At 65.9% G+C, this 43,925-nt stretch carries 34 protein-coding genes; 24 read left to right on the forward strand and 10 right to left on the reverse strand.

Annotation, left to right across the window (positions count from 1 at the left end):
* Positions 1-136: 136 nt before the first annotated feature.
* The 5 genes from C8J45_RS17850 to C8J45_RS17870 all read right to left on the reverse strand — a co-directional run bounded on the left by C8J45_RS17850 (position 137) and on the right by C8J45_RS17870 (position 7,813).
* A complete protein-coding gene (locus C8J45_RS17850) occupies positions 137-1,108 on the reverse strand; it encodes an alpha/beta hydrolase fold domain-containing protein (protein ID WP_107964495.1) in 972 nt (323 codons plus the stop codon).
* A gap of 10 nt (positions 1,109-1,118) precedes the next feature.
* Positions 1,119-3,200, reverse strand: coding sequence for a S9 family peptidase (locus C8J45_RS17855; protein ID WP_107964496.1), 2,082 nt, complete (start codon positions 3,198-3,200; stop codon positions 1,119-1,121).
* Between the two features lie 2 nt (positions 3,201-3,202).
* On the reverse strand, positions 3,203-5,485 hold the full coding sequence (locus C8J45_RS17860) for a TonB-dependent receptor (RefSeq protein ID WP_107964497.1): 2,283 nt from the start codon (positions 5,483-5,485) through the stop codon (positions 3,203-3,205).
* A 157-nt stretch (positions 5,486-5,642) separates the two neighbouring features.
* The gene (locus C8J45_RS17865) at positions 5,643-7,160 is read right to left on the reverse strand and encodes a PLP-dependent aminotransferase family protein (protein ID WP_107964498.1); all 1,518 of its coding nucleotides are present in this window, start codon (positions 7,158-7,160) and stop codon (positions 5,643-5,645) included.
* A gap of 65 nt (positions 7,161-7,225) precedes the next feature.
* The gene (locus tag C8J45_RS17870) at positions 7,226-7,813 is read right to left on the reverse strand and encodes an FMN-binding negative transcriptional regulator (RefSeq protein ID WP_107964499.1); all 588 of its coding nucleotides are present in this window, start codon (positions 7,811-7,813) and stop codon (positions 7,226-7,228) included.
* 200 nt (positions 7,814-8,013) lie between these two features.
* Here C8J45_RS17870 and C8J45_RS17875 point away from each other — a divergent pair, with 200 nt between their 5' ends.
* From C8J45_RS17875 to C8J45_RS17885, 3 genes are all read left to right on the forward strand, one after another.
* Positions 8,014-9,672 carry an amidohydrolase gene (locus C8J45_RS17875; RefSeq protein ID WP_107964524.1) on the forward strand — a complete coding sequence of 553 codons (1,659 nt, stop codon included), beginning with the start codon at positions 8,014-8,016 and terminating at the stop codon, positions 9,670-9,672.
* Positions 9,673-10,021: 349 nt separating this feature from the next.
* The gene (locus C8J45_RS19350) at positions 10,022-10,351 is read left to right on the forward strand and encodes an EAL domain-containing protein (RefSeq protein WP_181321280.1); all 330 of its coding nucleotides are present in this window, start codon (positions 10,022-10,024) and stop codon (positions 10,349-10,351) included.
* A gap of 133 nt (positions 10,352-10,484) precedes the next feature.
* Positions 10,485-12,578, forward strand: coding sequence for a TonB-dependent siderophore receptor (locus C8J45_RS17885; protein ID WP_107964501.1), 2,094 nt, complete (start codon positions 10,485-10,487; stop codon positions 12,576-12,578).
* A gap of 331 nt (positions 12,579-12,909) precedes the next feature.
* Here the strand turns inward: C8J45_RS17885 and C8J45_RS18995 are convergent, their stop codons facing one another.
* Complete coding sequence (locus C8J45_RS18995; protein WP_181321281.1) at positions 12,910-13,638, reverse strand: Crp/Fnr family transcriptional regulator; 729 nt, start codon at positions 13,636-13,638, stop codon at positions 12,910-12,912.
* 158 nt (positions 13,639-13,796) lie between these two features.
* On the opposite strand from C8J45_RS18995, the gene C8J45_RS17895 reads away from it, so the two are divergent.
* The 6 genes from C8J45_RS17895 (at position 13,797) to C8J45_RS17920 (ending at position 20,416) form a co-directional block, all read left to right on the forward strand.
* Positions 13,797-14,918, forward strand: coding sequence for an alpha/beta hydrolase (locus tag C8J45_RS17895; RefSeq protein WP_107964502.1), 1,122 nt, complete (start codon positions 13,797-13,799; stop codon positions 14,916-14,918).
* Positions 14,919-15,006: 88 nt separating this feature from the next.
* The gene (locus C8J45_RS17900) at positions 15,007-16,098 is read left to right on the forward strand and encodes a catalase family protein (RefSeq protein ID WP_107964503.1); all 1,092 of its coding nucleotides are present in this window, start codon (positions 15,007-15,009) and stop codon (positions 16,096-16,098) included.
* 460 nt (positions 16,099-16,558) lie between these two features.
* Positions 16,559-17,395 carry a cytochrome ubiquinol oxidase subunit II gene (locus C8J45_RS17905; RefSeq protein WP_181321282.1) on the forward strand — a complete coding sequence of 279 codons (837 nt, stop codon included), beginning with the start codon at positions 16,559-16,561 and terminating at the stop codon, positions 17,393-17,395.
* Positions 17,392-19,491 carry a cbb3-type cytochrome c oxidase subunit I gene (locus C8J45_RS17910; protein WP_107964505.1) on the forward strand — a complete coding sequence of 700 codons (2,100 nt, stop codon included), beginning with the start codon at positions 17,392-17,394 and terminating at the stop codon, positions 19,489-19,491. The genes C8J45_RS17905 and C8J45_RS17910 overlap by 4 nt, the downstream gene beginning before the upstream one ends.
* Positions 19,488-20,114 (forward strand): cytochrome c oxidase subunit 3, encoded by a 627-nt coding sequence (locus tag C8J45_RS17915; protein ID WP_107964506.1) that lies wholly within the window; start codon positions 19,488-19,490, stop codon positions 20,112-20,114. Before C8J45_RS17910 ends, C8J45_RS17915 begins: the two co-directional genes overlap by 4 nt.
* Entirely contained in the window at positions 20,111-20,416 is a 306-nt protein-coding gene (locus C8J45_RS17920) for a cytochrome o ubiquinol/quinol oxidase subunit IV (protein ID WP_107964507.1), read from the forward strand. The genes C8J45_RS17915 and C8J45_RS17920 overlap by 4 nt, the downstream gene beginning before the upstream one ends.
* A 14-nt stretch (positions 20,417-20,430) precedes the next feature.
* Here C8J45_RS17920 and C8J45_RS17925 read toward each other — a convergent pair whose 3' ends face one another.
* Together C8J45_RS17925 and C8J45_RS17930 are read right to left on the reverse strand one after the other, a co-directional pair.
* Positions 20,431-21,420, reverse strand: a complete 990-nt coding sequence (locus C8J45_RS17925; protein ID WP_107964508.1) for a FecR family protein — start codon at positions 21,418-21,420, stop codon at positions 20,431-20,433.
* Entirely contained in the window at positions 21,353-21,937 is a 585-nt protein-coding gene (locus tag C8J45_RS17930; RefSeq protein WP_107964509.1) for an RNA polymerase sigma factor, read from the reverse strand. The genes C8J45_RS17925 and C8J45_RS17930 overlap by 68 nt, the downstream gene beginning before the upstream one ends.
* 204 nt (positions 21,938-22,141) lie before the next feature.
* On the opposite strand from C8J45_RS17930, the gene C8J45_RS17935 reads away from it, so the two are divergent.
* The 6 genes from C8J45_RS17935 (at position 22,142) to C8J45_RS17960 (ending at position 32,443) form a co-directional block, all read left to right on the forward strand.
* Complete coding sequence (locus C8J45_RS17935) at positions 22,142-24,928, forward strand: TonB-dependent receptor (protein ID WP_107964510.1); 2,787 nt, start codon at positions 22,142-22,144, stop codon at positions 24,926-24,928.
* Positions 24,929-24,936: 8 nt separating this feature from the next.
* Positions 24,937-27,027: a penicillin acylase family protein gene (locus tag C8J45_RS17940; RefSeq protein WP_107964526.1), complete on the forward strand. Its 2,091-nt coding sequence runs from the start codon at positions 24,937-24,939 to the stop codon at positions 27,025-27,027.
* A gap of 17 nt (positions 27,028-27,044) precedes the next feature.
* Complete coding sequence (locus tag C8J45_RS17945; RefSeq protein ID WP_107964511.1) at positions 27,045-27,515, forward strand: hypothetical protein; 471 nt, start codon at positions 27,045-27,047, stop codon at positions 27,513-27,515.
* Complete coding sequence (locus tag C8J45_RS17950) at positions 27,515-28,741, forward strand: dipeptidase (RefSeq protein ID WP_258191522.1); 1,227 nt, start codon at positions 27,515-27,517, stop codon at positions 28,739-28,741. Before C8J45_RS17945 ends, C8J45_RS17950 begins: the two co-directional genes overlap by 1 nt.
* Before the next feature lie 196 nt (positions 28,742-28,937).
* A complete protein-coding gene (locus C8J45_RS17955; protein WP_258191523.1) occupies positions 28,938-31,247 on the forward strand; it encodes a TonB-dependent receptor in 2,310 nt (769 codons plus the stop codon).
* 26 nt (positions 31,248-31,273) lie between these two features.
* On the forward strand, positions 31,274-32,443 hold the full coding sequence (locus tag C8J45_RS17960) for a pyridoxal phosphate-dependent aminotransferase (RefSeq protein ID WP_107964512.1): 1,170 nt from the start codon (positions 31,274-31,276) through the stop codon (positions 32,441-32,443).
* A 198-nt stretch (positions 32,444-32,641) separates the two neighbouring features.
* Here C8J45_RS17960 and C8J45_RS17965 read toward each other — a convergent pair whose 3' ends face one another.
* Positions 32,642-33,625 carry a DUF1080 domain-containing protein gene (locus tag C8J45_RS17965; protein ID WP_107964513.1) on the reverse strand — a complete coding sequence of 328 codons (984 nt, stop codon included), beginning with the start codon at positions 33,623-33,625 and terminating at the stop codon, positions 32,642-32,644.
* Positions 33,622-34,674, reverse strand: a complete 1,053-nt coding sequence (locus tag C8J45_RS17970) for a LacI family DNA-binding transcriptional regulator (protein WP_107964514.1) — start codon at positions 34,672-34,674, stop codon at positions 33,622-33,624. Before C8J45_RS17970 ends, C8J45_RS17965 begins: the two co-directional genes overlap by 4 nt.
* Positions 34,675-34,859: 185 nt before the next feature.
* Between C8J45_RS17970 and C8J45_RS17975 the strand changes: the two genes are divergently transcribed.
* From C8J45_RS17975 to C8J45_RS18015, 9 genes are read left to right on the forward strand one after another with little or no spacing between them, the layout of a single operon-like run.
* On the forward strand, positions 34,860-36,068 hold the full coding sequence (locus C8J45_RS17975; RefSeq protein WP_258191524.1) for an MFS transporter: 1,209 nt from the start codon (positions 34,860-34,862) through the stop codon (positions 36,066-36,068).
* Positions 36,065-37,129, forward strand: coding sequence for a sugar phosphate isomerase/epimerase (locus C8J45_RS17980; RefSeq protein WP_107964516.1), 1,065 nt, complete (start codon positions 36,065-36,067; stop codon positions 37,127-37,129). Before C8J45_RS17975 ends, C8J45_RS17980 begins: the two co-directional genes overlap by 4 nt.
* Before the next feature lie 17 nt (positions 37,130-37,146).
* Positions 37,147-38,271 carry a Gfo/Idh/MocA family protein gene (locus tag C8J45_RS17985; RefSeq protein WP_107964517.1) on the forward strand — a complete coding sequence of 375 codons (1,125 nt, stop codon included), beginning with the start codon at positions 37,147-37,149 and terminating at the stop codon, positions 38,269-38,271.
* Positions 38,268-38,654 (forward strand): cytochrome c family protein, encoded by a 387-nt coding sequence (locus tag C8J45_RS17990; protein ID WP_107964518.1) that lies wholly within the window; start codon positions 38,268-38,270, stop codon positions 38,652-38,654. The genes C8J45_RS17985 and C8J45_RS17990 overlap by 4 nt, the downstream gene beginning before the upstream one ends.
* Positions 38,655-38,667: 13 nt before the next feature.
* Positions 38,668-39,591, forward strand: a complete 924-nt coding sequence (locus C8J45_RS17995) for a hydroxypyruvate isomerase family protein (protein WP_107964519.1) — start codon at positions 38,668-38,670, stop codon at positions 39,589-39,591.
* A gap of 11 nt (positions 39,592-39,602) precedes the next feature.
* Complete coding sequence (locus tag C8J45_RS18000) at positions 39,603-40,421, forward strand: DUF1080 domain-containing protein (RefSeq protein WP_258191525.1); 819 nt, start codon at positions 39,603-39,605, stop codon at positions 40,419-40,421.
* A complete protein-coding gene (locus C8J45_RS18005) occupies positions 40,418-40,999 on the forward strand; it encodes a gluconate 2-dehydrogenase subunit 3 family protein (protein WP_107964521.1) in 582 nt (193 codons plus the stop codon). Before C8J45_RS18000 ends, C8J45_RS18005 begins: the two co-directional genes overlap by 4 nt.
* Positions 40,996-41,829 carry a sugar phosphate isomerase/epimerase gene (locus C8J45_RS18010; protein WP_107964522.1) on the forward strand — a complete coding sequence of 278 codons (834 nt, stop codon included), beginning with the start codon at positions 40,996-40,998 and terminating at the stop codon, positions 41,827-41,829. The genes C8J45_RS18005 and C8J45_RS18010 overlap by 4 nt, the downstream gene beginning before the upstream one ends.
* 53 nt (positions 41,830-41,882) lie before the next feature.
* A complete protein-coding gene (locus tag C8J45_RS18015) occupies positions 41,883-43,559 on the forward strand; it encodes a GMC family oxidoreductase (protein WP_107964523.1) in 1,677 nt (558 codons plus the stop codon).
* Positions 43,560-43,925: the final 366 nt, after the last annotated feature.

Below are 43,925 nucleotides of genomic sequence, written 5' to 3' on the forward strand. Positions count from 1 at the left end.
GTCGCCATGGGGAGTTCCTCTCGTTGAAGGAACTCCATCGTCTGCCGCCGCTGCCGCAGGACCAAACCTCAGAGAGGCTGCGCTACCTTACCGCCACCACCAATGCCGCGCAGCGGCTTCGTGCATTGGGCCGTCGTTACTTCATCACAGGCGAAGCCAGTTGGTCGCGGACCCATGACGCGCCGTCGCGGATGGCTTGCTGAGCGAGAGGGGCAATCGACATCGCTTCGAGAAAGCTGTGAGTTGCCCCCCGATAAACGTTGCTTGCCATGGCACAACCGGCGGCCCGTAGCCGCGCTTCAAGCGCGAAGCTTTGTTCGGCGAGGACGTCGAGCTCGGGGACGATGAGCAACACCGACGGTAGACCAGACACGTCGCTTGCCGAAAGCGGGCAGGCATAGGGATCGTCGCGTTGGTCGCCCGATACGAGATACTGGTCGAAAAAATAGCGCATGTCGGCCTGGGTCAGGAGAGCGTCGGGACCGCCATACGCCGCCTCTGCCGCATCGGACACATCGCCCGAAAACGCGCCATAGTTCGAGAGTATGCCACGTATTGCGGAGTTTCTGCCGCCATTTCGGAGTCTCAAGCACGTCGCCAGGGCAAGGTTCGCGCCTGCCGAGTCCCCGCCGATCGCTACGCGCGTCGCGTCGATGCCGAGTTCGGTGCCGTGCTCGCCCAGCCAGTCGACCAGCGCGACGACCTGGTCGAGCGCGACCGGATACTTCGCCTCAGGCGACAACGGATAGTCGATGCCGACCACGACGAAGCGACCGGCATCGGCGTATTCGCGCATCAGCCGGTCGTGCGTATCGAGGCTGAAGAAGACGAAACCGCCGCCGTGGACGTAGAGTAGCGCAGGCGCATCTTCCGCAGCAACGCCGTCGGGACGGTAGATCCGCACGCGAAGTGCGCCCGCGCGGGTGTCGACCGCGACGTTGCGGGTCTCGCTCATGGGCGGTCCGCCAGCCGCCCAGCGTGCGCGCACCAGTTCGGCGATCCGACGTGCCTCTACCGTCAATACCGTGTCGAGCGGTGGATGCCGGCTCCAGTCCTCGCGCAGGATGTCGGTGAAGATGCGGATATCGGGGTCGAGCCGGTCGTCCATGGAGCCTGTCTTACAGATGCGCGTCAAACCACGCCAGCACCCGGCGCTGGATGTCGGCCTGATGCTCGGGTTCGTGGAACCAGTGCGGCTCGCGCGGATAGCGGACCATCTCGGCGGGCTTTCCCAGCAGCTTCAGGCCGCGGTAGAATTCGAGGCCGAGCGTGACGGGTACGCGCGTGTCCTGTTCGCCGTGCAGGACGAGCACGGGCGTATGGACGTGATCGAGCAACCGGACCGACGACACGCGGTCGAGATCGGCGAGATGCGCGGACGGCTCGCCGAAATAGCCGGTGGTGAAGTCGGGCGTGTCGGTGATCCGCGCCATAGCGGTCATGTCGGTGGGACCGGCACCGACGACCGCCGCCTTGAAGCGGTCCCCGTGCGTGACCGCCCAGGCCGACAGGAACCCGCCATAGCTCCAGCCACCAATGCCGAGCCGCGCGGGATCGGTGATCTTCCGTGCGACGAGCATGTCGACGCCGTCGAGCACATCCTGATAATCCATCCCGCCCCAGTCGTTGCCGACCGCGCGCGCGAATGCCGTACCTTGGCCGTCCGAGCCGCGCGGGTTGGGCAGCAGCACCGCATAGCCGTGCGTGGCCAGCATCTGCGCCCATTCGTGCCAACTGCCGAGCCAGCCCGACCACCATGCCCATTCGGGGCCGCCATGCCCCTGGACGACGGTCTTGATCGGCGTGCCGGGGACGTAACCCGGCGGCGTGACGAGGACGCCGTGGATCGCCTGTCCGTCGCGGCTGTTGGTCCAGGATATCTGGCGGACCTGGCCGAGTTTCCAGGTCGCGACCTGCGGGTTGATCGTCGTGATTGGGCGGACGCGCGCGCCGTCGACCGTCCAGACGTCGGCCGGGCGGTCGGGGCTCGACAGCGAGACCGCGAGATGGCGTCCGTCGCGGCTTGCGGTTATGTCCGAGGCTTCGCCGTCCAACTGGGCCAGCGGCGTGACGCGCCCAGTCGCGCGCGCGATTCGGACGAGCTTCGATCGGGTCTGTTCGAACGATAGCGCAACGACCGAGCGGCTGTCCGGTGCCCAGCGGACCTGCGTCAACAAGCCGGGGTGATCGTCCGCGAGCGCCGACAGCGTGTCGGTGGTGAGGTCGTACACGCGCGCGCCGACGCCGATGAAACCCGGCGTGCGGATTTCCGAGCCGAGGATCGCAGTGCCATCGGGCGACCAGAGCGGTCCTTCCGCGGCATGCTCGATGAGGGTCTTGCCGACCGTGCCGCTTGCCGGATCGAACAGCGCGATCCGGGAATGGTAGAAATACTCGTTGATCCCTGTCGTGTCGGTCACGCGCACCGCCATACGCTTGCCGTCCGGCGACCACGCCATGCTGCTGACGCTGACGTTCGCCGGAGAAACACGCCGTGCCGCGTGGGCAGCCAGATCGAGGATCCAGAGCCGCGTCACGTGACGCGGCTTGTCCATCTCGACCCAATCGCGCTTGGCCGCGCGATCGGCCTTCTCGGCAGGAGTATCGGGATCGGCGCTGAGGAAGGCGATCCTGGTCCCGTCGGGCGACCAGGCGAAGTCCGCGATGTCACCGGGCAGCGCGGTGAGCGGAGTTGCCTCGCCGCCATCGCGCGCGATCACCCAGAGCTGGCGGGATGGTTCGCCGGATGCCACCGGTGCGGTCGGCGGGGTCGCGTCGACCGGCGCGCCGGGACCGGCCGAGATATTCAGTTTGAACTCGAACCCGGTGTCCGCGCCACCAGTCAGCGGATTCTTTCGGTTCGAGAGGAACGCGATCGATCGTCCGTCGGGCGACCAGCGCGGCGTATCGTCCGCGCCGGCACTGGTGACGAACCGCCGTGCGGACGCGCCGCCGTCGGTGGGCACCGACCAGATCGTCCGCTGATCGGGGCCGAAGGTCGCCATCTGCGGCTGGACGGTGAACAGGATGGTCCTGCCGTCGGGCGACATCTCGACATCGCGCATGTCGTGTAGGCGCATGATGTCGGCGGGCGCGATCGGTCCGCCCTTGTCCGCAGCAACAGGTGTCTGGGGAAGTGGCGCCGCGCCGGCCAGCGCCAGTGCCAGCGCCGGAAGCGTCCAGGTCTTGCGATACCGCACGCTCAGAACCCGATGTCGACGCGGAGGCCGTAGGTGCGCGGCCGGGTGATCGAGTAGGCCGGCGCGACCTGATCGGTGAACGGCGCATTGAGGACGCCGCGCTTGTCGAGCACGTTGTTGACGAACCCGAGCAGCCGGACGCGCTCCATCACCGTGACGGAGGCGCGCGCATCGAACTGATTGAAATTCCCCCGCGTGTTGGTGTTGCCGAACGCGACGGGCGCGGACGAGATGTAGCGATGCGCGATCTCGAACGTCGGTGCCAGTTTGATGTCGGGCAGGTCGAGCACGAGGTTGTTCGCGACCGCCCATTTCGACGACCCCGGCAACGTCGTGCCCGAGGCATAGCCGCCGCCGACCGCAAAGCTGTCCGGCAACAGGCTGGTGAGTTGCGCATCCTGATAGGTGACGTTCGAGCTGAATGTCAGCGCCTTGGTCAGCTTGACGGTGCCCGAGAACTCGACGCCGCCGATGTTCGCGCTGCCGGCGTTGGTGACGTAGGAATAATAGGCTGGCCCCGGCCCGAACAGCCGAGCCTGGATGTTCTTCCAGTCGATCGTGAACACCGTGGCGTCGAGCAGGATACGGTTGTCGAACAGGCCGAACTTCACGCCGGCTTCGTAATTGTCGACCGTGTCGCTGTCATAGGCGGACGGGATTGCCGCGAGCAGCCCTGCGTTGGGGTTGATCCCACCGACGCGGAAGCCTTTCGAATAGGTCGCGTAGGCGAGGAAGCCGGGGACCGGGCGGAACGAGATCGTCGCCTTTGGCGTGAAGCCGTCCTCCTTGCGGTCGACGCTGCCGCTCGAGCCGACCGGCGTATAGCCGCCGGGATAGCCGCCGAGCGCGCCCGCCTGGTTGGTGACGGTCGCCTTGGCGCGCGTGTCGTAATAGCGGCCGCCGACCGAGATCTCGAACTGCTCGACCGGCCGCCACGACAGCTCGCCGAAGATGCCGAGATCGGTGTTGAGCGTATCGGAGGCATAGCCGTAGAGGCGGTCGTTGGGCGTCAACTGCGTCCCGCTGAAGCCGCCGAACAGCGCCGGGTTGGCATTGATGAAGGCGCCGGCACCCTGCTGGAAGATCTGGTCGTAGCTGAACTTCTTCGCACGCAGATAGCTTGCACCGATCAGCCAGCGGACCGGGCCATTGCCTGCGGATGCGAGGCGGGCCTCGACCTGCTTGATGTTGGCGGTCGCGTCGCCGAGCGAATAGGCTGCCGCGTCGCCCGCCGTGACCCCGGTGACATAGGCATAGGGGTAGGACAGCACGGTCTTGTTCGTCTTCTTGTCGACCGAGCCGAACACGGTGAAGTTCGCGAACCCGAGATCCTGGTCGAGGCGCAGGGAGTTGAGGAAGAAGCTCGTCTTCTGCGGCTCCTCGCGCGCCGATACCCGCGTCAGCGAATCCAGCGAGGTGAGGTAGGTCTGGTCGGACAGCTTGCTCTGCTGATAGGTCGCCAGATACGTGATCTTGGTCCCCTCGGCCGGCGTGAAGACGATCGATCCGCGCGCGCCTCGGGTGCGGAAATCGTTGCTGCCCTGGTTGTTGGTGCCGGTGTTGTCGAGATAGCCCGCATCATAGCGTTGCAGCGCCATCACGCGCACGGCCAGCTTGTCCTTGATGATCGGCAGGTTGAACATGACCTTGCCGGCGTAATTCAGGTCGCCGTTCGCGTTCTTGGTCGAACCGATCAGGCCCTGTGCGGCGGCGTCGATCTTGCCCGGATCGGCGGTCTTGACGACGTAGTTGACGAGGCCGCCGAGCGTCGACGAACCGAACAGCGTCCCCTGCGGCCCGCGCAACACCTCGACGCGGTCGAGATCGAAGGTGTCGACGTCGGGGATGCCGATCGGGAAGCCCGGCTCGACCAGCGGAATCTCGTTGAGATAATAGCCGACCGTGGTCTGACCCTGCTCGTGGTAAGTGGTCGCGGCGATCCCGCGGATCACGACTTCCGAGATGCCCGGCTGGTAGTCGTTGAAGACGACGCCCGGCAGCCGCGCGATGTAGTCGGACAGGCTGTTGGCGTTGGCCTTGGCAAGCTGGTCGCCGGTCACCGCGCTGATCGGCATCGCGACGTTGCGCAGCGATTCGTTGCGCTTGGTCGCGGTCACGACGATGTCGTCTGAGCTGTTCGTGACCGGCTCGGACGCGACCGGGTTGTCCGGCGACGCGTTGCCGGGCGCGGTGACGCTGGCGACCTGTACGGATGCAGGTGTCGCGGTCAGCCCGAGCGCTGCTGCGCTAACCAACGCCGTCGTAGTGAGAAACCGGTATGTCATTAGCTCGCCCCCAATGCTCGGCGACCGGCACCTCTGGTACCGCCCGCATCAAATTGCCCGAACCGTCCTGCGGCCATCTGCGGTCTTTTCGACCGTCGCGGCTCTGATCTTGAGGGCATAGGGTCAGCCCAAACTGGAACCTTACAAACATCCAGTCCTATGATGCCGACGGGACCAAGGTGTCTCCCTTGCCAACGCTGGACCCGGCGACGGGAATGCCGCCTGCCGCCGCCAGCGACGTCAGCGCCCGGACCGCTTCGGCTTCGTTCAGGCTGGCGAAGCCGAGCCGCAGTCCGCGTGGCGCCTCTTCGGTGGTCGCGAACGACGCCGACGTTGCAAGGCTCAGCCCGTACGCAGGCGCTCCAGCCTCGATCCGGTCGAGCAACGCAGGATCGGCGAACCGCAGCCAGAAGGCGAGGCCGCCGTCGGGAACACGGTAGTCGATCGCGCCACCGAACGTCGCCGCGAGCGCCTGGTCGAACGCGGTGCGCCGCTTCGCATAGACCTGCGTCACGCGGCGGGCATGCCGGCGGAGTTCGCCTTCGACGATCAGGTCGGCCGCCGCGTCCTCGGTCAGCGTGTTGCCCATGCCGTCGGTCAGCGACACGCCGTGCGCGACCGCTTCGATGAACGCGCTGGGCGCGGCGATATAGCCGACCCGCAACGCCGGCAGCAGCAGCTTCGACAGCGAACCGACATAGATCACGCGGCCGGGCGCATAGCTCGCCATCGGCAGCAGCGGCTGCGACTCGAAATGGAATTCGTGGTCGTAATCGTCCTCGATCACCGCGAAGCCGAATTGCCGCGCGAGTTCGAGCACGCGCAGCCGGCGTTCGGGGCGCAACGCGACGGTGGTCGGGAACTGGTGATGCGGGGTGAGAAAGATCGCGCGGACGCGGTGCTTGCGGCAGGCGCGCTCGATTGCCTCGACATCCGCGCCGTTCTCATCGAGGCCGACCGAGACGACGTTGGCGCCGAGATCGGTGAAGGCGGCGACCGCTGGTTCGTAGGTCAGCGCCTCGACGAGCACGGTATCGCCCGGTTGTAACAGCGTGCGCGCGGCGAGGTAGATGCCGTTCTGGCTGCCGCGCGTGATGCAGATATCCTCGGCCGTGACCGCCAACCCGCGCTCTCCCCGCAGCATCGTCGCGATCGCCTCACGCAACCGGGGCGAGCCACGCGGGTCGCGATATTGCAGCCGGTTGTCGCGGCTCGCGCGCTGTACCGCGGTCCGATACGCACGCGAGAGGATGTCGGCGGGAAACAGGCGACCGTCCGGTGCGCCCTCGTCGAGCTTGACGCCCTTGCCCGGCGATAGCGCGAGTGGCCGCTCCGGCGGCGCGCGGAAGCGGTATTCGGGCGCCGTGGTGGCACTTGGCATCAAGGGTCGCGGCGGCGGCTTGCGCATTTCGGTCGACAGCGCCGCAACCACGGTGCCGCGCGTGCCTTCCGACAGCAGCCAGCCTTGGGATATGAGGTCCTCATAGGCGAGGACGACGGTCTTACGGTTGACGCCGAGGATCGTCGCGAGTTCGCGGCTGCTCGGCAGGAAGGCGCCGGGGGGCAGGCGGCCGCGTTCGATCTCGTGGATGATCGCGTGGACGATCTGGAGGTAGAGCGGCGTTCGCAACGCCGGATCGATCCGGCCCAGCGTGATCTTCCAGGGTCTCAGCATTGGCCCGCTCTCCCGATCTTGGAGCGGTCAGCATAGGGGGCCAAGCCTCGACGGCAAGCCGCGTTCTATTCCCGCTTCCGTGCGAACCTTTGCATCCAGGACACGAGCGCCGTGTCGGGATGCCGTTCGACGATCGCCGCGAACGTGTCGGGTGCCTCATCCTGGCCGAGCTTGAAGCGACCGGACAGGCTGGTGACCTCGGCGCGAAAGGCGATGATCGCCGCAGCCATGCCGTCGTAGCGCGATCCGAGTTCGCGCGGCGTCCAGCGCTCCCCCTCCATCGCAAACGTCAGCGCGCCCAGCGCGTGATCCGTCTCGTTGGCCAGGAAGACGACCTGCGCTTCGATGACGAGTTGCGCGTAGTTCCAGGTCGGTCCCCAGTCGCGGCGGTCGGCATGGTCGGGCGAGACATAGCCGTGCGGTCCGTTGACGAGGATCGTCGCGGACGGCGCCACAACAAGCTGCGCGTGCAGCGGATTGCGCCGCCCCATGTGGCCGAGGAGGTGCGTGAGCCGTCCCTCCGCATCATATTCGCCGAGCAGCGGGAGAAGGCTGGGCGGGGCGTGTCCCGGTGCCGTCACCCATGCGAGCGGATAGCCCGCTATCAGGTCGCGCACGTCGCTGGTGTCGAACGTCTCGGAAATCCCGGTCATGCGGGCGCCGACGCGGTGGCAGGGCGGTGGTTCGTCATGATCTCCCCTTGTGCCGCCACTGTCGCGCGGCGCATCCTCGCCGCAAGCGCCAACACGTAAAATCCGGGAGGGCCAGTGTTGGCTCCGTCAGGTTCGGAAAATTGGCGGGTTCGGGCTGGGCCGGCATCTGACACGATCACGCGATGGGTGGGAGCACGACGATGATCGACCGGCGGATGGTGTTGGCAGGCGGATTGGCATGGGCGTCCGTGGGGCGGGCGCTCGCGATCGAGCGCGTGCTGGACGTCGCCTATGTCAATGCGAATGCCTGGACCGGCGACCAGCGGCATCCGCATACCGACGCGATCGGCCTCGTCGGCGACCGGATCGTCGCGATCGGGGCGGGGGCGGTAAAGGCGGCGATCGGTCGCAGGACTAGGATCGTCGACCTCGAGGGGGCCTTCGTAACGCCCGGGTTCATCGATAACCACACGCATTTCATGATCGGCTCGGCCGCGTTGATGCAGCCGGATCTGCTGTCCGCCACCACGATCCCCGACTTCGCCGCGCGGCTCGGCGCGGCGGCGAGAGCGCGGCCGGGCAAGTGGATCCTCGGCGGCAGCTGGGACGAGCAACGCTTGGGCGGCCAGTTGCCGACGCGCGCGTGGATCGATGCGGCGACCGGGGACACGCCGGTCGCGATCCCGCGCACCGACCTGCACATGTACCTGCTCAACAGCGCGGCGCTGAAGATCGCGGGGATCACGCGCGATACGCCCGACGTCGCGGGCGGGGTCATCGTCCGCGACGCGAAGGGCGAGCCGACCGGCATCCTCAAGGACAATGCCAAGACGCTCGCCGAGCGGGTGTTCCCGGTGCCGACGCCGACCGAATGGCAGGCGATCATGCGCGGCGGCATCACCCACGCGCTCAGCCGCGGCTTCACCCAGGTCCACACCCCCGAACCGTTCGACTGGACCACGTACGAAACCGCACGCCAGCTTCGCGCCAAGGGCGAGACCGACCTGCGCTTCTACTGCTTCGTGCCGGTCCGCGACTGGGAAAAGATGGCCGCGATCGTCAAGGCCGAGGGGCGCGGCGACGACTGGGTCCGCTGGGGGGCGGTCAAGGCGCTGGCGGATGGCTCGCTCGGCTCGCGCACCGCGGTATTCCGCGATAGCTATACTAATGCGCACGACCAGCACGGCGTCCGCGTCACCAGCCTGGCCGACCTCAAGGCGTATATCGGCGGCGCGGACAAGGCCGGGTTGCACGTGACTACGCACGCGATCGGCGACCTCGCCAACGACGACGTCCTCGACCTGTATGCCGAGATCGTCCGGGAGAACGGCGTGCGCGATCGCCGCTTCCGGATCGAGCACGCGCAGCATCTGTCGCAGGCGGCGATCGCGCGCTTTGCCAGACAACAGGTGATCGCGTCGGTTCAGCCGTTCCATGCGATCGACGACGGACGTTGGGCGGTCGAGCGTATCGGCCAGGCGCGGCTGCGTGGCACCTACGCGTTCCGCTCGCTGATCGACAGCGGGGCGACCGTCACGTTCGGATCGGACTGGCCGGTCGGGCCGCTCGACGCGGTCGAGGGTATCTACGCCGCCGTGACGCGCGAGACGATCGACGGCAAAAACCCGGCAGGCTGGCTTCCCGACCAGAAGACGACGGTCGCCCAGGCGCTGACCGCGTACACCGTCAACAACGCCTATGCAGGGTTCCAAGACGGCAAGTTGGGCCGCATCGCGCCGGGCTATCTGGCCGATCTGACAATGCTCGATACGAACCTTCTGACAACGCCCGCGGAACGAATGCACACGTCGAAGGTCACGCGCACAGTAGTCGGCGGAAAGGAACGCTTTCAGGCATAGTAACGATTACGATCCCTCTTGGTCTAACTCGTGGTTGTTCTGTAACATTCTATAAAAACGATAACTCAGCCGAGACGCTGCAAGGGCCACGTACTTTCTCCGCTGGCTGCTGCATTGGTTCAGGGCGACGTGCCGCCGGTTCCGAGTCCGTGCTTTGCGCCGGTGCGGCTGTTACCAGACCAGCCAAATCCAACTCGGCGGCACGTCGCATCGGATCGGCGCGGGGATCGGCATAGCGCTGCTCCCTGCCGACGCGATCACCCCTGACGATGCACTGCGTAAGGCCGATGGCGCACGGTACCGGGCAAATCGCGAGCGCCGCTCCGCGATGCGGTTCTGCGAGGAGGGTATGGATGCGCAGGTTCGCGAGCGCGCGGCGATGGAAGACGCGTTGCGCAGGGCGGTGGGCTTGGGTGCGATCGAACCGGCGTTCCTGCCGACTGTCCGGCTATCGACGCACGAAGTCGTTGGCTTCGAGATGATCCCGCAATGGATCGCAGACGACGGTGCCAGCATCCCGCTCCAGCGGTTCATACCGATCGCCGAAGGAGTGCCGCACGAGGCCTGCATCGTCGCGCGCACCTGGCCGGCCGGCGTGCGACTGGCCGCCGATATCTATCCGAGTCAGTTGCGCGACGAACTGCTGCTTCGGCACCGGCTACCTTCTTGCCAGCCTTGATATTGCGTTTCGTTCGCGATAGTGGGCGGCCCACGCCGGAGAGGCATCGCTAGACCGCAATGCCCGAACGATCGGGGCCGCGGCGTGGCAACGGTTAGCTATCTTCGGGGATGACGACGTGACAATCAGAGCGATGACGGGTGTCTGCAGTGCAGTCGCCATGCTGGCACCGTGCGCGGTGCACGCGCAACAGCGTCCGGCGGACGACACGACCGGGTCCGAGATCCTAGTGTTCGGCGACCGCGCGGACGGATACGGGGTCGACAGGATCACCACGGCGACGCGCACCGGCACCGCGCTGATCGACATTCCGCAATCGATCCAGGTCGTCACACGCGACGTGATCGACGACCAGCAACTGGTCGATCTCACCAGCTTATTTCGCAACGTCAGCGGCGTGCAGGCCGGGACCAACGCCGGCAATCGCTCCGAAAGCTTCACCATTCGCGGGTTCCGCTCCTCCTATTACGCGATCGACAGCGTCGTGCTGAGTCCTGCGATCGAGACCAACGACAGCTACCGCGACCTTGCCAATGTCGAGCGGATCGAGGTGCTCAAGGGGCCGGCGTCGGTGCTGTACGGGCGCGGCGATCCCGGTGGGCTGATCAACATCGTCACCAAGCAGCCGCGCCTCACCCCTGGGATGCAGGCGAGCATGCAGGTCGGGCTGAACCAGTTCGTCCGCGGCGAGGCGGACATCACCGGGCCGATCGATGCGGCGCATACTCTGGCCTACCGGATCATCGGCGCGGCGCAGACCGGCGACACGTTTCGCGATGTCTTCGTGCCGTATCGCCGCCAGTTCCTGTCGGGTTCGCTGCTGTGGACCCCAGGGTCGCGAACCCGCGCGATCGCCAGCCTGACGTATACGCATCAGGAGAACCAGACCGATCGCGGCATCGTCGCGACGCCGGACGGCAATGGTGGCTATGTCGTCGATCTCGCGCGCGACCGGTATCTCGGTGAGCGGTTCGCGGTCACCGCGTCCAGCCGCTACGAATTCAACTACCGGATCGAACACGACCTGACCGACTGGCTCACGGTCCGACAGATCGGCCATTACGACAACGGCGCGCTGGACCTGCTGGGGATCAATTACGGCACGACCGTCGCGGTCAATGCGCGCACCGGTGCCCGTACGGTGACGCGCGCGGCGGTCGAACAGCACGAGAAGAACCACAACTACGATTTCCAGGCGGACTTGATCGCCAAGTTCGCGACCGGCGGCATCGGCCACACCGTCGTGTTCGGCGGCGAGCGCGTCGATGGCTATCGCTTCCGCACGTTCTTCCGCGGCACGCTGGCGGCGATCAACATCGACACGCCGGTCTACGGTGCGACGCCCGGTGGGTTCGTCAAGGCCGCCGATCGCCAGGTCGACGCGACCTCCTGGTCGTCCTATCTGCAGGACCAGGTCGACCTCGGCGAGCATCTCGATCTGCTGGCCGGCATCCGGTTCGACAAGGCGAAGCAGTCGGATGCCGGCGCCTCGGTGATCCGCACGAACGATACCGCCTGGTCGCCACGCGTCGGGTTGGTGTGGAAGCCGATCGGCGATCTGGCACTGTTCGCCGACTACACGCGGTCTTTCCAGGCGCAGGCGGCACCGACCTTCACCGGGATACCGATCGAGCCCGAGCGCGGCGTGCAATACGAGGCGGGCATCAAGGCGGAATTGTTCGGTGGCAAGCTGGCGACCACTGCGGCGGTGTACCAGCTGACCCGCAGCCATGTCGCGCAGACCGATGCGGTGAATATCGGCTTCAACATCGACGCGGGCGTGCAACGCTCGCGTGGGGTCGAGTTCGATGCGACCGGCGCGATCGTCCCTGGCGTCAAGCTGATCGCAAGCGGTGCGTATATCGATGCGGAAGTGCGCCGATCAACCGATTACGCGACCGGCAACCGCCTGATCAGCGTGCCGACATGGAGCGGTAGCCTCTGGCTGACGATCGAGCCGGAGAGCGGTGCTTTCAAGGGCGTCGGGCTAGGCGGCGGCGTGTTCGCGGCGAGCAATCGCAAGGGCGACCTCGAGAACAGCTTTTCGCTCGGCGGCTACACGCGGGTCGATGCGAGCCTGTGGTACCGGGTCTCGGACAAGCTCCGGCTGACGGTCAGCGGCCGCAACTTGTTCGACACCTATTATGTCGAATCGGCGGTCTCGCGCGCGCAGATTACGCCGGGCGAAGGGCGCGGCCTCCTCGTTGGCATAGGCACGAAATTATGATCGCACGCCTGACCGCGATGCTGACGCTGGCAGTCCTGCTGGCTGCGACGCCGGGCGCACAGGAGATGGGTGTGATCGTCCGAGGACCCGGCCATTGCCTGCGCACATGATTTGTCGAAGATCCGAGCGACGTCGGTCACCGGCCCACGCGCTGCAACGAGACGACCAACTCGTAGCCGCCGCCTCCGCCGCCCGCGCTTGAGCGCCTGTAGCACGCCGGCCGTGGCGAGCCAGCCGACAGCATAATCGTTGACCACGCCGATCGGCGGATGCCCGGGCTTCTCGTCGGTACCTTCGAGAATGCACCGCCTGTCAGGGAATCTGGTTCTACTCAGCGTTTCGGATCTATCCCCAGCAGGCGTGCATATTCTTCCTCCGGCTGGCCATAGGTGTCGCCGGCGAGCGCCATCAGCTTGGTCCGATCATTGACCAGAACCCGCGCACGGATCGCGCGGATCGCTCGATCTTCCTCAAGGCGATGCAGCGCGTCGGTGACGCTGCTGCGGCGGACGCCGAGCATCAGCCGGAACTCCTCGTGCGTCATGCAGATCTCGTCCGCCTGCACACGGTCGTGATACAGCAGGATCCACCGCGCCATCCGACGCTCGATCGAATGCGCCAGCGACGACACGACGGTCCGCCCCATCTGCAGCATGAAGACATGCGCGAACCGCAGCAGCGTCATGCGCAACGTCGGGCTCTGGTCGACCGCAGCCATCAACGCCTTGGCGGGAATGCGCAGCGCTTCGCCACGCTCGGCTCGCATGGTGACGTCGTAGGCGGAGCGATCGTCGCCCATCACCAGCGGCCAGCCGATGAAACCCTCCGCGCCGACCAGCCCGACGGCGTAGCGGCGGTCGTCATCGAGCGCGTCCAGGACGCCGGCGATGCCCTGTTCCAGAAAGCAGACGCTGTCGATCGGATCGCCGGCTCGGGTGATGAAGTCGCCGACCGCGAACGAGACCGGCTCCAGATGAGGCGCCAGCAGGCCGAAATCCTCCGGGGATAGGTTCGCCAGCAGCCGATTGCCGACCCTGCCGTCGAGGGCGCCGGCTACCATGCCGACATCGCGATCGCGCGGGGCGACGGCCGCTCCGCCTGCAAAAGATACGATCGTCGACATCCACGTTTCCCCTCTAACCGCCGGACTTTGCACGGTTCCGTACAGCAACGTTGCCCATCCTGCTTTGTTCATGCTCGGACAAACAGGAGGACTATATGGTTTCCATCTCGAAGCGGCCCGTCGCGCGCAGCCTTTTCGCAGCAGCGCTGCTGACGGCATCGGCAGGCGTACTCGCGCAATCGGCGCGTTCGCCGAACGCACCGCCGCCCGCAGCCCCGCCGGCAAGCGCGACGCAGCCGCCCAAGGCCGCGCCAGACATGCAAAAGGTGCTCGACGCGCTCGCGGGTCTCGGCGGCAAGCCGATCGAGACGCTGACCCCGGCGCAGGCGCGGATGCAGCCTTCGGCGGCCGACGGTGCCAAGGCGGCGATGGCCCAGCAGGGCATGTCGACTGCACCCGACGCTTCGGTCACGACGCAGGACGTGCCGTATGGCGCCGACGCGCAGCAGTTCGCGCGCATCTACAAGCCAGCGGCAGCGCCCGCGAACGGCAAGCCGATGCCGGTCGTCGTCTATTATCACGGTGGCGGCTGGGTGATCGCGGACGTGAACACGTATGATTCGGCGCCGCGTGCGATGGCCAAGGCGCTCAACGCGATCGTCGTGTCGGTCGAGTATCGCCACGCGCCGGAGTTCAAGTTCCCCGCGCAGCATGACGACGCCGCAGCGGCGTATCGCTGGACGTTGCAGAATGCGGCGAGCTGGGGCGGCGATCCTGCGAAGATCGCGGTGGCGGGTGAAAGCGCTGGCGGCAACCTCGCGGTCGCGACGGCGATCTACGCCCGCGACAACCGCCTGACCGTGCCGCGCTACATCGTCTCGGTCTATCCGATCGCCAACAGCAGCATGACGATCCCGTCACACAAGGATTCGGCGAATGCGAAGCCGTTGAATGCGGCGATGCTGAAGTGGTTCGGCTATTACTACCAGACCAGCGCCGCCGATGCGCAGGACCCGCGCTTGAACCTGGTCGCCGCCAATCTGCGCGGCCTGCCGCCAACGACGATCATCAATGCGCAGATCGATCCGCTGCGTTCGGACGGCGAGACGTTGGCCGCTGCGATGCGGACCGCGGGCGTAAAGGTCGAGCAGAAGACGTATCCGGGCGTCACGCACGAGTTCTTCGGCATGGCCAAGGTCGTGCGCGGTGCCAAGGACGCCAACGATCTGGCGGTCGCACGGCTGAAGGCAGCGTTCGCCGGTTCGCCCCGCCGCTGATCGGCCCGACGGGGCGGCCGATCCGCCGCCCCATCGTATATTTGTCACCGGCGTTCTGGTCGCCGGCGCTCCATTGCAAGGACGTCCCATGCTGAAAAACCCGATCCGCTACAGCCCCGACGTCGAGACGATCGGTCCCGACGAGCAGAAAACGATCGACGGTCTGAACGAGACGTTCCGCTACATCGTCGAAAAGACGCATGAGGACCTCGGTCATGCGCAGCGCGGGGTTCATGCCAAGAGCCACGCGTTGCTCGAAGGCGAGATGGTGGTGCACGACGACCTTGCCGACGAGCAGGCGCAAGGCATTTTCGAGCGCGGCCGTCGCTATCCGGTCGTGGTCCGCATGTCGGCGATCCCCGGCGATCCGATCCGTGACAGCGTGTCCCTGCCGCGTGGCTTCTCGATCAAGGTGATCGGCGTCGACGGCGATCGGCTGCCGGGCGCCGAGGATGAAGTGACGCAGGACTTCCTGATGGCCTCCGGGGTTGCCTTCTCGAACCCGACGCCGGTCGGATTCCTGCGCAACACCAAGCTGCTCGCCGCGACGACCAATCGTGCGGAATGGGCCAAGGCGGCGCTGTCGAAGGTGTTGCGCCCGATCGAGCAGGCGTTGGAAGCGGTCGGCGGCGAGAGCGCGCTGCTGAAGGGCTTCGGCGGCTATCCGGACACCAACCCGATCGGCGACCGCTATGGCACGCAGGCGCCGCTCCGCTTCGGCGACTATATCGCCAAGTTCGACATCGTGCCGGAATCGCCCAATTTCCGCGCGCTGACCGACCAGAAGCTCGACGAGAGCAAGAGCCCAGACTCGATCCGCGAAGAGCTCATGGCGATCTTCGCGAACGAGGGCGGTGCCTGGACTCTCCGCGCCCAGCTCTGCCGCGACCTCGAGGAGAACCCGATCGAGGACGCAGCGACGCCGTGGCCCGAGCAGGGCAATCCGTACATTCCGGTCGCGACCATCACGGTGAAGCCGCAGAAGAGCTGGTCGGAAGAGCGCGTCTCCGTGCTCAACGAACAGACGGCGTTCCGCCCCTGGCACGGCGTCGAGGCGCATCGGCCACTCGGCTCGGTCATGCGCGCCCGCCGCGCGGTCTATCCGGTGATCCAGGATCTGCGCAGCGAACTGAACGGCTGCCCGATGCACGAGCCGCGTTCGCTTCCCGCGCTCGACTGATCGGAAAGGCTTAACGCACGACGCAGCAGCGCTATCGCCAATCACCTGAATTCGGCCTTGGCGGCGCTGCGATTGGCAACGAGCGCGAGTTCGCAGCCGACCAACAGGCGGAGGCGACCGCTCGCTGCCGCCTGGTATGCGGGCGAGTGCTGTTTCGATGTGTTCCCCCTGGTAGGGCGTGGGCTTGCCGAGCGACGCTTGGGACGTTGCTCGCGCGCAAACCCGGACGCCGCGCTGCGCGCGTGAAAATAGCGCAGGGGCTACGCAAGGTGCAGCTATCGCGTGATCGTGACAGTTTCTTAACTGGCTGAGCGCCTTGATCGTCAGCTACTGTCGTTCGCAGCGGCTGACGTTCTGCAAGTTAATGACGCCGGTGCAGCGGCTGCTACCGAGAGGGGCGGTTCGGCAGGGGGGCTATGTGATACGATTCACGCGAAGAGTATCGCGATTGGCGCCACTCGTGGCTCCGTTGGCCTGTCTAGGCGGCTGCACGGCGCTGTCGCACGGGTTCCTCAATCCGCAGGGGCCGGTCGCCGGGCACGAGCGTGACCTGTTCTTCACCGTGTCGATCGTGCTGCTGTTCGTCGCCGGACCGGTGCTGCTGCTGACGCCGCTGTTCGCGTGGCATTATCGGCTGTCCAATCGTAGCGATGCGTACCGGCCGAAGTGGAATTTCTCGTGGTGGGTGGAAGGGCTGATCTGGATCCCGCCCGCCGGGATCGTCATTGGGCTCGCCGTGCTGCTGTGGCATTGGACGCAGATCGACGATCCGTATCGGCGGTTGCCGGGCGCGGCGCCGGTCGAGGTGCAGGCGATCGCGCTCGATTGGAAATGGGTGTTCGTCTATACCGACCTGGGCGTCGCGTCGGTCGATCGACTGACCATTCCCGCCGGACGCCCGGTGCATATCAAGCTGACCAGCGGCACGGTGATGCAGTCGATGTTGATCCCGCAACTCGCCGGGCAGATCTATGCGATGGGCGGGATGACAACCGAGTTGAATATCCAGGCGCACCGGCCGGGGCGGTTCCGCGGCGAGAACACGCAGTATAACGGCGCCGGCTTCCAGCAGCAGAAGTTCGATGTCGTTGCGGTGTCGCCGGCGGACTATGATCGCTGGGCGGCGGCTGCACGAAGCGGCAAGCGCACGCTCTATGCACAGACGTGGCGGCGGCTGTCCGCGCGGTCGATCATCACGCACCCCGTCGAGTTCGCGCATATCACGCCGAACCTGTTCGAGCACGTCGTCGCCGCGACCGGCGGCATGACCCATTCTCCCCAGAAGGCCGCTCGATGACCGTTTCCGTTCCCCTCTGGCCGGCGGTGCTCGGCCGGTTCGGTTGGCAGGACCTGCCGTTCGTGCGCGCTTGGGAGAACCCGACGATCAGCGAGATCATCGGCGCGTTCGCGGGTGCGCTGGTGGTGGTCGGCGCGGTCGTCGTTGCGGCGCTGCTGACGCGTTATGGCAAGTGGCGGTATCTGTGGACCGAGTGGCTCACCAGCCTCGACCACAAGAAGATCGGCATCATGTACATCGTCGTCGCGTTCGTGATGCTGTCGCGTGCGCTGGTCGAGGCGGTGCTGATGCGGATGCAGCAGGCGGTGGCGATCGAGAACCCCGGCTTCCTGTCGCCCGATCATTTCGGACAGCTGTTCTCGACGCATGGCTCGATCATGATCTTCTTCATGGCGATGCCGTTCCTGACGGGGATGATCAACTACGTCCTGCCGCTCCAGATCGGCGCGCGCGACATGGCGTTTCCCTGGGCCAATTCGATCGCGTTGTGGCTCACCATCGGCGCCGCGGGCCTGATGATGGCAAGCCTTGTGGTCGGCGAATTCTCGACCGGCGGATGGAGCGGCTACCCGCCCTATACAGAGCGCGCGTTCAGCCCCGGCGTCGGTGTCGACTACTGGATCTGGGCGGTGACGTTGGGGTCGATCGGCTCGACGATGGCGGGGATCAACATCGCCTGCACCGTCTACAAGCTGCGCGCACCGGGCATGCGGTTCATGCGGATGCAGATGTTTTCGTGGACCAGCCTGTGCACGTCGATCCTGATGATCTTCGCAATGCCGCCGCTGACTGTCGCCACGCTGCTGCTCGCGCTCGACCGGTATCTGGGGTTCCACTTCTTCACCAACGACCTCGGCGGCAACATGATGAACTATGCCAACATGTTCTGGCTGTTCGGTCATCCCGAGGTCTACATCCTGATCCTGCCCGCGTTCGGCGTGTACTCTGAGGTCGTGTCGACCTTCTCGACCAAGGACCTGTACGGCTACACCTCGCTGGTGATCGCGACGATGGCGATCGCGGTGCTGAGCTTCACCGTGTGGGTCCATCATTTCTTCACGATGGGGCAGTCGGCCAACGTCAATGCGGCGTTCGGAATCGCGACGATGACGATCGGCGTGCCGACCGGCGTCAAGATCTACGACTGGATCTGGACGATGTTTCGCGGCGAGGTGCGCTTCACCGTGCCGATGCTGTACGCGCTCGCGTTCATGATGACGTTCGTGCTGGGCGGCTTCACCGGCATCATCCTCGCGATGCCGCCGCTCGACTATCTGGTCCACAACACGCTGTTCCTGGTCGCGCATTTCCACAACATGCTGATCCCGGGGCTGCTCTACGGGATGCTCGCGGGCTATCATTACTGGTTTTCCAAGGCGTTCGGGTTCCGCCTCGACGAGCGCTGGGGGCGGATCGCGTTCACGTGCTGGGTGGTCGGCTTCTACCTCGCCTTCTTCCCCTTGTACGTACTCGGCGCGAGCGGGATGGCGCGGCGGACGCAGGCGATCTTCGAACCGTCGTTCCGGCTCTGGCTGTACGTCGCCGGCGTCGGCGCGTTCGTCCTGCTGGCGGCGCTGACGTCGCTCGGCATCCAGTTGTGGGTAAGCATCCGCGACCGTGCCAAGACGCAGGTCGAAGCCGGCGACCCGTGGGACGGCCGTGGGCTCGAATGGTCGGTCAGCGCACCACCGCCCGAATACAATTTTGCGGTGCTGCCGCTAATCGACGGGCGCAACCCATTCTACGATCACAAGCATGATGAGGGCCAGCCCGACCCGTACGCCTCACCACCGGCTTACGAGGACATCGTCGTTCCGAAGGGCAGCGCGACCAGCGTCGTGATCGGGCTTACCGCCGCGGTCGCCGCGTTCGGGCTGATCTGGGAGATCTGGGGACTGACGATCGTCGCGCTGCAGGTGATCGTCGCGGCGGTCGTGATACGCAGCTTCGGCCGCGACCAGCATCGCACGATCCCGGCTACGGAGGTCGCGCGCGCGCATGAGGCTTGGCTCACGCGCGTTCGGGCGACCCCCGCCATCCCACGCCAGTTGGAGACCGCCGCGGTCAATCGCGGCCTTGCGGAGATCGTGGCGTGAGCGAACCCGAACTCGCACACGCCGGCCTCAACCTTGGCGACACCGGCGCCCTGACGCAGGACCAGGCGGAGAACGCGATCTTCGGCTTCTGGATATTCCTGATGAGCGACGCGGTGATCTTCGCGCTGCTGTTCGCGACCTACGGCACGATGATCGGCAGCACCGTCGGCGGCCCGACGCCCGCCTCCGAGTTCAAGCTGCTGCCCGCGTTCGTCGAGACGCTGCTGTTGCTGACGAGCAGCGCGACGTTCGGCCGCGCGACGATCGCGATGAAGTACGACGAACCGCGCGGCGTGCTGTTCGGCTGGCTCGGCGCGACGCTGGGATTGGGGCTCATCTTCCTCGCACTAGAGGCGAACGACTTCGCGACGATGTTCGCGCACGATGCCTATCCGATGCGTAGCGGTTTCCTGTCGTCGTTCTTCGCACTGGTCGGGCTGCACGGGCTCCACGTCGCGGTCGCGTGCTTCTGGCTGGTCGTGATGGTCGGCCAGGTCTGCGCCTATGGCCTCGATGCGCGCGTGAGGATCAACCTGCTGCGGCTGGGGCTGTTCTGGCACCTGCTCGACATCGTCTGGATCGCGATCTTCTCAGTCGTCTATCTGCAAGGGAATATCGGATGAGCGACCGGACCCGCGAACTGCGTACCTATGCGGTCGGCTACGGCCTGTCGCTCGTGCTGACGGTGGCCGCCTTCGCGATGGTCCGTTGGCCATCGTTCGGCGCGCGCGCCATCTTCGGCACCGTGCTGGCGTTGGGGCTCGTCCAGATGGCGGTGCAGTTCCGCTGTTTCCTCCACATCAGTCTCAAGCGTTCGTCACGGCACGACCTGCAACTGATCCTCTTCTCCGCGCTGATCATCGCGCTGATGGTGTCGGGAACGCTGGTGATCCTGTTCAACCTGCGCGGACGGATGACGGGGTAAGGGCCGGTCCGAGCCTACTGCGTCGGCAAAGGCGTCAGCAAGATCGATCCATCGACATTTGCGACCATGCGAACCGGCAGGATCTGCTGAACCGCAGCGATGAACTGCGCAGAGTCGGACGTTCCGAACCGGCCGCCGATCCGGAGCGCGGCGAGGCGGTTGTCGCCCAGCACGATCGGGGCGCGGCGGTAGCGGTTGAATTCGGCGACCGCCTGTTCGAGCGTATCGCCGTCGAGTTCGATCACGCCCTCCTGCCATGCGGTACGCTGCCGGACGACCGCGTCTCCGAGATGGTTCGTCTCCGCGACGCCGCCGCGGATGGCAGCGCCGTAGCCCGCAGCCACCGTGCGCAGCATCTTCGCGCCGTCGCTGACTCCGACGGCACCGCGGGAGACGGTCAGCTCGACCAGTTCGGCGCGGATCCGTACGTTGAACGCGGTGCCCAGCACGCGGAGCAGGCTGCCGCCGACCTGTACGTAGAAGGGGCGTTCCGCGTCATGCGCGACATCGAACATCGCCTCGCCCTGCAACAGGCGGACGACGCGGCGGCTGGTTTCGAACGCGACCGCGATGACCGAGCCGGTGTTCAGGTCGATCCGGCTGCCGTCGGTTAGCGATACCGATCGGCGCGTGCCGATATCGGTGGTGTAGCGTTCGTCGCGCGATCCGAGTGCGAGCGTCGTCGCGATACCGCCCACCGCGCTCGCGGCGAGCAGGCCGGCGAGCAGCGTACGTCGATGCGTCGGCCTGGCGATCCAGTGGCCGGTCGGGTGCGAATTCTCGCGCACGGCGTCGCCTTGTGGGGCGGCCGCGCGCAGCCGACCTGCCGTCTCCCACGCGCTCTCCGCCCGGGCGAGGGCGATCGCGTGGAGAGGGCTCTGGCCGGCCCAGTCCATCGCGATCCGTTCGCGCGCGGGATCCGGGGTCGACGAGAGGCTAGCGACCAGTCGCGCCGCCTCCGCGTCGATCTCGGACCTCTTCGATTGCGCGGTCGTATCGTTCAACGGCAACTTCCTCGCGGTCCCTGATCGCCTGCATAATGCGGGTGATCGCCTTGGTCAGGTGCTTTTCGACTGTAGAAACGGACAGACCCAATTCTTCCGCTATCTCGGTCATCGAACGATCGTGCACGCGCCGCAAAAGGAACACGCGGCGGCATTGCGGGGGCAGCGTGTCGACGATCACCTTCAGCCGGCGGAGTTCGTCGCGCGCATGAAGCCCGGCCTCGACGCTGTTGTCGACATGAAGAAGGTCGAGATCGGCGACGACATCGAACGAGACGATCTTGTCGCGCCGCGCGATGTCGATGATCAGATTGCGTGCGATCTGGAACAGGAAGGCGCGGCCGCGATCGATCCGCGTAAAGTCCGCGCAGGCATAGGCGCGCGCCATCGTCTCGGCAGCAAGATCCTCGACGTCGTCGCGGTTGCGGACGATCCGGCGCAACCGTGCGAGCAGCGCCGGTTCGTGCGGCAGCACGACGGTCTTGAACCAGGTATATCGATCGATATCGGCAGCCACGACGCACTCCCGGGCGTTCGAGTTGCCTCTCCTAAAAGCGTCTTCGATTCGTAACAAACCACGCCGCCGCGATCCTGTCCAGTGCGTGAAGGCGCGTGAAAGGCGGCGAGACAGTCTGAAAATTTCGTGAACGACGGGTGGCGGGTTTTTATCGGCAACTCGTTCGAAGGGGCAGGACGCTACGGATCGGGGGATCTTCGCCACATGCCAGCCTTCTCTATTGTCGCACGCAGCCTGGCCGGGTGTGCCGTCGTCGTCGGCCTGCCGACCGCCGCGATCGCCAAGCCGCAAGAGGTCAGCTTCAGGATTGCCGAGCAGCCGGTGCAGGCCGCGCTCGCGCAATTCTCGCAGCAATCCGGGCTGCGTCTGCTCTACCCCTATGAACAGGTCATCGGACTACGATCGCAGGGCGTCAGCGGCGCGATGTCGCCACGCGATGCGCTGACACGGCTGATCCGCGGCACCTCGCTGAAGATCGTCGTCATCAAGGACGGCTATGTCGCGTTGCGCGCCGACACGGCTGCCCTGCGGCCGGTCGCGCTGGCGGCGGCGATGACGCGGCCAATGGCGGGGCAGGTCGTGCAGCGTCGCGATGCCGCGCCGACGCCGCCCGCGGCCCCGGAGGCCCAGGTGCAGGAGGATGCCGGCAGCGATATCGTCGTCACCGGATCGCGGGGCCAGCCGCGGACGGTCGCGGACAGCCCGACGCCGATCGACGTCATCGGTGGCGCGGATCTGCAACGCACCGGGCGGTCGGGCGTCCTCGCCGCACTCAACACGCTGATCCCGTCGTTCAACCTGCCGTCACGCGCGGGCGGCGGCACGTCCACGGTGATCTCGACCGGCGGCCTGCGCGGGCTGAACCCGGACCAGACGCTGATCCTGGTCAACGGAAAGCGCCGGCACAAGACGTCGCTGATCAACGCGGTGTCGACCTATTACAACGGATCGGTACCGGCGGATCTCGACATGATCCCGACCGCGGCGGTCGATCATATCGAAGTGCTGCGCGACGGTGCGGCGGCGCAATACGGGTCGGATGCGATCGCCGGCGTCATCAACATCATCCTGAAGAAGTCGTCGAGCGGCGGCTTCGCGACCGCCAGCGCAGGCCAGAACATGGATCGCAGCGACGGCGAACTCTATCGCGCCGAGTTCGATATCGGCACGAAGCTGGGCGAGGACGGTTTCCTCAACGTCGCGGTCGGCGCCAAGAAACAGCTCGCCTCCAACCGCGCCGAGCCGATCGCGTCGACGATCCGCCTCTATCCGCTGGTCGCCGGCCAGCTCGATCCGCGCGAGGCGACGATCGATCGTCAGGTCACCTCCAACTACGGCGCGATGCCGCAAGAGAGCATCAACGGCAGCTACAATGCGGGCTACGATCTCGGCGACGTTACGCTCTACAGCTTCGGCACGTACGGCCAGCGCAAGTCGGACCTGAACTACACGTATCGACCGGCGACCAACGCCAACGCGCTGCCGGGCGTTTACCCCAACGGCTTCTATCCCCGCGTCGTGATCGCCGAGGAGGATTACGAGTTCGCGGTCGGCGCGAAGGGCGTCGTCGCCGGCTGGCACTGGGATTTCAGCAGCACGCTTGGCAAGAATCGTTCGCGCCAGAATGCCGACAACACGATCAACGCCTCGCTTGGACCGACCAGCCAGACCGAATTCTACGTCGGTACGCTGGTGTCGAAGGAGGCGGTCAATTCGCTCGACCTGACGCGCGGCTACAAGGTCGGCGGCGGCAACCTCCAGGTTTCGACCGGTATCCAGCACCGGATCGAGAGCTATCAGATCAAGCAGGGCGAACCCGCGAGCTATGCGGCGGGGACGTATACCACCAGCCGCGGCCGACCATCGCCCGGCGCATCGGGTGCGGCCGGGTTCACGCCCGACGATGCCGGCTTCATCAAGCGCAACAACTTCGCAGGCTATCTCGACGTTGCGTACGATCCGACGCGCGACATCACGATCGGCGGCGCGGTGCGCTACGAACATTATGACGACGAAAGCGGCGATACGCTGATCGCCAAGCTCAATGCGCGCTATGCGATCACGCCGTGGGCGGCGTTGCGCGGTGCGGTGAGCACGGGGTTCCGCGCGCCGGCGCTCGCGCAGCAGATCTATGCGTCGACGACGGGGCAGTTCCGCAATCTCGGCAGTCCGCCGGTGCTCAACCTGTTGCAGATCAAGACGCTGCCGGTCGGATCGCCTGCCGCGATCGCGCTGGGGGCCGAGCCGCTGACGCCGGAGAAATCGACCAACTTCAGCGGCGGGATCGTCCTGCAACCGCTCGAGCGGCTGACTGTGACGATCGACGGCTATCAGATCAAGGTGAAGGACCGGATCGCGATCACCAGCACGCTGACCGGCTCGGCGGTGTCGGCGATCCTGATCGCGAACGGCCAGTCGCCCGATATCAGCGCGCAATATTACACCAACGCGATCGACACGCGGACGCGCGGGATCGACGTCGTCGCGACCTATCGCCACCCGCTGTTCGACGTGGCGAACCTGTCGTGGAACCTCGGCTACAACTACAACAAGACGATCATCACCGGGGTGAAGGACAACCCGGCGGCGCTGGCGTCGCTCGGCGCGGATTACGTGCTGTTCGACCGGCTGTCTCGGAGCAACCTGACGGTCAACCTGCCGCGGACCAAGCTGTTCATCGGCAACGTCGCGACCGCGGGCGACTTCTCGCTGAGCACGCGCGTCGTCCGCTACGGCGGGTTCAAGGCGTACGGCAACGCGGTCGTCAGCGATCGGTCGTTCGGCGCGAAGTGGATCACCGATCTCGAATTCGCGTGGCAGGCGACCAAGCAGCTGAACCTCGCGGTCGGCGCGAACAACCTGTTCAACACCTATCCCGACCGCAACGACACCGCGACCAACGTCAACACCGGTGCGGGCTTCTATTCCACCGGCGGCGCCTACGGGTTCACCGGCGGCTTCTATTACGGCCGCGTGTCGGTCGAGTTCTGAGGATGAGCATGCGCAACCTTGTGATCGTGAGTGCCGTGATCGCGGCTGGCCTGGCGGCACCCGCCGCAACCTCGAAGACGCCTGTCGCGAAAGGCGGCGAGATCCTGTGGGACAGCTTCGGCGTGCCGCACGTCTATGCGAAGACCGAGGCGGGGATCTTTCACGGCTTCGGCTATGCGCAGGCGCAGAGCCACGGCAATCTGCTGCTGCATCTGTACGGAGAGGCGCGCGCGCGGGCGGCGGAATATTGGGGCGACAAATACGCGGCGTCGGACAAATGGCTGATCGCCAACGACGTGCCCGAGCGATCGGCGCGCTGGTATGCGCAGCAGACGCCGCAGTTCCGCGCCGACCTCGATGCGTTCGCGGCCGGCATCAACGCCTATGCCGAGGCGCACCGCGAGACGCTCGATCCGACCGTGCTGCAGGTGCTGCCGATCCGCGGCGTCGACGTGATGGCGCACGCGCATCGCCTGATGAACTACGTCTATATCGCGTCCGAACAGAAGGTGCTGGCGAACCCGGAGGCGAACGAGGCGGGCGGGTCGAACGCCTGGGCGGTCGCGCCGTCGCGCTCGGCGAGCGGCAAGACCCTGTTGCTCGCCAACCCGCATCTGCCGTGGTCGCCGAGCCTGCTGACCTATTACGAGGCGCATCTGAACGGGCCGGGATTGTCGTTGTACGGCGCGACGCAGGTCGGGCTGCCGATCCTGCGGTTCGGGTTCAACGACCAGTTGGGGTTCACCAACACGGTCAACACGATCCTCGGCTTTACCGCGTACAATCTGAAGCTGGCGGACGGCGGGTATAGTTTCGATGGCAAGACGCTGCCGTTCAAGACGGTGGGCAAGAGCTTCAAGGTGCGCCAGCCCGACGGTACGCTGAAGACGGTCGCGTTCGAGCAGCGATCGAGCGTGCAGGGTCCGGTGTTCGCGACCCCAGACGGGCGCACGATCGCGCTGAAGGTGGCGGGGCTCGATCGGCCGGGCGTGCTCTCGCAATATTACGAGATGGGCCGCGCGCGCGACTGGGCGCAGTTTCAGACGGCGGTGCGGCGCGTGCAGGTGCCGATGTTCAACATCGTCTACGGCGACCGTGCGGGGCACATCCTGTACCTCGACAATGGTATCCTGCCGAAGCATCCGGACGGCGATTTCAGGACATGGTCGCGGCCGGTGGCGGGCGATACGTCGAAGACCCTGTGGACCGAAGTGCACGGTTATGACGACCTGCCCAAGGTGCTCGATCCGGCGTCCGGCTTCGTCCAGAATGCGAACGATCCGCCCTGGGTGTCGACATGGCCGCAGGTGCTCGATCCTGCCAAGTTCCCGGCGTATGTCGCGGTGCGCGGGCCGATGAGCCAGCGCGCGCAGATGTCGGTCAAATTGCTCGCCGAGGGGCCGAAGATCAGCTTCGACGATTTCGTCGCGAAGAAGGTCACGACGCGGTCGCTGATGGCGGACCGGTTGCTGCCCGAACTGGTGCCGCTGGCGGAAGCGAGCGACGACCCCGAACTCAAAAGCGCGGCGGCTTTGCTGAAAGGGTGGGATCACCGGTTCGAGCCGGACGCGCGCGGTGCGCTGCTGTTCGAGACCTGGGCGCTGCTGTTCTCGCCGACCAACTTCACGACGCTCAAGAACTACCGCGAGACTTGGTCGGCGGAGCGCCCGCTCGAGACGCCGACGGGCCTGAAGGATCCGGCGGCGGTGCTGGCGATGCTGAAGGCGGCGGTGGCGAAGACGCGGACGCTGTACGGCGCGGTCGATCGGCCGTTCGGCGAGGTGTCGCGCTTCCATCTGGGGGCAGTCGACCTGCCGGGGAATGGCGGGTTCGGGAATACCGGCGTGTTCCGGACGATGACGTGGGGGCCGATGAAGAACGGCCAGCGCACGCCGGTCCACGGTGAGACCTGGGTGTCGATGGTCGAGTTCGGGACGCCGATGAAGGCGGTCGGGCTGATGAGCTACGGCAATTCGAGCCAGCCCGGATCGAAGCACGAATCCGACCAGCTCTCGTACCTCGCGAACAAGACGTTCCGGACGCTTTGGACGATGCGCGGCGAAGTCGAGAAGCATGTCGAAGAGACGACCAAATTCTAAATTCGGGGAGACGACGGATGACGAAATTCTGGATGGTGGCAGTGTTGGCTGCGATGACGGCGAGCCCGGCGATGGCGAAGGACGCGCATAGCGGCACCTGGGTCTCGAACGAGGCGAAGAGCTACTGGAGCGACGGCAAGTTTCCCAAGGGGTTCAAGCTGACGATCGAGATGAAGTTCGAACCGAACAAGCTGATCTATCACGCGGTCAACACGACGCGTCCCGGGGTGCCGCCGTACATCAACGATTTCGTCGCGACGCTCGACGACGGCATCAGCCCGATGGACAATCCGCGCTTCAACGAGATCCGTATCAAGCCACTCGATGCGGACACGTTGCAGGTGCTCGAGCAGAAGGACGGCGACGTCATCGTCGGGCAGTATTGGCGGTTTGCCAAGGACGGCAAGTCGTTGGTACGCTGGGGCATCGGCAAGGCGCCGGACGGCAAGTCGAAGGCGTTCCTCGAATGGTTCGATCGGGTGAAATGATGCGCAAGATCGTCGCCGTTCTCCTTGCCGCGCCGCTGATCGTCGGCGCGGCGCCTGATGCGAAGACGGCTCGAGGGGTGCATGAGCGCGCGATCGTGCTCGATACGCATTTCGATACGCCCGCCAATCTCGGGCGTGCCGGCTGGAGCATCATGGACCGCCACAATGTCGCGGTGACGGGCGACCAGGTCGACTATCCGCGGATGGTGGAGGGCGGCGTCGATGGCGGGTTCTTCGCGATCTATATCGGGCAGGGGCCGCGCACGCCCGCGGGTGACCGCGCCGCGCGTGATGCAGGCCTCGTTCGCGCGGTGCAGATCCGCGAGATGGTCGCCGCGCATCCCACCGTGTTCCGGCTGGTGACGACCTCGGCGGAGGCGCGTGCGGCGGTCGCGGGCGGCAAGCGGTTCGTGTTCATGAGCATGGAGAACGGCTATCCGTTCGAGGCGGACCTGAGCCTCATGCGGACGTTCCAGCGGCTCGGCGTGACGATGATGAGCCCGGCGCATTTCAAGAATAACGACCTTGCCGACAGCGCGACCGACACGCCCGAATGGAACGGCCTGAGCGAGAAGGGGCGCGCGTTCGTCGCGGAGGCGAACCGGCTGGGGATCGTGATCGACGCATCGCACAGCTCGGACCTGTCGCTGCGCCAGATGATCGCGCTGTCGAAGGCGCCGATCATCCTGTCGCATTCGGGCGTGCGCGCGATCTTCGATCATCCGCGCAACGTGACCGACGCCGACCTCCGGCTGCTCGCGGCGAAGGGGGGCGTGGTGCAGGTCAATGCATTCAACGGCTACATGGTGCCGCAGCCCAAGATCGCCGAGCGCGATGCGGCGATGAAGACGCTGATGACCGGCATCGATTTCGAGAAGATGACCGACGCGGATCGCCGGAAACTGGTCGCCGGGCGCAAGGCGATCGACGCGAAATGGCCGGTGCCGAAGGCGCATTTCGACGACGTGATGAAGCACCTGCTCCACGCGATCGAGGTGGCCGGGATCGACCATGTCGGGATGAGCGGCGACTTCGACGGCGGCGGCGGGGTCGAGGGGTTCGACGACGTCACCGACTATCCGAAGATCACCGCGGCGTTGCTCGCGCGCGGGTTCAGCGCGGCGGACGTGGCGAAAGTGTGGGGCGGCAACGCGCTGCGCGTGCTTGACGCGGCGCAGCGGCTGGCCGAACCGGGCGTGAAGCCGGCGATACCCGTGACGTCGTGATCGCAAGCCCGGCGAGCCGCAGAAAGGCCGCCGCGGATTGAATTAGGGGGAGGGGACCGGGACGCCGCATACGGCAACCGGTCGGTCTGAAGGCACTCAACGGTCGGTTCGCCGACCCAGAAGGGAGCCTTTCGCATTGACCAAAGCCCGTTATTCCGTCGGTACCGCCCTCGTTCTGCTGATGGCAGCCGCCCCCATGACCGCGTACGCCCAGGTGACCGCAGAGCCGCAGGTGACGGAAGAAACGACCGGTGAGATCGTCGTCAGCGGGCGTCGCATCTCGCAGGCGGACGAGGCGGTCGGGCAGGACCGGATCACCAGCACGGTCGCGGTCACGCGGGAGGCGCTGCTGTCCGCGCCATCGGGCATCTCGGGCCTCAAGATGCTGGAGTCGCTGCCCGGTTTCAACGTCCAGACCGACGGCGCGCTCGGCCTCTACGAGTTCGGCAACAGCGTACAGGTGCGCGCGTTCAACCTCGACCAGATCGGCTTCATCGTCGACGGCATCCCGACCGGGCGCAGCGACGCGTTCGGCGGCAGCCCGATCTTCCGCTACGTCGACAACGAGAATCTCGGCGTGGTCGAGGCCTCGCCGGGCGCCGGCGGGGTGACGATGCCGAGCTATTCCTCGCTCGGCCCGATCGTGTCGTATCGCTCGATCGAACCGCAAGAAGACCTCGGCGTGTTCGCGTCGCAGAGCTTTGGCGATTTCGACATGAAGCGGACGTTCGTGCGCGTCAGCACCGGGCGGGTCGGGCCGCTGAAAGCCTATGTCAGCCGGACCAAGCTCGATACCGATCTCTGGCGCGGCGCAGGATCGGTCGACCGCGAGCATTGGGAGGCGATGGCGCACGTCGACCTCGGCGGTACGAGCTGGGCGCGGTTCAAGTTCGTCGCCAACGACTTCTTCGATTACGATTCCCCGTCGCTGACCCGCGCGGAATACAATTCCACGACGCCCGATCTCGGCGGCAATGTCGGGCGGTACCGCGGCTATCTGGGGACGGTGCCGGTCTACGCGCCCGTCGCCGGCGGCCGGCAATACTCGAACGCCAACTACACCTATGTCTCGAACCTCGCGATCAACGTGCGGAAGGACAAGCTGTACGGCGCGACCTTCCACGCCGGGATCGCGGACAATGTCTATGCCGAGACGACGCTCTACTGGGAGGACAAGACCGGCTACGGCGTGTCGCCCGACAGCTACGCCAACTCGCTCACCCGGTATCGCCAGCAATCGGCGGTCGGCCTTGCGCTCACCGCACCCCGCGGCACGCAGTTCGGCGTGTCGGGAGTCGGCGGAGACCGGATCGGCATCGTCCAGTCGCTCCACGCCGATGTCGGCCGCCACGCGCTCGACGCCGGGATCTGGGCGGAACAGGACAAATATCACCGCACGCAGCTGCGCTACAACACGGTCGGCGGGTCGCCCGCCGCCGATCCGATCTACAGCGAGTCGGTGTATCTGCGCCGCGACTACCGCACCGAGCGGCAGACGACGCAGCTCTATGTCCGCGACCGGATCGCGCTGACCGACAGCTTCAGCCTCGATCTAGGCAACAAGATGCTCGATCTCGATTACCAGCATCGCGGCTACCGCGACTTCAACGATTACGCGCGGGTCGTGAACGGCGTTGCGGTCGCCGGCTGGGGGCCGCAGTACAACCGTGCGCACTATTCGGATTATTTCCTGCCGACCGCGGGCATCCTGTTCAAGCTTCCCGACGGTCGCTCGCAGCTGTTCGCGTCCTATGCGGAGAACATGGCGCTGCCCAAGGGGATGGATGACGTCTTCTCGGTGTCGTACGCGAGTTCGGCGGCGCTGGTCGCGGCACCGGCACCAGAGCGCTCGAAGAATGTCGAACTGGGTGTCCGCACCACGCAGTCGCAGTTCTTCGCGTCGCTGACCGGATATTACACCAAGTTCGACAATCGCATCCAGTCGATTACCTCGATTCTGCCGGGCACGAGCAACGTTACCGAGACCTTCTACCAGAATGTCGGTGGCGTGGAGGCGTATGGCGCCGAGCTGCTCGCGAACTTCAAGCCGACCGCACTGCGCGGGTTCGCCTATTTCAACGCGAACGTGACGTACAACCATGCGCAGTTCCAGGATGATATCGTCGCCAACCCGATGCTGACCTATCGGACCGCAGGCAAGTTCCTGCCCGACAGCGCGAAGTGGATCGTGTCGGGTGGCGTCACCGTCGAGCCGTCGCCGTGGCTGGTCGCCAATCTCACCGCGAAATACACGAGCAAGCGCTTCTCGACGTTCGACAACAGCGCAGGATCGTCGGTGCCCGGGTTCACCGTGTTCTCCGCCTATGCCGATATCGGCGACGGGTTTTCGCTCGGCCCGATCAAGAACGCGAAGATCCGCGTCAACGTCGACAATCTGTTCGACAAGGACGTACTCTCGTTCATCTCGCCCGCGATTACCGGCGACGGTCTGTTCCGCCCCCTTAGCCCGCGCACCGTACAGCTCAGCCTGTCGGTCGACCTTTGATCTCTGTCTCCAGCGAGGATTTTGCCATGACCGAACAGACTTCCCTTCCCGAAGATGCCCGCGACGACCTGCTCGACCGGGGCTATTCGCGGCGGCAACTCGCGCGGGTCGCGGGGATCTTCGGCGCAGGGGCGGTGGCGGCGTCGCTCGGTCGCCCGGCCTGGGCGTCGGGCGGCGTGCCCGATCCGGCACCCACCGCGAAGGTGCGGATCGGCGCGAACGAATGCTGGACCGGGCCGCTGCTGCCGGGCCAGCGCGCCGCGCAGAAGATCATCGCCAACAGCAATCGGTACGCACCGCAGGACGAGCGCAACGATTTCCTCAAGGCGGTGATGGCGGTGGAAGGCGTGCCGTACGATCACATCGCGCCGTGGCCGGGCTCGAGCGATCCGCTGTCGCGCGCGATCGTCAGCTTCTGTTCGCCGCAGCGGGGTCTGGTGACCGCCGACCCCACGTTCGAGCTTGCCGGGCGAACCGCGGACTGGCTCGGTGCGCCGGTCAAGCGCGTGCCGCTGACCGCCGAGTATGCGCATGACGTCCGTGCAATGCTCGCGGCGGATCCGAACGCTGGGCTGTATTACATCTGCACGCCCAACAACCCGACGGGGACGATCACCCCGATCCCCGACATCGAATGGCTGATCGCGAACAAACCCGCCGGCTCGATCGTGCTGGTGGACGAGGCTTATACGCACTTCGCAGGCGTGCCGGTGGCGTCGCCGCTGGTGACGGCAGGGCGCGACGTGATCGTGCTGCGGACCTTCTCGAAGATCTTCGGGATGGCCGGCATGCGGATGGGCTTCACGATGGCGCGGCCGGATATCCTGGCGAAGATGATCCGCTACGACGGCGGGATGCAGTCGGGTGCGTTGCCGCTGCCGTCGCTGGCGTGCGCCACGGCGAGCCTGACCGCGGCACCGCTCATCGCCGCGCGCCGCGCCGAGATGGTCCAGGCGCGGGGGATAGCGCTCGATCACCTCCGCGCACGCAACATCGTCGTCAAACCGACCAGTGCGAACATGATCATGATCGACTGGAAGACGCGCCCGGCAAAGGACGTGCAGGCGGCGTTTCGTGCGCAGAGCGTGGAGATCGGGCGGTCGTGGCCGATCTGGCCGACGGTGTCGCGCGTGACGGTCGGCTCGGCGACGGAGATGAAGGCGTTCTGCGTCGCGCTGGACAAGGTGATGGCCTGAACCAGACTGGGAGCGGGCGAAGTTCGATGGCGTATCCGGGATCGTGCTGGCGGCACGGCCCGGCTACGTCCCATCGTCAGGTTCGAGACGGTCGGGTCGTGCCCCGTCCTGCTCTGGTGCGGGATACTGTGCTGCCTGTTCTCATGTGCGGCACGATCGGGGCGGACGCCGTGCCGCACAGGCTCGCCCCGCTCTCGGCTAGGATTTCGGCGATCCGGACAGGTCTTTTGCCCCTGCGGCACCTTTCACGACGACGATCTTCGGTAGCCTGCGGATCGGCTCGACGGTGATGTTGCGAAACCAGGTCTCGGCGCCTTCCGATTGCAGCTGGATCCGTCCGTGCGTCAGCGGCTGGCGGGTTCCGTCCGGCGCGATCGTCGCGATATCCGTGACCTCCGCCACCGGTACGCCGTTCACGACATGCACGGCGCGGTTACCCAGCACATAGAGATCGAGCGTGTTCCATTGCCCGATCGGCCGTTCGGCATCGATCGCGGCCTCCACGTTCCAGGTCGGCGTTCCGTTGACCATGTCGATCGGCCGGCCGCCGACGCGGAACCGTAGCTGGGGTGCGATCAGCGAGGGATCGTCGACCACGGTCGTCCGCGCGCGAACCTTGCTGCCGACGACTACCGCCATTCCGGTCGAGCCCTTCATGATCTCGAATTCCATCGACGGCTGCCACGTCCCGAAGACCTCCCCCGGCAGGCCGTGCGTATGGTAGAGCAGGCCGTTGTTCGGCGGCTGCCGATCTCGCGGCGCCCATGTCTTCGCACCCCATTTATACTGGAGGCGAAGATGATAGTCGGCGAGGTCCGCGCGGTGGACCAGGCTGCCCCAGGTTCGACCCTTGATCCAGATCGCCGGACCGCCGTCGACCTGACGGACGGCGAAGTCTTCACCACCGCCGTCGCGAGCAGTGCCGATCGGCTTATTTTTGGGATCGCCGCGATAGGTCACTGCAGGGTCGACGTAACCAAGCCAGGGGCGCCAGTCCTTCAGGCTTCGGCCATCGAACAGAATGACCGGTTTGCCCGTCGCTGGCGGCAGGTCGGTCAAGGCAAGCCGCTGGCGGGCGACGACCGGTGCGCCGGCCGTGACTGGCGGCTGTTCCTCGAGGCTCTGCGCCGCGGCGATCGCGGGCAGCACGAAGACGATCGGTAACGCGAAGGTCTTGATCATGGAAATCCTCTCGCCGGGGTCGGCTCGGGTTGTCGCGGGGGCGCGCCGTGCGTGGCGCCGGGGATCGCGGTACTGTGTCGTACCACGAGTTCGTGGCGCAGCGTGACCTGTCGAACGGGGCTGCCGCCGCGCAGGATGCCGACCAGCAGCTCGACGGCGCGGCGGCCGATCATCCCCTTGGGCTGGGCGATCGTCGTCAGCGGTGGCTGGAAATAGCGCGCGAGCGGCAGGTCGTCGAAGCCGACCACGGAGACGTCCTCCGGGCACGACAGTCCGGCTTCGCGGATCGCGCTGAGCGCACCCATCGCCATCTCGTCGCTAAAGCAGAATATCGCGGTGACGCCTTCCGCCAGCAGGCTGCGGGCATGCACGAACGCCGATCCTGCGGCATAATCGCCTACCCGAATGTGCAGGCTTTCGCGGAGACCCGCGCGGTCCGCCGCGTCGATCGCACCGGCGAGGCGATCGCGGCTGATCGGGCTGGCTTGCGGGCCGGTGACGATGCCGATCTCGTGGTGGCCTAGGCCGACGAGGTGCTCGACCGCCTCGGCACTCGCGGCGGCGTTATCGATGTGCACGCTGGGGACGCCCAGATCGGCGCTGTATTCGCAGCCGTTGACGATCGGCGCGGCGGCACCTTTGCGCGACAGCAGCGGCTGGAGGCTGGCGGGCAGGCGATGGCCGAGGAAGATCAGCCCGTCGACCTCGCGGCGCGAGAGCATTTCCGCATATTGATCCTCGACCTCGGGATCGTGGCGGGTGTCGCCGACGACGACCGAATACTCTGCGTCCCGCGCGGCTTCTTCCGCGCCGCGGATGACGCTGGCGAAGAACGCGTTCGAGATGTCGGGGACGGTCAGCAGGATCTTGGCGGCGCGCAGCGTGCGCAGGCTCCGTGCGGCGACGTTGGGTGCGTACCCCGACGTGCGGACGACCTCGAGCACACGCCGCCGCGTGTCTTCGGACACCTGCTCGGGGCGGCTCAACACGCGCGAAACGGTGGCGGTGGAGACGCCCGCGAGTGCGGCCACTTCGATGATCGTCGGCATGACCTCGTCATGGATCGGCTCGGCGGCAGTGTCGATAGCGATCCAATGTAATCCTTTACATTCGTTTCGCAGCTCCGTAGCTTTGTGATCGACAAGCAGGAAAACTGCGATCGGAGAGGTGGCGAATGGCGCTTGCAGATACTGGATCCCCAGCCACGACCGGCGATCTCTCGACGGATCCTGCGTTGACCGGCCCCCTGCTGACCGGCCGCCTCAGCGCCATGATGTTCATGCAATTCTTCGTATGGGGCGCCTGGACAGTAACCCTCGGCCTCGTCATGCAGACCGTCGGCATCGGCAACCTCATCGGCAACGCCTTTTCGGTCGGCCCGATCGCGTCGATCGTCGGCTCGTTCCTGCTCGGCATGGCGGCGGCGCGCTACGTCGCCCCGCGGATGCTGATGGTGATCCTGCACCTGGTCGGCGGCGTGCTGTTGTTTGTTCTGCCGTCGCTGGTGACGCCGGAGAATGGCGGCACCTTCGTGTGGCTGCTGCTCTGCTACATGATCCTCTACATGCCGACGGTCGGCCTCGCCAACACGATCGCGCTGAAGAGCTTTGGCGAACGAACCGACAAGTTTCCGTTCGTCCGCGCATTCGGCACGCTCGGCTGGATCACGGCGGGGCTGATCATCGGCTGGGCAGGGTTGTCGGCAAGCCCGGAGATCTTCCGCGTCGCGGCGGTCGTATCGATCGCGCTGGGGCTCTACAGCTTCACGCTGCCGAACGTGACGGCAGACGCGCCGCGCGACGAGAGCGTGCTTCGCCAAGTGTTCTGCGTCGAGGCGTTCGGGTTGCTCAAGCAGCGCTCGTTCCTGATCTTCATGACCTGCGCGACGCTGATCTCGATCCCGCTGGCGATGTATTACGCCTATGCCTCGCCCTATGTCGGCGCGACCGGCATCAGCAACGTCGGCGGCACGCTCGCGATCGGGCAGATGTCCGAGCTCGTCTTCATGTTCTCGATGCCGTGGTTGTACCGCCGGTTCGGGGTGAAGCCGCTGCTGCTGGTCGGCATGGCCGCATGGGCGTTGCGCTACGCCTTGTTCGCGATCGGCGATGGCGGATCGTCGATCTGGGCGGTGTATCTCGGCGTCGCGCTGCACGGCGTGTGCTATGATTTCTTCTTCGTCGCCGGCGCGATTTACACCGGTACGATCGCCACGCCGAAGGGTGTGAACGCGCAGGCGCAGGGTATGCTGACGCTGTTCACCTACGGCGTCGGCATGCTGCTCGGCTCGCAGATCGGCGCGCTGCTGTACGCGCAGCTGCCGGCCTCGCCGACCATCGCCGACTGGCAGCATATGTGGTGGTATCCCGCCATCGCCGCCGCGGTGATCGCGCTGCTGTTCCAGTTCACGTTCCGCGACGACACCAGAAAGATCGCAGCATGACCGGCATGAAGGGTCCGGGGATATTCCTCGCCCAGTTCCTTGGCGACGAAGCGCCGTTCGACACGCTCGACGGTCTGGCGGAATGGGCAGCAGGGCTCGGCTATGTCGGCGTCCAGATCCCCTGCAACGCGCAACTGATCGACCTGAAGCTCGCCGCCGAGAGCAAGACGTACTGCGACGATCTTCGCGGGACGCTCGCGAGGTACGGCATCGAAGTCACCGAATTGTCTACCCATCTGCAAGGCCAGCTCGTCGCGGTCCATCCGGCGTACGACACGCTGTTCGACGGCTTCGCGCCGCCCGAGGTCCACGGCAAGCCCGCCGAGCGCCAGCTCTGGGCGGTCGAGCAGGTGAAACTGGCGGCGAAGGCGAGCGCCAATCTTGGGCTGACCGCGCACGCCACCTTCTCCGGCGCGCTGGCTTGGCCGTACGTCTATCCATGGCCGCAACGTCCTGCCGGGCTGATCGAGGAAGCGTTCGCCGAACTCGCGCGACGCTGGACCCCGATCCTCGACGTGTTCGAAGAGGTCGGCGTCGATTGCGCGTTCGAGGTCCATCCAGGCGAGGACGTCCATGACGGCGCGACCTGGGAGCGGTTCCTGGCGGCCGTCGACAACCACCCGCGCGCGCGCCTCCTGTTCGATCCGTCGCACTTCGTGTTGCAGCAGCTCGATTATCTCGACTTCATCGACCGCTATCACGACCGGATTTCGTGCTTCCACGTCAAGGATGCCGAGTTCAACCCGAACGGGCGTACCGGCGTCTATGGCGGCTACGAGAACTGGGTCGACCGCGCCGGCCGTTTCCGCTCCCTCGGCGACGGGCAGGTCGATTTCTCGTCCATCTTCAGCAAGATGGCACAATATGGCTATGACGGCTGGGCAGTGCTCGAATGGGAGTGCGCGCTGAAACGGTCCGATGACGGCGCGCGCGAAGGCGCGCCGTTCATTCGCGACCACATCATCCGCCTGACCGAGCGCCCGTTCGACGACTTCGCCGCCAGCGGCATCGATCGCGCCGCGATCCGCAAGCTGCTCGGACTGTCCGAGGGGCAGGCGTGAGCCGGCTTCGTCTCGGCATGGCCGGCGGCGGGGAAGGGGCCTTTATCGGCGCCGTCCACCGGATGGCGGCGGCGCTCGACGGCGACTGGGACCTGGTGGCGGGTGCGTTCAGCACCGATGGTGGGCGCAACACGCGCACCGGCGCGCTGCTCGGTCTCGATCCGCAGCGGATCTACCCGACGTTCGATGCACTGATCGCGCACGAAAGTACGCTGCCCGCGGACCAGCGCATCGAAGCGCTCGCGATCGTCACGCCGAACCACCTTCACGCGCCAATGGCGATCGCGGCACTGGACGCAGGCTTCCACGTGTTCTGCGAAAAGCCGATGGCGATGAGCGTCGTCGAGGCCGAGGCGATCGCCGCCGCCGCCAAGGCCAGCGGCCGCCACTTCGCGCTGGCGTTCACCTATAGCGGCTACCCCATGATCGAAGAGGCGCGCGCGCGGGTCGAACGCGGCGATTTCGGCGTGATCCGTCTGGTCCAGGTCGAATATATGCAAGGCTGGCTCAGCCAGTCGATCGACACCGACGGCAACAAGCAGGCCGAATGGCGGACCGATCCCGCGCGCGCCGGTCTCGGCGGCTGTCTCGGCGACATCGGCACGCATGCGTTCCAGCTTGCCGAGCATGTCTCCGGCCTGTCGGTGGAGTCGGTCTCGGCGGACCTCACCACGCATGTCGAAGGCCGGCGGCTCGACGACGACGTCAGCGCACTGCTCCGCTTTGAGGGCGGCGCACGCGGCGTGCTCAAGGCGAGCCAGGTCGCGGCAGGCGAGGAGAACGGACTTCGGCTGCGCATCCACGGCGAACGCGGCGGGCTCGACTGGTCACAGATGGAGCCCAACACGCTGACGCTCCGCTGGCTCGATCGTGCGACCGAGGTCGTGCGGACCGGCGGCCCAGGCATGCTCGACGCGACCGCCACGCTGGTGCGGACTCCGGCTGGGCATCCCGAGGGGTATGTCGAGGCGTTCGCCAACCTCTACCGCGCATTCGCCTCAGCGATCCGCGGTAATGGCGACGACCGTTGGTTTCCAGGCGTGACCGATGGCCTGCGCACGATGCGCTTTATCGAGGCGGTCATCGCTAACGCCGGGTCGGACCGGAAATGGACATCAATGGATTCGGGAGACTCTGAATGAAGTTGCTCATGGCCTTGGTCGCGGGAAGCATCGCGGCGGTTGCGGCGGCCACGATATCCGTGCCGACCACTGCACAATCGACCGCAGTCTCGCCCCCGGCATTCGCCGCCTGCCGTGCTTGTCACACTGTCGTGAACGGCGGCCGCAACGGCATCGGGCCAAACCTGTACGGCGTTGTTGGTCGTGCCGCCGCAGCGACGCCAGGCTTCAATTATTCCGCTGCGATGAAGGCGTCGAAACTGCGCTGGGACGAGCAGACGCTCAACGAATATCTCGCGGCCCCTCAGAAGAAGGTGCCAGGCACGCGGATGCCGATTGCGACGCCCGATGCCGCCAAGCGCGCGGCGATCATCGCGTACCTCAAGGCGGAGGGCGCGAAATGATGGTGATAGTCGCATGACGCTCTCCCGCAGAAATCTGCTCGGGGCTGGGCTCGCGGCAGGCGCCGCCGCATCGCTTGTCCCCGGCATGGCCGCCGGGCAACGCCGCAGCTCGAACGCCGCGCGCTTTTCGCTCGGCTACGCCCCCCACGAGGGCAGCTTCGCCAGCCGCGGCGGACGGATCGAGCAGATCGCCTACGCCGCCGATCAGGGCTTCACCGCTTGGGAGGACAACGAGGCGGCGACGCGGTCGGTGGCCGAGCAGGAGCAGATGGCCAAGGCGCTGGCGCAGCGCGGCATGACGATGGGCGTGTTCGTCGCCAGCATGCCCAAATGGTCCCAGTCGCGGCCGTTGCTCGGCGCCAATGACGGCGCCGAGCGCGAGGCGTTTCTCACCGACATCCGCGCGTCGCTCGACGTCGCCAAGCGGCTGAATGCGACGCGGATGACCGTCGTCACCGGGTTCATGGACCCGAAGGTTCCGGTGGATATCCAGACCGCCCGCGTCATCGACGTGATGCGCCGCGCGGGCGATATCGTCGCGCCATCGGGCGTGGCGATGGTGATGGAACCGCTCAACACGCGGACCAACCATCCGGGCGTCTATATGCAGACGATCGCGCAGGGCTATGCGGTCGCGCGCGGTGCCAACAGCCCGGCGGTAAAGATCCTCGCCGATCTGTATCACGAGCAGATTCAGTCGGGGAATCTGATCCCGACGCTGGCCACCTGCTGGAGCGAGATCGGCTATATCCAGTTCGGCGACAATCCGGGCCGCAACGAGCCGTCGACCGGCGAGATCAACTTCGCCTCGATCGTGAAGTGGCTGAAGGCGCAACGTTACACCGGCGTGATCGGCATGGAGCACGGAAATTCGATCGCCGGCCGCGCAGGCGAGGATCGCCTGATCGCCGCCTATCGCGAGATCGACACAGCATGAGGGGGATGGGGATGAAGACGGTGGTGATGGCGAGCGTCATCGTAGCGCTGGCGGGACCAGTTGCGGCGCAGGACAAGCCCGGCTTCAAGGACACGCCGATGTTGCCCGGCGGCCAGTGGCACGTCCATGATGCCGACCGCCCCGCGCCGGTCGTGGTCGCGCCGGCCGCCACCCCCGGCGGTGCGCCCGCCGACGCCGTGGTGCTGTTCGACGGGCGTTCGCTCGACGCATGGAAGCCTGATCGCATCGCTTGGCCGATCGCCAACGGTGCACTCACGATCCCCTCGCGTGCGAAGAGCGGCGGCGAGAACAACCTGGTCTCGAAGCAGAGCTTTGGCGACGTGCAGATGCACCTCGAGTTCCGCTCGCCCAACCCGCCGACCAAGACATCGCAGGATCGCGGCAACAGCGGCATCTGGTTCATGCAGCGCTACGAACTGCAGATCCTCGATGGCTCGCAGAACCCGACCTATGCCGATGGCACCGTCGGGGCGGTCTATGGCTGGAAGCCGCCACTGGTGAACGCCGCGCGCCGTCCCGGCGAATGGCAGACCTACGACATCGTGTTCGAACGCCCCCGCTTCGCCGCCGACGGCAGCCTGCTCCGCCCTGCGTACGTCACTGCGCTGCTCAACGGCGTGCTCGTCCAGAACTACCAGGCGATGCTCGGTACCACGATCTGGCGCAAGGTCGCTGCGTACACCGCGCACGCCGACGCCGCGCCGATCCAGCTTCAGGATCACGACTCGCCGGTGTCGTTCCGCAACATCTGGGTCCGTCCGCTGACCGAGGCGGCGATCGCGCAGGATCTAGGGAAGGACGGTAAATGATCGACCGCAGAACAGCACTCGCCGGTGTCGTCGCCATGTTCGGCACAGCTTTGTATGCGCCGATCGCACGCGCAGCCGGGGTCGCGGCAACACCGGGCTCGGCGGCGGGCATCCCCGTCATCAGCGAAGGCCCGCCCAGCGTCGCGGTCTTCACAGCCCCACAGCGCGCACTGATGACCGCGCTCAGCGAACGCGTGCTGCCGACCACCGATACGCCGGGCGCCATCGCCGCGGGCGTACCAGCCTATATCGAAAAGCTGCTCGCCGACTGGGCCGCACCCGCCGACCGCGTGCCGATCCTTGCCGGGCTCGATGCGATCGAAGCGCGCAGCCTCAAAGACTATAAAGTCACAGGCGCAAAGGCGACCGCGGCACAGCACGACGCGCTGCTGACGCTGGCGATGAACGACCAGATCCCGTCCGGCGGCGTTTTCTTCGAAGCATTCCGACAGCTCGTCATCACCGGCTATTACACGTCGGAAATCGGCATGACGCAGGAGCGCGAATATCTGCCAGTGCCGGGCGAGTATAACGGCGCATTCCCCTATTCTCCGGTCAACAAGGTGTATTCCGCATGATCCTCAGTCGTAGAAACCTGCTCGCCGGCTCCGGCGCGGTCGCAGCTCTCGCGTTCGTGCCGACCGCTTCCGCGGCACAGTTGAAGGCGATAGGCCTGCAACTCTACACGATCCGCGACATCTTCTCGAAGGACCCGGCCGGCACGCTCGGGCAGGTCGCGAAGATCGGCTACCGTGAGGTCGAGTTCGGCGGTGGTGGCTATGACGGCATGGACCACGCGATGCTGCGCCGGACGATGGACAAGCTCGGCCTGACCGCGCCGTCTGTGCATATCGGCTATGACGCGCTGCTCCAGCGGTTCGACCAGTCGGTGACGATGGCCAAGACGCTCGGCGCCACCACGGTTGTGCTGCCGTACATGACCGACGAGCATCGCAACGAAGCGGGCTGGGCCGCGGCGCTGCCGAACTTCAACCGGTTCGCGGCCGACCTGAAAAAGGCCGGGCTGGGCTTCGCGTATCACAATCACGATTTCGAGTTCACCACAAAGCCGGGTGGCGTCAGCCTGTACGAGCGGCTGCTGAAGGAGACCGATCCCGCGCTCGTGAAGCTCGAACTCGATCTCTACTGGGCGCTGCATGCGGGCGAAAACCTGACGACGCTGATCGAGCGGCTGTCGACGCGCCTCTACGCGTATCACGTCAAGGACATGCGCCCCGATCGGAGCATGACGGCGGTCGGGCAGGGTACGATCGGTTTCGCCGCGCTCTTCAAACTGAAGGGGAGTGCCGGGGTGCGGCATTTCTACGTCGAGAACGATCAGGCCCCCGCGCCCTATCTGCCCGACATCACCACGAGTTTCCGGACGTTGCGCGCCCTGCGTTTTTAACGGGGCGTTTCTAACCGGGCACATGTCTAACCGAGTATTAGGAGAGGAAGATCATGGCCGAGACCAACAGGTTCGACGCGATCGTCATAGGGTCTGGCGTAAGCGGTGGCTTTGCCGCCAAGGAATTGACCGAAAAGGGCCTTCGCGTCCTGATGCTAGACCGCGGCAAGATGGTCGAGCACGGCGAGGGCTACACCTATGACGGCAAGCCCGCCTATGAGATCCCGGCCCGCAACATCATGCCCAAGCCGCTGATCGAGAGCGACTATTTCATCGCCACGCACGGCTATGTGTCACCCGGCAACCAGGAATTCTACAATGACGACCGGCTGAACCCGTACGCGTATGACGAAGGCAGCAAATTCTACTGGATCCGACCCGCGGCGGTGGGCGGCAAGTCGATCATATGGGGCCGCTGGTGTTTTCGCTGGAGCCCGGAGGATTTCGAGGCGAACAAGCGCGACGGCATCGATGGCGACTGGCCGATCCGCTACGACGACGTCGCGCCGTGGTACAGCTATGTCGAGAAATACATCGGCGTATCGGGCTCGCGCGAGAACCTGCCCTATCTGCCCGACAGCGAATTCCAGCCGCCGATGCCGATGAACGTCGCCGAGAAATGGCTGAAGCAGAACCTCGAGACCAAATTCCCCGGTCGCAAACTGATCCACACCCGGCTGTCGAACATGACCGAGGACAAGCCCGACCAGAACCGCACGAAATGCCAGTTCCGTAACCAGTGCAGCAACGGCTGCTCGTTCGGCGCCTATTTTTCGACTCAGGCGGTGACCTTGCCAGCTGCGCGCGCGACTGGCCGCCTGACGCTCAAGTCGGACTCGGTCGTCACCAACCTAGTGTATGACGCGGCGCGGAAAAAGGTCACTGGCGTCCGCTATATCGATGCCAAGACCGGCCAGGCGGAAACGGTCAACGCCGATCTCGTCTTCCTCTGCGCGTCGGCGATTGCGTCGACCCAGATCCTGCTGAACTCGCGCGCACCGGGCAGCGATCGCAGCTATTTCGACGCCAGCGGCACGCTTGGCCGCTATGTCATGGACCACATCTTCCGCGTCGGGATCGAGGGTGACATTCCCGGCATGGATTCGTTGATCGAATATGGTCGACGTCCGGGCGGCGTCTACATCCCGCGCTTCCGCAATATTGGTGGCGACGAAGGCGTCGGCTTCAAGCGCGGCTATGGCTATCAGGGCAGCGCGCGCCGCGATCCGGCGGCACCGGTCGGATTCGGCGCGTCGATGAAACACGGTATGCGTAAATATGCGCCCTGGAAATTCCACATGGGCGCATTCGGCGAATGCCTGCCTTATGCGGACAACCGCGTGTCGCTGCACGCGAGCAAGGTGGACCGGTTCGGCGTCCCGCTGGTCCGCTTCGACGTCCGCTTCCGCGACAACGAGCTCAAGATGATGGCCGACGCGCGAACGCAGGGCGAGGCGATGCTGAAAGGGGCAGGGCTCACCAACGTCACGAGTAGCGAAAGCGAGCACGTCCCCGGCGACGCGATCCACGAGATGGGCGGCGCGCGCATGGGCCGCGACCCGCGCACCTCGGTGCTCAACGAATGGAGCCAAGCGCACGCGGCCTCGAATCTCTACGTCACCGACGGTGCGCAGATGGCGTCAATCTCCTGCGTGAACCCGTCGCTGACCTTCATGGCGCTGACCGCCCGCGCCGCCGATCACGCGGTGCGCCAGATGACGAAGGGATAAATCGGGAAGGCTGTCCGGCCCCCGGATAGCGCACGGGTCCCCAAAGGCCGGTCCCGTCCAAGTGCCGCTGCAAACCGCGGGCCGGCAGCGCCGACGGTTAAGGGGCAGACGATGGCGCTGTGGCTGATGCGGGAGCGAATTTAATCGCAGGTCAAAATAGCCGCTTGACCTATAACATTCGCTCTCCTAAATACGTCGAACCGCAGCGGAGTGCCTCACGGCTTCTGCGACGGTCGTAAAAAACCAGATGCTCCAAGCTTCTCGAAAGGGAGGTTATGCGAGTGTCGGTATTTTTGTCGGCTCTTTGACATTGTAGGTTAAGATGAAGGGACATGTGGGCGGCGGCTTGCGGTTCTCGGGCTCCTC

The sequence above is a fragment of the Sphingomonas sp. PP-CE-3G-477 genome (assembly GCF_003050745.1).
Taxonomy (GTDB): domain Bacteria; phylum Pseudomonadota; class Alphaproteobacteria; order Sphingomonadales; family Sphingomonadaceae; genus Sphingomonas.

What these genes read in the sequence shown, in the direction of transcription:
- C8J45_RS17850 (WP_107964495.1), bottom strand. Translation starts at nt 1,108, where the DNA reads ATGGACGACCGGCTCGACCCCGATATCCGCATCTTCACCGACATCCTG.
- C8J45_RS17860 (WP_107964497.1), bottom strand. Translation starts at nt 5,485, where the DNA reads ATGACATACCGGTTTCTCACTACGACGGCGTTGGTTAGCGCAGCAGCG.
- C8J45_RS17865 (WP_107964498.1), bottom strand. Translation starts at nt 7,160, where the DNA reads ATGCTGAGACCCTGGAAGATCACGCTGGGCCGGATCGATCCGGCGTTG.
- C8J45_RS17870 (WP_107964499.1), bottom strand. Translation starts at nt 7,813, where the DNA reads ATGACCGGGATTTCCGAGACGTTCGACACCAGCGACGTGCGCGACCTG.
- C8J45_RS17875 (WP_107964524.1), top strand. Translation starts at nt 8,014, where the DNA reads ATGATCGACCGGCGGATGGTGTTGGCAGGCGGATTGGCATGGGCGTCC.
- C8J45_RS19350 (WP_181321280.1), top strand. Translation starts at nt 10,022, where the DNA reads ATGGATGCGCAGGTTCGCGAGCGCGCGGCGATGGAAGACGCGTTGCGC.
- C8J45_RS17885 (WP_107964501.1), top strand. Translation starts at nt 10,485, where the DNA reads ATGACGGGTGTCTGCAGTGCAGTCGCCATGCTGGCACCGTGCGCGGTG.
- C8J45_RS18995 (WP_181321281.1), bottom strand. Translation starts at nt 13,638, where the DNA reads ATGGTAGCCGGCGCCCTCGACGGCAGGGTCGGCAATCGGCTGCTGGCG.
- C8J45_RS17895 (WP_107964502.1), top strand. Translation starts at nt 13,797, where the DNA reads ATGGTTTCCATCTCGAAGCGGCCCGTCGCGCGCAGCCTTTTCGCAGCA.
- C8J45_RS17900 (WP_107964503.1), top strand. Translation starts at nt 15,007, where the DNA reads ATGCTGAAAAACCCGATCCGCTACAGCCCCGACGTCGAGACGATCGGT.
- C8J45_RS17910 (WP_107964505.1), top strand. Translation starts at nt 17,392, where the DNA reads ATGACCGTTTCCGTTCCCCTCTGGCCGGCGGTGCTCGGCCGGTTCGGT.
- C8J45_RS17920 (WP_107964507.1), top strand. Translation starts at nt 20,111, where the DNA reads ATGAGCGACCGGACCCGCGAACTGCGTACCTATGCGGTCGGCTACGGC.
- C8J45_RS17935 (WP_107964510.1), top strand. Translation starts at nt 22,142, where the DNA reads ATGCCAGCCTTCTCTATTGTCGCACGCAGCCTGGCCGGGTGTGCCGTC.
- C8J45_RS17940 (WP_107964526.1), top strand. Translation starts at nt 24,937, where the DNA reads ATGCGCAACCTTGTGATCGTGAGTGCCGTGATCGCGGCTGGCCTGGCG.
- C8J45_RS17945 (WP_107964511.1), top strand. Translation starts at nt 27,045, where the DNA reads ATGACGAAATTCTGGATGGTGGCAGTGTTGGCTGCGATGACGGCGAGC.
- C8J45_RS17950 (WP_258191522.1), top strand. Translation starts at nt 27,515, where the DNA reads ATGCGCAAGATCGTCGCCGTTCTCCTTGCCGCGCCGCTGATCGTCGGC.
- C8J45_RS17955 (WP_258191523.1), top strand. Translation starts at nt 28,938, where the DNA reads ATGACCGCGTACGCCCAGGTGACCGCAGAGCCGCAGGTGACGGAAGAA.
- C8J45_RS17960 (WP_107964512.1), top strand. Translation starts at nt 31,274, where the DNA reads ATGACCGAACAGACTTCCCTTCCCGAAGATGCCCGCGACGACCTGCTC.
- C8J45_RS17965 (WP_107964513.1), bottom strand. Translation starts at nt 33,625, where the DNA reads ATGATCAAGACCTTCGCGTTACCGATCGTCTTCGTGCTGCCCGCGATC.
- C8J45_RS17970 (WP_107964514.1), bottom strand. Translation starts at nt 34,674, where the DNA reads ATGCCGACGATCATCGAAGTGGCCGCACTCGCGGGCGTCTCCACCGCC.
- C8J45_RS17980 (WP_107964516.1), top strand. Translation starts at nt 36,065, where the DNA reads ATGACCGGCATGAAGGGTCCGGGGATATTCCTCGCCCAGTTCCTTGGC.
- C8J45_RS17985 (WP_107964517.1), top strand. Translation starts at nt 37,147, where the DNA reads ATGGCCGGCGGCGGGGAAGGGGCCTTTATCGGCGCCGTCCACCGGATG.
- C8J45_RS17990 (WP_107964518.1), top strand. Translation starts at nt 38,268, where the DNA reads ATGAAGTTGCTCATGGCCTTGGTCGCGGGAAGCATCGCGGCGGTTGCG.
- C8J45_RS17995 (WP_107964519.1), top strand. Translation starts at nt 38,668, where the DNA reads ATGACGCTCTCCCGCAGAAATCTGCTCGGGGCTGGGCTCGCGGCAGGC.
- C8J45_RS18000 (WP_258191525.1), top strand. Translation starts at nt 39,603, where the DNA reads ATGAAGACGGTGGTGATGGCGAGCGTCATCGTAGCGCTGGCGGGACCA.
- C8J45_RS18005 (WP_107964521.1), top strand. Translation starts at nt 40,418, where the DNA reads ATGATCGACCGCAGAACAGCACTCGCCGGTGTCGTCGCCATGTTCGGC.
- C8J45_RS18010 (WP_107964522.1), top strand. Translation starts at nt 40,996, where the DNA reads ATGATCCTCAGTCGTAGAAACCTGCTCGCCGGCTCCGGCGCGGTCGCA.
- C8J45_RS18015 (WP_107964523.1), top strand. Translation starts at nt 41,883, where the DNA reads ATGGCCGAGACCAACAGGTTCGACGCGATCGTCATAGGGTCTGGCGTA.